56 protein-coding genes (2 of these 56 cut by a window edge) are annotated in these 57,379 nt (G+C 55.0%); 33 read left to right on the top strand and 23 right to left on the bottom strand.

What is annotated here, in order from left to right; translation table 11 throughout:
* From cheZ to flhA, 3 genes are all read left to right on the top strand, one after another.
* A protein-coding gene (cheZ, locus tag J2125_RS01385) for a protein phosphatase CheZ (protein ID WP_017802914.1) crosses the window boundary here: on the top strand, positions 1-275 show its 3' end. 370 nt of this gene lie to the left of the window's left edge; 275 of the gene's 645 nt are visible here — the last part of the coding sequence; its start codon lies off the left edge, out of view; the stop codon is at positions 273-275.
* Between the two features lie 184 nt (positions 276-459).
* Positions 460-1,611 carry a flagellar biosynthesis protein FlhB gene (flhB, locus tag J2125_RS01380; protein ID WP_017802913.1) on the top strand — a complete coding sequence of 384 codons (1,152 nt, stop codon included), beginning with the start codon at positions 460-462 and terminating at the stop codon, positions 1,609-1,611.
* Positions 1,604-3,691 carry a flagellar biosynthesis protein FlhA gene (flhA, locus tag J2125_RS01375; protein WP_017802912.1) on the top strand — a complete coding sequence of 696 codons (2,088 nt, stop codon included), beginning with the start codon at positions 1,604-1,606 and terminating at the stop codon, positions 3,689-3,691. Before flhB ends, flhA begins: the two co-directional genes overlap by 8 nt.
* Before the next feature lie 121 nt (positions 3,692-3,812).
* Here flhA and argS read toward each other — a convergent pair whose 3' ends face one another.
* Positions 3,813-5,543, bottom strand: a complete 1,731-nt coding sequence (gene argS, locus J2125_RS01370) for an arginine--tRNA ligase (RefSeq protein ID WP_017802911.1) — start codon at positions 5,541-5,543, stop codon at positions 3,813-3,815.
* Between the two features lie 208 nt (positions 5,544-5,751).
* Entirely contained in the window at positions 5,752-5,874 is a 123-nt protein-coding gene (locus tag J2125_RS25110; RefSeq protein WP_017802910.1) for a hypothetical protein, read from the bottom strand.
* Positions 5,875-6,184: 310 nt separating this feature from the next.
* On the opposite strand from J2125_RS25110, the gene J2125_RS01365 reads away from it, so the two are divergent.
* A complete protein-coding gene (locus J2125_RS01365; RefSeq protein ID WP_017802909.1) occupies positions 6,185-6,751 on the top strand; it encodes a VOC family protein in 567 nt (188 codons plus the stop codon).
* Here the strand turns inward: J2125_RS01365 and J2125_RS01360 are convergent.
* Positions 6,748-7,890: a MalY/PatB family protein gene (locus J2125_RS01360; RefSeq protein ID WP_017802908.1), complete on the bottom strand. Its 1,143-nt coding sequence runs from the start codon at positions 7,888-7,890 to the stop codon at positions 6,748-6,750. The genes J2125_RS01365 and J2125_RS01360 overlap by 4 nt on opposite strands.
* An 87-nt stretch (positions 7,891-7,977) precedes the next feature.
* On the opposite strand from J2125_RS01360, the gene cutC reads away from it, so the two are divergent.
* On the top strand, positions 7,978-8,730 hold the full coding sequence (cutC, locus tag J2125_RS01355; RefSeq protein WP_017802907.1) for a copper homeostasis protein CutC: 753 nt from the start codon (positions 7,978-7,980) through the stop codon (positions 8,728-8,730).
* Between the two features lie 147 nt (positions 8,731-8,877).
* On the opposite strand, the gene J2125_RS01350 is transcribed toward cutC, so the two are convergent.
* Together J2125_RS01350 and J2125_RS01345 are read right to left on the bottom strand one after the other, a co-directional pair.
* Positions 8,878-9,663 carry an SDR family oxidoreductase gene (locus J2125_RS01350; protein ID WP_017802906.1) on the bottom strand — a complete coding sequence of 262 codons (786 nt, stop codon included), beginning with the start codon at positions 9,661-9,663 and terminating at the stop codon, positions 8,878-8,880.
* A 51-nt stretch (positions 9,664-9,714) separates the two neighbouring features.
* Positions 9,715-10,611: a GntR family transcriptional regulator gene (locus tag J2125_RS01345; protein ID WP_017802905.1), complete on the bottom strand. Its 897-nt coding sequence runs from the start codon at positions 10,609-10,611 to the stop codon at positions 9,715-9,717.
* A gap of 190 nt (positions 10,612-10,801) precedes the next feature.
* On the opposite strand from J2125_RS01345, the gene J2125_RS01340 reads away from it, so the two are divergent.
* From J2125_RS01340 to J2125_RS01310, 7 genes are read left to right on the top strand one after another with little or no spacing between them, the layout of a single operon-like run.
* The gene (locus J2125_RS01340) at positions 10,802-11,611 is read left to right on the top strand and encodes an ABC transporter substrate-binding protein (RefSeq protein WP_017802904.1); all 810 of its coding nucleotides are present in this window, start codon (positions 10,802-10,804) and stop codon (positions 11,609-11,611) included.
* 29 nt (positions 11,612-11,640) lie between these two features.
* Complete coding sequence (locus tag J2125_RS01335; protein ID WP_017802903.1) at positions 11,641-12,366, top strand: amino acid ABC transporter permease; 726 nt, start codon at positions 11,641-11,643, stop codon at positions 12,364-12,366.
* Entirely contained in the window at positions 12,363-13,109 is a 747-nt protein-coding gene (locus tag J2125_RS01330; RefSeq protein ID WP_017802902.1) for an amino acid ABC transporter ATP-binding protein, read from the top strand. The genes J2125_RS01335 and J2125_RS01330 overlap by 4 nt, the downstream gene beginning before the upstream one ends.
* 13 nt (positions 13,110-13,122) lie before the next feature.
* Entirely contained in the window at positions 13,123-14,295 is a 1,173-nt protein-coding gene (locus J2125_RS01325; RefSeq protein WP_017802901.1) for a M20 family metallopeptidase, read from the top strand.
* Positions 14,292-15,395, top strand: a complete 1,104-nt coding sequence (locus J2125_RS01320; protein ID WP_017802900.1) for a mandelate racemase/muconate lactonizing enzyme family protein — start codon at positions 14,292-14,294, stop codon at positions 15,393-15,395. The genes J2125_RS01325 and J2125_RS01320 overlap by 4 nt, the downstream gene beginning before the upstream one ends.
* Positions 15,379-16,548 carry a M24 family metallopeptidase gene (locus J2125_RS01315; protein ID WP_017802899.1) on the top strand — a complete coding sequence of 390 codons (1,170 nt, stop codon included), beginning with the start codon at positions 15,379-15,381 and terminating at the stop codon, positions 16,546-16,548. The genes J2125_RS01320 and J2125_RS01315 overlap by 17 nt, the downstream gene beginning before the upstream one ends.
* Before the next feature lie 9 nt (positions 16,549-16,557).
* Positions 16,558-17,481: a dihydrodipicolinate synthase family protein gene (locus J2125_RS01310; RefSeq protein WP_017802898.1), complete on the top strand. Its 924-nt coding sequence runs from the start codon at positions 16,558-16,560 to the stop codon at positions 17,479-17,481.
* On the opposite strand, the gene J2125_RS01305 is transcribed toward J2125_RS01310, so the two are convergent.
* A complete protein-coding gene (locus J2125_RS01305) occupies positions 17,465-18,541 on the bottom strand; it encodes a glutamine amidotransferase-related protein (RefSeq protein ID WP_017802897.1) in 1,077 nt (358 codons plus the stop codon). The genes J2125_RS01310 and J2125_RS01305 overlap by 17 nt on opposite strands.
* 68 nt (positions 18,542-18,609) lie before the next feature.
* Here J2125_RS01305 and J2125_RS01300 point away from each other — a divergent pair, with 68 nt between their 5' ends.
* From J2125_RS01300 to J2125_RS01290, 3 genes are all read left to right on the top strand, one after another.
* Positions 18,610-19,818, top strand: coding sequence for a pyridoxal phosphate-dependent aminotransferase (locus J2125_RS01300; protein ID WP_026111951.1), 1,209 nt, complete (start codon positions 18,610-18,612; stop codon positions 19,816-19,818).
* Positions 19,819-20,032: 214 nt separating this feature from the next.
* On the top strand, positions 20,033-20,881 hold the full coding sequence (locus tag J2125_RS01295; protein WP_017802895.1) for a hypothetical protein: 849 nt from the start codon (positions 20,033-20,035) through the stop codon (positions 20,879-20,881).
* Positions 20,882-20,926: 45 nt separating this feature from the next.
* Positions 20,927-21,550, top strand: coding sequence for a LysE family translocator (locus J2125_RS01290; RefSeq protein WP_017802894.1), 624 nt, complete (start codon positions 20,927-20,929; stop codon positions 21,548-21,550).
* A gap of 92 nt (positions 21,551-21,642) precedes the next feature.
* Here J2125_RS01290 and cmoB read toward each other — a convergent pair whose 3' ends face one another.
* The 5 genes from cmoB to J2125_RS01265 form a co-directional block, all read right to left on the bottom strand.
* A complete protein-coding gene (gene cmoB / locus J2125_RS01285) occupies positions 21,643-22,611 on the bottom strand; it encodes a tRNA 5-methoxyuridine(34)/uridine 5-oxyacetic acid(34) synthase CmoB (protein WP_017802893.1) in 969 nt (322 codons plus the stop codon).
* A complete protein-coding gene (gene cmoA, locus J2125_RS01280) occupies positions 22,608-23,348 on the bottom strand; it encodes a carboxy-S-adenosyl-L-methionine synthase CmoA (RefSeq protein WP_083865661.1) in 741 nt (246 codons plus the stop codon). The genes cmoB and cmoA overlap by 4 nt, the downstream gene beginning before the upstream one ends.
* Positions 23,349-23,432: 84 nt before the next feature.
* The gene (locus J2125_RS01275; protein WP_017802891.1) at positions 23,433-23,828 is read right to left on the bottom strand and encodes an MAPEG family protein; all 396 of its coding nucleotides are present in this window, start codon (positions 23,826-23,828) and stop codon (positions 23,433-23,435) included.
* A 107-nt stretch (positions 23,829-23,935) separates the two neighbouring features.
* Positions 23,936-24,754, bottom strand: a complete 819-nt coding sequence (locus J2125_RS01270) for a DUF72 domain-containing protein (protein ID WP_017802890.1) — start codon at positions 24,752-24,754, stop codon at positions 23,936-23,938.
* A gap of 48 nt (positions 24,755-24,802) precedes the next feature.
* The gene (locus tag J2125_RS01265; protein WP_026111948.1) at positions 24,803-25,369 is read right to left on the bottom strand and encodes a hydrolase; all 567 of its coding nucleotides are present in this window, start codon (positions 25,367-25,369) and stop codon (positions 24,803-24,805) included.
* A gap of 311 nt (positions 25,370-25,680) precedes the next feature.
* Between J2125_RS01265 and aspS the strand changes: the two genes are divergently transcribed.
* From aspS to ruvB, 6 genes are all read left to right on the top strand, one after another.
* The gene (gene aspS / locus J2125_RS01260) at positions 25,681-27,468 is read left to right on the top strand and encodes an aspartate--tRNA ligase (protein WP_017802888.1); all 1,788 of its coding nucleotides are present in this window, start codon (positions 25,681-25,683) and stop codon (positions 27,466-27,468) included.
* A 1-nt stretch (position 27,469) separates the two neighbouring features.
* Entirely contained in the window at positions 27,470-27,904 is a 435-nt protein-coding gene (nudB, locus tag J2125_RS01255; protein ID WP_017802887.1) for a dihydroneopterin triphosphate diphosphatase, read from the top strand.
* Between the two features lie 26 nt (positions 27,905-27,930).
* On the top strand, positions 27,931-28,674 hold the full coding sequence (locus tag J2125_RS01250) for a YebC/PmpR family DNA-binding transcriptional regulator (protein ID WP_017802886.1): 744 nt from the start codon (positions 27,931-27,933) through the stop codon (positions 28,672-28,674).
* A gap of 43 nt (positions 28,675-28,717) precedes the next feature.
* A complete protein-coding gene (gene ruvC / locus J2125_RS01245; RefSeq protein WP_017802885.1) occupies positions 28,718-29,242 on the top strand; it encodes a crossover junction endodeoxyribonuclease RuvC in 525 nt (174 codons plus the stop codon).
* Positions 29,243-29,315: 73 nt separating this feature from the next.
* On the top strand, positions 29,316-29,930 hold the full coding sequence (ruvA, locus tag J2125_RS01240) for a Holliday junction branch migration protein RuvA (RefSeq protein WP_017802884.1): 615 nt from the start codon (positions 29,316-29,318) through the stop codon (positions 29,928-29,930).
* Positions 29,931-29,938: 8 nt separating this feature from the next.
* A complete protein-coding gene (gene ruvB, locus J2125_RS01235; protein ID WP_017802883.1) occupies positions 29,939-30,943 on the top strand; it encodes a Holliday junction branch migration DNA helicase RuvB in 1,005 nt (334 codons plus the stop codon).
* A gap of 36 nt (positions 30,944-30,979) precedes the next feature.
* Here the strand turns inward: ruvB and znuB are convergent, their stop codons facing one another.
* Positions 30,980-31,765, bottom strand: a complete 786-nt coding sequence (znuB, locus tag J2125_RS01230; RefSeq protein WP_017802882.1) for a zinc ABC transporter permease subunit ZnuB — start codon at positions 31,763-31,765, stop codon at positions 30,980-30,982.
* Complete coding sequence (gene znuC / locus J2125_RS01225) at positions 31,762-32,517, bottom strand: zinc ABC transporter ATP-binding protein ZnuC (protein ID WP_026111947.1); 756 nt, start codon at positions 32,515-32,517, stop codon at positions 31,762-31,764. Before znuC ends, znuB begins: the two co-directional genes overlap by 4 nt.
* 78 nt (positions 32,518-32,595) lie before the next feature.
* On the opposite strand from znuC, the gene znuA reads away from it, so the two are divergent.
* From znuA to lpxM (J2125_RS01205), 4 genes are all read left to right on the top strand, one after another.
* Positions 32,596-33,543, top strand: a complete 948-nt coding sequence (gene znuA / locus J2125_RS01220) for a zinc ABC transporter substrate-binding protein ZnuA (RefSeq protein ID WP_017802880.1) — start codon at positions 32,596-32,598, stop codon at positions 33,541-33,543.
* A 14-nt stretch (positions 33,544-33,557) separates the two neighbouring features.
* Positions 33,558-34,886, top strand: coding sequence for a murein DD-endopeptidase MepM (mepM, locus tag J2125_RS01215; RefSeq protein ID WP_026111946.1), 1,329 nt, complete (start codon positions 33,558-33,560; stop codon positions 34,884-34,886).
* Positions 34,887-35,025: 139 nt separating this feature from the next.
* Positions 35,026-35,997, top strand: a complete 972-nt coding sequence (lpxM, locus tag J2125_RS01210; protein ID WP_017802878.1) for a lauroyl-Kdo(2)-lipid IV(A) myristoyltransferase — start codon at positions 35,026-35,028, stop codon at positions 35,995-35,997.
* Positions 35,998-36,137: 140 nt separating this feature from the next.
* Complete coding sequence (gene lpxM / locus J2125_RS01205; RefSeq protein WP_017802877.1) at positions 36,138-37,112, top strand: lauroyl-Kdo(2)-lipid IV(A) myristoyltransferase; 975 nt, start codon at positions 36,138-36,140, stop codon at positions 37,110-37,112.
* A gap of 100 nt (positions 37,113-37,212) precedes the next feature.
* On the opposite strand, the gene J2125_RS01200 is transcribed toward lpxM (J2125_RS01205), so the two are convergent.
* From J2125_RS01200 to J2125_RS01175, 6 genes are all read right to left on the bottom strand, one after another.
* Entirely contained in the window at positions 37,213-38,454 is a 1,242-nt protein-coding gene (locus tag J2125_RS01200; RefSeq protein WP_017802876.1) for an MFS transporter, read from the bottom strand.
* Positions 38,455-38,540: 86 nt separating this feature from the next.
* Complete coding sequence (locus J2125_RS01195; protein ID WP_017802875.1) at positions 38,541-40,916, bottom strand: GNAT family N-acetyltransferase; 2,376 nt, start codon at positions 40,914-40,916, stop codon at positions 38,541-38,543.
* A complete protein-coding gene (locus J2125_RS01190) occupies positions 40,906-42,210 on the bottom strand; it encodes a lysine N(6)-hydroxylase/L-ornithine N(5)-oxygenase family protein (RefSeq protein ID WP_017802874.1) in 1,305 nt (434 codons plus the stop codon). Before J2125_RS01190 ends, J2125_RS01195 begins: the two co-directional genes overlap by 11 nt.
* 10 nt (positions 42,211-42,220) lie before the next feature.
* Positions 42,221-43,774 (bottom strand): pyridoxal phosphate-dependent decarboxylase family protein, encoded by a 1,554-nt coding sequence (locus tag J2125_RS01185; RefSeq protein WP_017802873.1) that lies wholly within the window; start codon positions 43,772-43,774, stop codon positions 42,221-42,223.
* A 452-nt stretch (positions 43,775-44,226) separates the two neighbouring features.
* A complete protein-coding gene (pyk, locus tag J2125_RS01180) occupies positions 44,227-45,669 on the bottom strand; it encodes a pyruvate kinase (RefSeq protein WP_026111945.1) in 1,443 nt (480 codons plus the stop codon).
* A gap of 200 nt (positions 45,670-45,869) precedes the next feature.
* Complete coding sequence (locus J2125_RS01175; protein ID WP_026111944.1) at positions 45,870-46,739, bottom strand: MurR/RpiR family transcriptional regulator; 870 nt, start codon at positions 46,737-46,739, stop codon at positions 45,870-45,872.
* Between the two features lie 387 nt (positions 46,740-47,126).
* Here J2125_RS01175 and zwf point away from each other — a divergent pair, with 387 nt between their 5' ends.
* Both zwf and J2125_RS01165 read left to right on the top strand, forming a co-directional pair.
* Positions 47,127-48,602: a glucose-6-phosphate dehydrogenase gene (zwf, locus tag J2125_RS01170; protein ID WP_017802869.1), complete on the top strand. Its 1,476-nt coding sequence runs from the start codon at positions 47,127-47,129 to the stop codon at positions 48,600-48,602.
* A gap of 224 nt (positions 48,603-48,826) precedes the next feature.
* Positions 48,827-49,465, top strand: coding sequence for a bifunctional 4-hydroxy-2-oxoglutarate aldolase/2-dehydro-3-deoxy-phosphogluconate aldolase (locus J2125_RS01165; protein WP_026111943.1), 639 nt, complete (start codon positions 48,827-48,829; stop codon positions 49,463-49,465).
* Positions 49,466-49,515: 50 nt separating this feature from the next.
* Here the strand turns inward: J2125_RS01165 and purT are convergent, their stop codons facing one another.
* Entirely contained in the window at positions 49,516-50,694 is a 1,179-nt protein-coding gene (gene purT / locus J2125_RS01160) for a formate-dependent phosphoribosylglycinamide formyltransferase (RefSeq protein ID WP_017802867.1), read from the bottom strand.
* Between the two features lie 138 nt (positions 50,695-50,832).
* Here purT and J2125_RS01155 point away from each other — a divergent pair, with 138 nt between their 5' ends.
* The 3 genes from J2125_RS01155 to J2125_RS01145 all read left to right on the top strand — a co-directional run bounded on the left by J2125_RS01155 (position 50,833) and on the right by J2125_RS01145 (position 54,136).
* Complete coding sequence (locus tag J2125_RS01155; RefSeq protein WP_017802866.1) at positions 50,833-51,180, top strand: YebG family protein; 348 nt, start codon at positions 50,833-50,835, stop codon at positions 51,178-51,180.
* Positions 51,181-51,286: 106 nt separating this feature from the next.
* Positions 51,287-51,946, top strand: coding sequence for a tellurite resistance TerB family protein (locus J2125_RS01150; RefSeq protein ID WP_017802865.1), 660 nt, complete (start codon positions 51,287-51,289; stop codon positions 51,944-51,946).
* Between the two features lie 126 nt (positions 51,947-52,072).
* On the top strand, positions 52,073-54,136 hold the full coding sequence (locus tag J2125_RS01145; protein ID WP_209499432.1) for a prolyl oligopeptidase family serine peptidase: 2,064 nt from the start codon (positions 52,073-52,075) through the stop codon (positions 54,134-54,136).
* Here J2125_RS01145 and exoX read toward each other — a convergent pair whose 3' ends face one another.
* The 3 genes from exoX to J2125_RS01130 form a co-directional block, all read right to left on the bottom strand.
* Positions 54,137-54,796: an exodeoxyribonuclease X gene (gene exoX / locus J2125_RS01140; protein WP_017802863.1), complete on the bottom strand. Its 660-nt coding sequence runs from the start codon at positions 54,794-54,796 to the stop codon at positions 54,137-54,139.
* Between the two features lie 27 nt (positions 54,797-54,823).
* Positions 54,824-55,567, bottom strand: coding sequence for a carbon-nitrogen hydrolase family protein (locus J2125_RS01135; protein WP_017802862.1), 744 nt, complete (start codon positions 55,565-55,567; stop codon positions 54,824-54,826).
* A gap of 73 nt (positions 55,568-55,640) precedes the next feature.
* Positions 55,641-55,871, bottom strand: coding sequence for a DNA polymerase III subunit theta (locus J2125_RS01130; protein WP_017802861.1), 231 nt, complete (start codon positions 55,869-55,871; stop codon positions 55,641-55,643).
* A 163-nt stretch (positions 55,872-56,034) separates the two neighbouring features.
* Between J2125_RS01130 and yobA the strand changes: the two genes are divergently transcribed.
* The 3 genes in view from yobA to J2125_RS01115 are tightly spaced (at most 51 nt apart) and all read left to right on the top strand, a layout consistent with a single transcriptional unit that may run on beyond the window.
* A complete protein-coding gene (yobA, locus tag J2125_RS01125) occupies positions 56,035-56,412 on the top strand; it encodes a CopC domain-containing protein YobA (protein WP_017802860.1) in 378 nt (125 codons plus the stop codon).
* A gap of 3 nt (positions 56,413-56,415) precedes the next feature.
* The gene (copD, locus tag J2125_RS01120; protein WP_017802859.1) at positions 56,416-57,294 is read left to right on the top strand and encodes a copper homeostasis membrane protein CopD; all 879 of its coding nucleotides are present in this window, start codon (positions 56,416-56,418) and stop codon (positions 57,292-57,294) included.
* A 51-nt stretch (positions 57,295-57,345) separates the two neighbouring features.
* Positions 57,346-57,379, top strand: the beginning of a protein-coding gene (locus tag J2125_RS01115) for a YebY family protein (RefSeq protein ID WP_017802858.1). It continues 308 nt past the right edge of the window; only the first 34 of its 342 coding nucleotides appear in the window; its start codon is at positions 57,346-57,348; the stop codon falls past the right edge of the window.

The raw sequence follows: 57,379 nt of genomic DNA, 5'->3' as shown, positions 1-57,379 counted from the left end.
ATACTGCGTTTACCAATGCCCAGCTGATGGAAATCATGATGGCGCAGGATTTCCAGGACCTTACCGGTCAGGTAATCAAACGTATGATGGATGTGGTGCAGGAGATTGAACGCCAGCTGCTGATGGTGCTGATCGACAATATGCCGGAAGGCAGTCAGCGTCCGAAGAAAGATAACAGCAGCCTGTTAAATGGTCCGCAGATCCATTCGGATGCACCCGGTGTGGTCGCTAACCAGGATCAGGTTGACGATCTGCTGGACAGCCTCGGGTTTTAATCCGCTCCGTCGTTACGCATTGCCCTTTATCCTGCCCTCCGCCCGCCTGGGGGGAGGGGCCGGATAAGGGGATTTTCACCCTATCCGCAAAATAGCCGCTATTTTCCCGCTTTACTCCCGCCATCAGACCGGCGCGGTTTTGGCATGCTGATGCCTGAAATTCCGTGTATCAAGGTTGGCTGCCGTGTCCCAAGACAGCGATGAGGAAAAAACAGAATCCCCCACCGCCCACCGGCTTGAAAAAGCGCGAGAGGAGGGGCAGATTCCGCGTTCGCGCGAACTCACCTCCGTATTAATGGTGCTGATTGGCCTGATGATCCTCTGGCTGGGCGGTGAGAATATGGCGCGGCAGTTATCAACTATGGTCTCTGCCGGTCTGCATTTCGACCACGGCATTATCAGCGATGATAAACAGATTGTTCGTCATATCAGCGCGCTGATCAGTCAGGCCATCTGGGCGCTGCTGCCAGTGCTGGCCGGGCTGGTGGTGGTGGCGATTGCCGCGCCGATGCTGCTGGGCGGGCTGGTGATCAGCGGCAAAGCGATAAAATTTGATTTCGGCAAAATGAACCCGATCAAAGGGCTCGGCCGGATGGTCAGCGCGCAGGCGTGGAGCGAACTGCTAAAAGGGATTCTGAAGGCGATTCTGGTCGGTTGCGTTACCGGCTGGTACCTGCACAGTCACTGGTCAGATATGCTGCATCTGCTGACGGAATCGCCATTCGATGCGCTGCACCATGCGCTGAATATGATCGCCATCTGTGGACTGCTGATTCTGCTCGGGCTGATCCCGATGGTGGCCTACGATGTGGTGTGGCAGCTCTACAGCTACTACAAAAACTTGCGGATGACCCGTCAGGATATTCGTGACGAGTATAAGCAGCAAGAGGGCGACCCGCATGTTAAGGGGCGCATTCGCCAGCAAATGCGTGCCGCCGCACAGCGCCGCATGATGGCCGATATCCCGAAAGCCGATGTGATTGTCACTAACCCGACCCACTACTCGGTCGCATTACAGTATGACGAAAAGAAAATGAGTGCGCCGAAAGTGGTGGCGAAAGGGGCGGGAGATATTGCGCTACGTATTCGTGAGATTGGTAAGGAGCACCGGATACCGGTGCTGGAAGCGCCGCCACTGGCGCGTGCGCTTTATCGTCACAGTGAAATTGGTCAACATATTCCTGGCGCCCTGTATGGTGCGGTTGCGGAAGTGCTGGCATGGGTCTGGCAGCTACGCCGCTGGAAAATCGAAGGCGGCCTGATGCCGAAGAAACCTGAACGTCTGCCGGTGCCGGAAGCACTGGACTTTGCTGGAGAGAAGAAAACTGATGTCTAATCTGGCCACTTTATTGCGGTTACCAGGCAACTTTAAAGATACGCAGTGGCAGGTGCTGGCGGGTCCGGTACTGATCCTGATGATTCTGTCGATGATGGTGCTGCCATTACCGGCGTTCGTTCTCGATCTGCTGTTTACCTTTAACATCGCTCTGTCGATTATGGTGCTGCTGGTGGCGATGTTCACCCAGCGCACGCTGGATTTTGCCGCTTTCCCGACCATTCTGCTGTTCTCTACGTTACTGCGTCTGGCGCTGAACGTCGCGTCTACCCGTATCATTCTGATGGATGGTCATACCGGCGCTGGCGCAGCAGGTCAGGTGGTTGAAGCCTTTGGTCACTTCCTCGTTGGCGGTAACTTTGCTATCGGTATTGTGGTGTTTATCATCCTGGTACTGATCAACTTTATGGTTATCACCAAAGGCGCCGGACGTATCGCTGAAGTGGGCGCGCGTTTTGTCCTTGACGGAATGCCCGGCAAACAGATGGCCATCGACGCCGACTTAAACGCCGGTCTGATTGGCGAAGATGAAGCCAAAAAGCGCCGTTCTGACGTCACCCAGGAAGCCGATTTTTACGGTTCCATGGATGGCGCCAGTAAGTTTGTGCGCGGTGATGCGATCGCCGGCATTATGATCATGGTGATCAACGTCATCGGTGGACTGATTGTCGGTGTGGTGCAGCACAGTATGCCGCTGGGTCACGCCGCTGAAACTTACACCCTGTTAACCATCGGTGACGGTCTGGTCGCCCAGATCCCGGCGCTGGTGATCTCCACCGCCGCCGGTGTGATTGTGACCCGCGTCAGTACCGATCAGGACGTCGGTGAGCAGATGGTCACCCAGCTGTTCGCTAATCCACGGGTGATGATGTTAAGCGCCGGGGTGCTGGGTCTGCTGGGCCTGGTGCCGGGCATGCCAAACTTTGTCTTCCTGCTGTTTACCGGCGCGCTGTTAGGGCTGGCCTGGTATATGCGTGGCAAAGAAATGAAGCCAAAACCAGCCGCCGCGCCGTCGCTGACTAAATCGCAGGACGCCTCGCCCGCGCTGGAAGCCTCCTGGACCGATGTGCAGATGGAAGATTCGCTGGGCATGGAAGTCGGCTACCGTCTGATCCCGATGGTCGACTCACAGCAGGATGGCGAGCTGCTGGGGCGTATCCGCAGTATCCGTAAGAAGTTTGCTCAGGAGATCGGCTTTTTACCGCCGGTGGTGCATATTCGTGACAATATGGAACTGCCGCCTGCGCGCTACCGTATTCTGATGAAAGGCGTAGAGATTGGCAGCGGTGACGCCTATCCGGGCCGCTGGATGGCGATTAACCCGGGCACCGCCGCAGGCAGTTTGCCAGGTGAGGCGACGGTTGATCCGGCCTTTGGTCTGGCGGCGGTATGGATTGAAAGCGCGCTGAAAGAGCAGGCGCAGATTCAGGGCTTTACCGTGGTGGAAGCCAGTACCGTAGTGGCGACGCATCTTAACCATCTGCTTGGCCAGTACTCCAGCGAGCTGTTTGGCCGCCAGGAAGCGCAACAGTTGCTGGATCGCGTTACCCAGGAGATGCCGAAGCTGACCGAAGATCTGGTGCCGGGTGTGGTGACGCTGACCACTCTGCATAAAGTACTGCAGAACCTGTTAACCGAGCGGGTGTCGATTCGCGATATGCGCACCATTATTGAAACGCTGGCGGAGCATGCGCCAGTACAGCCGGATCCGAATGAGCTGACCTCGGTGGTGCGTGTGGCGCTGGGCCGTGCGATTACCCAGCAGTGGTTCCCGGGTAACGATGAAGTGCAGGTGATTGGTCTGGATACCACGCTGGAACGTCTGCTGTTGCAGGCCCTGCAGGGCGGTGGTGGTCTGGAGCCAGGACTGGCGGATCGTCTGCTGGCGCAGGCGCAGCAGGCGCTGCAACGACAGGAGTCGCTGGGCGCGCCGCCGGTGTTGCTGGTTAATCATCCGTTACGTGCGTTACTGGCGCGCTTCCTGCGCCGTAATCTGCCGCAGCTGATGGTGTTGTCCAACCTGGAGCTGACCGATAACCGTCAGATCCGCATGACCGCCACCATTGGTGGTCAGCAGTAATCATTAAAAAGGGCGGCGAAAACGCCGTCATCAGGATCGTGACAAATTATCAATACGGGCGGCGAGAACGCCGCCCCTACATTAATCTGGTGTAGGGGCGGCGTTTTCGCCGCACTTGTTGTTACATCCGCTCGACGGTTTCAATACCCAACGTATCCAGTCCCTGTTTCAGCGTCTTCGCGGTTAACAGCGCCAGTTGCAGGCGGCTCTGACGGGTAGTTTCATCTTCCGCGCTCAGAATCGGGCAGTGTTCGTAGAAGCCTGAGAACAGTCCGGCCAGATCGTAGAGATAGCTACACATCACATGCGGCATACCGTCGCGTGCGACCTGAGTAATGGTCTCTTCAAACTGCAGCAGACGGGTAGCCAGCGCCGCTTCACGATCTTCGCTGATATTGACCTTACCGCTAACGCCAGACAGCTCGATGCCCGCTTTACGGAATACCGACAGCACACGGGTGTAGGCATATTGCATATAGGGCGCGGTGTTACCCTCAAACGCCAGCATATTGTCCCAGTCGAAGATGTAATCGGTGGTGCGACTTTTCGACAGGTCGGCGTACTTAACCGCGCCGATACCGACACTGTTCGCCAGCGCTTTCAGTTCGTCGGCAGGCATATCCGGGTTTTTCTCCGCAACCAGCCTGGTTGCGCGATCAACCGCTTCGTCCAGCAGGTCGGAAAGTTTGATGGTGCCACCGGCGCGGGTTTTAAATGGACGGCCATCTTTACCCAGCATCATGCCAAACATATGGTGCTCAAGCGGTACCGTATCCGGCACGTAACCCGCTTTACGCACAATGGTCCATGCCTGCATCAGGTGCTGGTGCTGACGTGAATCGATAAAGTACAGCACGCGGTCAGCATGCAGGGTTTCATAGCGGTATTTCGCACAGGCGATATCGGTGGTGGTATAGAGATAGCCACCATCCTTTTTCTGGATGATCACGCCCATCGGTTCGCCTTCCTTGTTTTTAAACTCATCAAGGAATACCACCGTAGCGCCTTCACTCTCTACCGCCAGCCCTTTGGCTTTCAGATCGGCAACGATGCCTGGCAGCATATCGTTATACAGGCTTTCACCCATCACATCTTTGCGCGTCAGCGTCACGTTCAGACGATCGTAAATCAGCTGGTTTTGCGTCATGGTGATATCGACCAGCTTCTTCCACATGGTGCGACAATACTCATCGCCACCCTGCAGTTTGACCACGTAGCTACGCGCCCGCAGGGCAAACTCTTCGTCTTCATCGTAGGTCTTTTTCGCTTCGCGATAGAACCCTTCCAGATCGGCGAGGGCGATATCTTCATGATGCTCGTTCTGCTGCTTTTCGAGGAAAGCAATCAGCATGCCGAACTGGGTGCCCCAGTCACCGACATGGTTAGCGCGGATCACGTTATGGCCAAGGAACTCCAGCGTACGTGCCGCGGCGTCACCAATAATAGTGGAACGCACATGGCCGACGTGCATCTCTTTCGCCACATTTGGCGCTGAGTAGTCAATCACCACGGTCTGTGGTTCTACCGTCGCCACACCCAGACGCGGGGCAACCAGCGCGGCATCAACCTGCTGTGACAGCCACTGATGATCGAGGAAAATATTGATAAAGCCCGGACCGGCGATTTCGACTTTGCTGGCAATTCCGTTCAGATCAAGATGCTGTAACACCTGTTCTGCCAGTTGTCGCGGTTGCTGGCCCAGTTTTTTCGCCACCGACATAATGCCGTTGGCCTGATAATCACCAAACTGAGATTTCACTGACTGACGAACCTGAGGTTCACAATCGGCGGCTGCGCCTGCGGCGATCATCGCCTGACTGACTTTTTCTGAAAGAAGAGCCTGAATATTCACCGAATTACCTTAATAAGCTGAAAAGGCCCATCTGCAGGCAGATCGAGCCGTCGTCATCGCGTCGCCTGACAGCAGATCGTGATGCTGTACAATGGCGGCGCGGAAAAGTGAGAGCAAAAGTATACTGTATTTGTTAAATGGCGTCAGTAGCCGGAGGGGCAGGGTGGAAACATTGCTGCAGATGTTTCCCCCGAAAAAAGCGGAATGTTTAACGTCGGCGGAGGTGACGATAGGGATTGCTCACCGTTTTATCACTGCGCACCTTCCAGTGGCGAGTAATAGCAAAACCCATCAGCGCGACCAGGACTGCGACTACGATTAACATAAGCATAAAGCTGTTCCTTGTGTGATGGTGAGACAAATCTATAAGAAACACTGCCAGGCTGCAATTGCGCGCCCTGCAATTAAGAATATTCGTATTGAGTAAATAAATTTAAAGTAAAACATAAGGTTAAGTTTGGCTTTATAAAATTTTTTCTAGACCTGTACCGCCGTAAACTGGACGGTAATCCAGCAAATTAACCAGTTTACTAAAGAAAATTTACAGGAAAGTCATATTTTAAAGTGTCAACTGGCCCCCGTCCGGCATCGTCACTGGGCGGTAACGATTAATAAAACTGTTTAAATACGAGGTAAATTTAGTGACGACATGGAAATGTGTAGAAGAATTAAATGATCTTGCTAGCGATTTACCGCGCTTCGAGCAGGCGTTAAGCAGCCTGGCACAGACGCTGGGGTTATCTTTAACCGATCTGGTCGCCGATCATATTGCCGTACGTTGTCATCAGAACACTACCGCAGAGCGTTGGAAGCAGGGTTTGTCACAAGTTGGCGAACTTTTTTCGCAAAATATGATTAATGGTCGGCCAATCTGTCTGTTTGCGCTGGCGCAGCCGTTACAGGTTGGCCCATGGCAGATAAGTGTGGTTGAACTGCCGTGGCCTGGTCAGACGCTGTACCGCCATGAAGGCTGGGAACATGTGGAAATTGTGTTGCGCGGTGAGGTGGAGACGCTGGGCGCGCGGGCGCTGGCGTTATTCTCGGATGAGGGGCTGGCGCGGCGCGAGATTTCGATCAAAACCAGTTCGCCTAAAGGTGAGCACGAACGCCTGCCGAATCCGACACTGGCGGTGACCGATGGCAACATCACCATCAAATTCCATCCATGGAGTTTGCAGGAGATTGTTGCCAGCGAACAGGGCGCTTAAAGGGTGCTGACTGCCCGCTCCATACGGCTGATGGCTTCCTTCAGCGTGGCGCGGGTACAGCCAAAGTTAAAACGCACAAACGCATCATCGCCAAAGTCGCGGCCAGGCGAAAAGCCAAGGCCGTGCTTTTCAAACCAGATCGCCGGGCTGGCGACCGCCAGCTTATGGGCGTCTATCCAGCCCAGATAGCTGCCTTCCGGCGGCACCATCGATAAGCCATCAATGCCATTAACGTGCTCTGCCAGCAGATCGCGGTTTTCACGCAGATAGTCCAGCTGGGCATCCAGCCATGGCTGACCGTCGCGCCACGCCGCAGTGGCGGCAACCAGCGCCAGAATATCGACATCCGGCACAATGCCTTTGCGTACCTGTTTAAAGCGTTCGCGCAGCGCGTTATTGGGAATAATCGCCAGTGAAGCGCCGAGTCCGGCAATATTAAAGGTTTTTGACGGCGACATCAGGGTGATGGATCGCTGGGCGGCATCTTCACTCAGACTGGCAAAGGGAATGTGCTGTACGCCGGGTTCCAGCAGCAGGTCACAGTGGATCTCATCGGAACAGACAATCAGATCGTGACGGCGGGCAAACGCCAGCTGCGCTTCCAGCTCGGCGCGGCGATAGACGGTGCCACCCGGATTTTGCGGATTACACAGCATCAGCAGTTTTTCGCTGCCATCCAGTTGCGGCGCCGCGGCCTCCAGATCCATTAACCAGCGGCCCTGTTCCAGACGCATCTGCAGGTTCAGCTGGCGGCGGTCAGCCAGTTTCGCCGCATGGCGAAAAGGCGGGTAGATCGGCGTCGGGGCGATGGTGCTTTCACCCACGCCGGTAAAGGCGCGCACGCTGAGGTTTAACCCACTGACGACGCCGGGCAGAAACACCAGCCACTCCGCTTCCACCTGCCAGTCATAACGTTCAGCCATGCGCTTAATCACAATATTAATCAGCTCATGCGGTGTGTCGCCATACCCAAATACGCCGTGTTCAACGCGTTGCTGTAACGCAGAAATAATACAATCAGGCGAACGAAAATCGCTGTCAGCCACCCATAAAGGCAGCACATCACGATCGCCATATTTGTGCCACTTAACACTATCGCTGTGACGTCGGTCTATCCATTGATCAAAATTGAATGCCATGATTACTATTCCCGTTAATATAACCCGCTAAACCAGCCTAACTGAGATTCTGATTACCAGCCAGCAGTCATTAAACAGGAGGATGTGATGACTAAATTGGAAGTATGCTGCTACGGAGTGGATTGTGCGATCACTGCAGAACAAGCCGGTGCCGATCGCATTGAACTCTGTGCCGCCCCTAAGGAGGGCGGGCTAACGCCATCATTTGGCAGCCTGAAAATGGCGCGAGAGCTGGTATCAATCCCTGTTCATCCGATTGTGCGTCCACGCGGTGGTGATTTTTGTTACTCCGCCAGCGAGTTTTCCGCGATGAAATCTGATGTGGCGGCAATCCGCGATCTGGGTTTCCCCGGTGTGGTGATTGGTATGCTGGATGAAGATGCCCATATTGATATGGCCAGAATGCGTCAGATTATGGCGTTGTGTGGTGAGATGGCGGTGACTTTTCATCGTGCTTTTGACCTGTGCCATAGTCCGAAACGTTCACTTCAGGAGTTGACCGAACTCGGCGTCGCGCGCATTCTGACTTCAGGGCAGCAACAAAGTGCGGAAAGCGGAATTGCATTACTGAAGGAACTAACTCACAGCAGCGAAGGTCCAATTATTATGGCAGGTGCAGGAGTGCGGTTAAGTAATCTGCAAAAGTTCCTCGACGTTGGCATTGCAGAGCTGCACAGCTCGGCCAGTCGTCTGGTGGCCTCTCCGATGCGTTACCGTAAAGCCGGTGTTTCGATGTGCTCTGATACCGAAACCGATGAATTCAGCCGTTATTGTGTCGATGGCGATGTGGTGGAAGCGATGAAAGGGATCATTAATATGAATTCCGTACGTGTAGCCTGACTATCACAACCGATTTTGCCGCGCAGCACGCCGTTATGATGACGTGATGTTTGCAAGTACCAGGCCCCAACGACTTGTTGGGGCTTTTTTTCTTTCTGTCAGTCAGTTAAAGCATTAAGGGGGCCACAGGGGATCCCTTAATGTAAACTAAATGGCATCTATCATGCCGCCATCCACGCGGATGACCGAGCCGGTAATATAGCTGGCCTGCTGGCTGGCAAGAAAAGCCGCAGTCGCACCGTACTCGTGCGGCTGGCCGTAGCGGCCGACAGGAATACTTTGCCGGCTTTTTTCCGCCACCACTTCTGCGCTGCTGTTTTCGCGTCTGGCTTTAATCGCGTCCAGCTGGCTGACGCGATCGGTGGCAATACGGCCTGGCACCATAATATTGACCGTTACCCCCTCACTGGCGACTTCGCTGGCCAGGGTTTTTGACCAGCCCAGCAGACTCATGCGCAGCGCATTAGAGAGCGCGAGCCCGGCAATCGGGGTAATCACGCCTGAAGAGGTGCTGGTAATCACTCTTCCCCAGCGGCGCTGGCGCATGGCGGGCAGTAGCTTATCAGTAAGCTCGATTAGCGATCCCACCATTAATGTAAACTGCTGCTGCCACAATGCGGCGTCAGTGCCTTGTGCACTGGCTGGCGGTGGGCCACCCGAGTTATTCATCAGAATATCAATATCGCCCCAGTGCTGACGAATAGCATTAAGCACCTGGTCAAACAGTTGTGGTTCAGCCAGATCCAGGCGCCAGGCTTGTGCGGTGCCGCCTTGCTGCTGAATTAATGCGACGGTCTCGGCCAGCTTGTCGGGATTACGGCCGGTAACCGCCACCCTGACACCTTCCTGCGCCAGCGAGAGGGCAATCGCCTGGCCTAAGCCACTGCCCGCGCCACAAACCAGTGCGACCCGTTGTTGTATTTGCAAATCCATATTCACTCCTGATTGTATTATCAGGATCTGAATGTGCAAAAATAGTGCCGGTTATGCACCGGGCTGTTTAATTTGTACCAGGTCACAGGCCACTTGCAGATGCTTTCTCATTAATTCGGCGGCCAGCTGATGTTTGTTATCACGTAACGCATCCAGGATCGCGACATGCTCCTCGCACCACTCTTTCACGCGGCGTTTATTGTGATAGCTGCCAAATTCCATCAGGCGGCGCAGCCGGTTCTGCTGCTGAATCGCCTGGATAACAAACAGATTGCCACTGGCTTCCGCCAGCGACTCATGGAAAGAGGCATCGGTTTCAAAGATATCTTTAGCCGGAACCTGGGTAATATCCGCATGGGTAATCAGCCGTAAATGCTGGGCGCGCAGGCGTTTCAGCAACTGCCGGTCCATCCTGAGTTGTGGCGTCAGAAGCGCGGCGGGTTCAATCATCAGGCGGAAACCATAACTGTTTCGCAACGCCACTTCTGAATTTAGCGTCTGCTGAAAACGCCAGCCATGGCCTGCATTCCGCGCAATCAGGCCATCTTCCGACAGCAAAACCAGCGTACGCGTCAGCACGCCGCGGTCGACATCGTAGCGCTGACTGATTTCAGTCTGGGTAAATGACTCCGGTAGCGTACCGGCAAGGCGATCGCGCACCAGCAGTTCATACAACGTCTGGTCATTGCTTTTAGTCTGTTCAATGGTCAGCTGTTGCAGTTGATCGCCGCTCTTAACCAGATAGAACCCCTGATTAGGACGGGATTCGACCACTCCCAGACGCGTCAGCTCTTTCAGGCCGGCCCGCACCGGCGTACGTGAAACACCCAGCGCATCGGCCAGATGTTGTTCACGTAAATGATGACCTGGATCGAATCTTGCTTCATATATCAGGTCAAGCAGTTGTCGGGCTATCCGGCGACTGCTGGCAGTAGAGTCAGGCTGCATGAGTAACTGTTCCCAGAAGTGCATTATTGTGCTCTGAATATACAATAATATGGGGTAAGGTTTGCAACGTAATTAGGCATTGTATGCACAAATATTGTGCGTGGTGCACTAAAAAGAGACAAGTAGCTGTCGCCATGATTGTATTTATTGATTCATAAAAACCAATTTAATCGCTCACCAGGAGACAAAGATGAACCGCATAAATGTAAAGTTCCGCCTCAGCGGAGTAGTGCTGGCCGTTGCGTTGTCGCCATTATTCAGCCAGGCGGCGACGCAAAGTGTCAGTCCAGGCAAGCTGACTTATGGCACCGCGGCCACGTTTATGCCGTTTGAGTATGTGAAAGACGGCAAGCTCAGCGGATTTGATATCGATCTGATTAGCGCCTTGTCGGCACGGATCAACCTGACGCCTGCGCCAATGCCGATGGAGTTTAAAGGGTTAATCCCGGCACTGCAGAGCAAGCGGCTCGACATTATCAACTCCGCGATGTACGTCAACCCGACGCGTGCGGCGCAGGTGGATTTTGTGCCTTACCTGAAAATCGGCAGCCGCGTAGTGGTGCGCAAAGGCAACCCGGAGGGCATTACCGGTCGTGACCTGTCGCTGTGCGGCAAAAATATTGCGGTCACTCTGGGGGGCATCGAAGAGAGTCAGGCGCGAGTGGATAACAGCCACTGCCTTGAAGCGAAAAAGCCGGCGATTAATGTTATGACCTTTCCGGCCGCTACCGACTCCGCCGTCGCTGTGGCGCAGGGTCGCGCCGATGCTGAGTTCCTTTCTACGCCCGGTTCAGTGGCGTTGCTGAGCGAGAAGCCGGGGATGTTCGAAGCCGTCGGTCCTGAGTTTGAAGCAGATACCCATATCGCTTTCGCCATCCGTAAAGGGGATAGCGCAACCCGCGCGCAACTGGAGAAGGGGCTGGCAAGTCTGGTAAAGGATGGCACTTATCGGCAGCTGATTGAAAAGTGGAACTTCCCGGACTCCGTTGCCATTTTCTAATTCGCTTCAGCCGTTAACCGGAGAATGCTATGTCGATTGATTTAATGTGGCAGTACTTCCTGTCGCCCGAGTTCCTTCGGGGCGCCTGGATGACACTGTTAATTACCTTGTGCTCGTTGTTGTGTGGCGTGGTGCTTGGACTGGTGCTGGCCTTGCTGCAGGAGGCGCCGTTCCGTGCCGCAAAAGGGCTGGCGTTTTTCTACCTGTGGCTGTTTCGCGGCACGCCGGTGCTGTTTCAAATCATTTTTGTTTACAACGTGCTGCCTGGCTTCGGCTTAAGTTTTTCCGCGTTTACCTGTGCGGTTCTGGCGCTTTCTCTTAATGAAGGCGCCTATATGGCAGAGATTCTGCGTTCAGGTTTGCAGGCAGTCAAAAGTGGTCAGCGCACCGCCGGGCAGGCATTAGGGATGACCAATGCGCAGATTATGCGCAAGATCGTACTGCCGCAGGCGGCGCGAATTGTGTTACCGCCGATGGGTAACCAGATGATCAGCATGCTGAAGTCGAGCGCGCTGGTCTCCGTTATCGCGGTACAGGAACTGCTGCTGGTGGCGAACCAGACGGCCAGCGCCAGTTTTCGCTACTTTGAAGCGTTGTGCGCCGCAGGCATCTATTACCTGCTGCTGACCACGCTGTTTATGATCTTCCAGTCCTGGCTTGAACGCGTGCTTGATCCCAGACAGCGGCGGATTAAAAGCCAGAAAGCATTGTCCCGCCTGATGAAACTGCCTGAATCCGTGCGGGAGGCGCCATGAGTGATGCACAAAAACCGTTGCTGGAGATGATCGGCATCGACAAAACATTTGGCCGCCAGATGGTGCTGAAAAGCTGTTCGCTCAGCGTCAACAAGGGTGAAACCGTGGTGCTGATCGGGCCTTCCGGTTCAGGGAAATCCACGCTGCTGCGTTGTGTAAATCTGTTATCACCGGCCGACAGCGGCGATGTGTTTTTCGGCCACCAGAACGTCAGCCGTGGAGAGGTGCCGCCCCATCAGTTACGGCAGCGCATCGGCATGGTGTTCCAGAACTATGAACTGTTCTCACACCTCACCGCCGCCGAGAACATCATGCTGGCGCCGATGACGGTATCAGGAATCAACCGTATTGAGGCACGCAAACTGGCGGAAAATCTGCTGGCAAAAGTGCGCATTAATGAACGCGCCGATCACTTTCCCGATGAGCTATCCGGTGGACAACAGCAGCGCGTGGCGATCGCCCGTGCGCTGGCCATGAAGCCGGAGCTGATGCTGTATGACGAACCTACTTCGGCGCTGGATCCTGAAATGATCCGCGAGGTGCTGGATGTGATGGCCGAACTCAGCGCCGAAGGCATGACCAGTATGGTGGTGACCCATGAAATGGGGTTTGCCCGTCGTGCCGCCAACCAAATCCTGTTTATGGAAGAGGGAGAAATTATCGAGCGGGCCAATACCCACGACTTTTTTACCGGCCAGGTCAGCGAGCGCGCGCAGCGTTTTCTCGACCAGATTTTACATTGATAGTGGAGTGGTTATGACGACTTACCAGGTTGACAGCGTACGGATGAAAAAAGATTTAGCCACGCTGGTTGCCATTAATACCGAGAATCCGCCGGGTCAGGAGCGCGAGGCTGCCGAATGTGTGGCGGGCTGGCTGCGCGCGGCCGGTTTTGATCTCTCTTTTAGTGAGTATGCGGCAGGCCGGACCAATGTGATTGCGGTGCTGAAGAATGGACCAGGTCCGTGTTTTGCCTTTAATACTCATCTTGATACCGTGCCTGCCGGGCAGGGCTGGAGCAGCGATCCCTTTACCTTAACGGAGCGTGAGGGGCGTTTATACGGGCGCGGCGCCTGTGACGCGAAAGGCCCGCTGGTGGCGATGGTTGAGGCGCTGCGTCTGCTGGCCTCGCGGCGTGAAAACTGGTCTGGCACCTTAATGGCGGTGTTTACCGCCGATGAAGAGGTGGCCAGTGAGGGCGCGAAGTTTTACGTCAAAGATGCGCCGCCCGCTATTGATTACGCGGTGATCGGTGAGCCAACTTCAAACGCCACCTTTTCCGCGCATAAAGGCAGCCTGCGACCGCGCGTGCGGGTGAAAGGCGTCACCGCGCACTCCGGTACACCGGAGCTGGGTATTAACGCCATTTACCAGGCCGGGCGGCTGCTGGGGTTAATTGAAGATGCACATCATCAGCAGGTGCGCTGCCGCTGCCATGCGCTGGTAGGTAACGCCAGTCTGACCGTCACCCGCATTCAGGGCGGCCATGCTGACAATGTGGTGCCGGACAGTTGTGAACTGCTGCTTGATCGCCGCATGGTGCCCGGCGAAGACGAAGCCGCAGTGAAAGCCGAATTGCAGCAGCTGTTGAACAATGCCTGTCAACAGAGCGGTGTAGAGGCGGAAATCGTTGCCTGGCAGCCAACCACCGGCGGCGCAACGGAAACCGACGCTAGCGAAGCGATCGTACAGCACAGCCTGAACGCCTGTCGCCGCCATGGTCAGCCAGAAGCGGGTCCGTTCGGTTTTCAGGGGGGCTGCGATCTGGTGCATTTTCGCGCTCTGGGGGCAAAAGGCGTGGTCATCGGCCCTGGCTCGCTGGCCATGGCGCATAAACCGGATGAGTTTGTGCCGGTTGAGGAGTTTATTGCCGCGGCGTCTGTTTATCTGGATATCGCCATTGCCATGCTGCAGGAGCCGCAATCGTGAAAGCGCGGTTATGGCGTGGTGATCTGCATTATGCCGGTGTGACCTTGCATACCGCGGCGTCCGGAGCGGTCAATGCGCTGGATACCCTGTGGCTGACGCTGGAAGATCACGGCGTTGAAGGGCTTGGCGAGGTGCGTCTCAATATTCAGTATCTGCATGGTTACAGCGCGCAAAGCGTGCTGAGCAATGTCAGGCAGGCATTAACGCAATGGGACTGGCGCTGCGACGCCATCACGCTGTTGCAGCAGGTCCATGCTGCGGAAAGCGGCTTGCTGGCGCCGACGCGTATGCTGCTGGATATGGCGCTGCACGATTTACTGGCGCGCCGCGAGCAGCAAAGCCTCGCCGCCTGGCTTGGCGCACCGCTGGCTGACGCGCACTACGGCACCAACCAGACACTGTTCTGGGGCAGCGAAACGCAGCTGCTGACGCAGGCGCATCAATATGTTGCCCGCGGATTCACCCAGTTGAAATTGCGTACCGGCGTCGGGGATTTCGCCACTGATATGGCGCGGCTACAGCGGCTGCGGCAGGTGTTTGGCGACCGCATCTCACTGGCCATCGACGTTAATGGTCAGTGGTCGCTGGCGGATGCGCATTATGCCATCACGCAGTTAAAGACGCTGCAGCTGAGCTATATCGAGCAACCTCTTGCCCCGGCAGACGACCAGCAGCTTGCTGAGCTGACGCGCTACGGCATCCCGATCATGCTGGATGAAAGTCTTAACAGCGATGCCGCAATCGCATGGCTTGCCGCGCAGAACGGTGCGATCTGGGGCCATCTGAAACTGGTGAAACTGGGCGGTATTGCCCCCACGCTGGCCGCCGCACGACGTCTGCAGATGGCCAGCGTGCCTTTTATGATCGGTCAGATGAATGAAGGCCATGCGGCGACAGCTGCGGCGCTGCAATTGTGTCGCGTCGTGCAGCCCGCCTTTGCCGAACTGTATGGCGCAGACGGCTTAACCAATGATCCGGTCAGCGGACTGACCTATCGCCACGGGCATATCGCCGTGGCTGACTCTCCCGGCCTGGGCGTGCATTTCGATGCCGCACACGCCATTTTCCTTCAGGAGTTTAGTGATGCAACAACACAATAATGTGATTCAGGGTAGTGAATCTGCTTTTAGCGCCGGGGAGTATAGCCAGCGCATACAGCGTGCCCGCGAGCGCTTAAACGCCGCAGGTGTCGAGGTGATGATCGTTACCGGGCCGGAAAATATCTTCTGGCTGACCGGGCAGCAAACCCCTGGTTATTACACCTTTCAGGCACTGCTGTTGCCGGTGGAAGGCGAGCCGGTGTTTGTTATCCGCCAGCTGGAGTATTTCAACTTTATCGCCAACACCTTTATCTCTGATGCCGCGATTTATCAGGACGGGGATAACCCGGTGGAGTTTCTGGTCGGCAAACTACAGCAGCAGGGCTGGCTGAACAAACGCATTGGTCTGGATAAGCGTGGCTGGTTTTTGCCGGTGGCGGTGTATGAAGCGCTGCAAAGTAAGCTGGGGAATATTGCTGATACCGCAGGGGTGATTGAGCCGCTGCGCGCGGTGAAATCGGCAGCGGAAGTGGAAAAAATTGCCAGCGCGGCGCGTTATGTCGATGCCGGGATGCGTGCCGGTATGGCGGCTATTCGCAGCGGCGCCGATGAAAACGCGCTGGTGTCGGCAATGATGGGTGCGGCGATCGCGGCCGGTTCTGAATATGTCGGCATGGAACCTCTGGTCTCCAGCGGCCCGCGCAGCGGCGTTCCTCATGGCACCTGGCGTCGGCGCGTGATGCAGGATAACGATCCGGTATTTCTGGAAATGGCCGCCGCACACGATCGCTATCATGCAGCACTGATGCGCTCGGCCTGGCTGGGACGTCCACCGGCTGTCGCCATTGAGATGGAAAAAGTGTGTCAGGAAGCGTTGCAGGCCGCGCTGGACGCTATTCGTCCGGGGGCGACCTGTGAAGCGCCGCATCTTGCCTGTCAGCAGGTAATTGATCGCGCCGGATTTACCGACAACTTCAAAAAGCGCACGGGTTACTCGATTGGCGTCTCGTTTGCGCCGGACTGGGGCGAGGGCGGTATTCTCAGCCTGTATAGCGGCGTCACCACCGAACTGCAACCCGGTATGACTTTCCATATTCCCCCGGCCCTGCGCATTTACGGCGAGTTTACCGTAGGCGTCAGTGAAACCGTGGTGGTGACTGAAACGGGCTATCGCCAGCTCGGTAGTCTGGCCCGTCCATTAACTCTGCTGTAAGGAATTGACATGAAAGACATTATTGAATGCCGTGAACGTCTGCGTGGCATTTTTAATATCACCGTGACCCCATTTGATGCTCAGGGCGCCATCGATTATCCCGCGCTGTGTGAAAATATCGAGCGGGTGATTGGACTGGGATATGACGGTATTTTGATTGGCGGCACGTATGGTGAGTTTCCGGTGATGTCGCTGGCTGAACGCCGCGAGCTGTTTATCAAAGTGATGGATGTGGTGCAGGATCGCATCGCGGTGATGCTGTGCAGCGCCAGTTCCGATCCGCGTGACGCGCGGGAACTGACGATGCTGGCCGGGGAGCTGGGCGGCCTGCCAATGGTTACCGCGCCTTTCGTCAGCGAAATCACCGAAAGCCAAATCCTCGACTATTTCAAAGAGATGGCGCCGTTATCGCGCACCGGGATTCTGGTTTATAACGCGCCGGGTATTGGCATTACTCTGTCTCCTGCGCTGCTGGAACAGCTGGCTGATGTGCAGGGTGTGGTTGGCATCAAGCAGGGCGATTTAAACCCGACCGCTATCGATCAGATCGCCAGTCGCTTGCGTGGCCGCCTGCGTCTGTTCTGCGCTTCTGACCTCGCGTTCCTGGGGCCGATGATGGCGGGTTTTGATGGCATCAGCACCACCAATAGCGGCGCGTTACCGGAGTTAATCCTTGGCACTTACCGCGCACTGGAGCGGGGCGATGCGATCACGGCGCGCGATCTGCACCAGCTCTGGTATGACTATCGCGCGCTGGCGCGTCAGCACGGTCAGCCGCAGTTAGTGAAAGCCGCCATGGCGCTACGCGGTTTTAACGGCGGCACAGTACGCGCACCGCTTAAACCGATATCCGGCGAAGCACTGGCCGCGCTGACCAGTGTTATGCAGCAGCTGGCCAGCGATCCCCGTAGCGGCATTAAGCTGACTGGCTGATTGCCGCCTGTAAAAACGCCGTGAACAGCGGGTGAGGGGCATCCGGGCGTGACAGTAATTCCGGATGTCCCTGAACCCCATGCCAGAACGGTAAATCCGGCTGAGAAATCGCCTCAACGATGCCAGCCGTTTCCGCACTGATCTGCACACCGCTGGCGGCCAGCTGGGGTAACAGCGCCGGGTTAAAGTGGTAACGATGGTTGTAGTGCATCCGGCTGAGGTAAGCAGGCAGCAGCGTGGAAGCGAAGGGCAGTACGCCGCAGCGATGGCGGCCATCACTGAAACGAATAAAGCTGTGCAGTGGCGCGCTGGGATCCACTTCAGCCAGCATGGCCTGCTGATAGCCTTCTGACAGATGCACGGCTGCGGTCGCCATGCTTTGCATGCCAAGGCATAAACCGAGGGTGGGCAACCCGCTCTTCAGCGTTGCTGCCGCCAGCTTAATCTGACCGCCGACGGCCGCCATCGACGCGCCGCCCGGTAGCACCACGCCAGCCAGACCCGCCAGCTGATGCAGATCGGCGGGCAGGGTAGCGGCATCGAGAAAGCGTATTTCAATACCGAGGTCCAGGGCGATGGCGGCATGATCCAGAGCGGCTAAGGTCGCGGGACAGGCCTGACGATGATCGGCTTCGCGACCCACCACGCCAAGGGGCAGCGCGCGGTTTTGCCGCGGAGCGGTCGGTTGCAGGGCGTATTCCAGTAACAGCTGCTGCTGATCATGCAACGACAACTTCTCAGCGCTGAACTGACTGTAAAGCCGTGGTCCGGGTAGCGCGGCAATACGCGCTTTTTGCGCGAGCGACACGACTATCACCGCATCCTGTCGCGGAAGCTCCGCAGGATGGGTGACTTCCTGTTGCAGGGTATCACTCTGATACAGACCACTGGTGACACAGTAGCCAGCGGCAATCACATGTTGATAGCTGTCAGGGAAATCGCCGGTAAAGTCCGGGCGCAGGCTCCACAGCGGGAGGTTAAGCTGGTTGGCCCATAAGCTGGCGGTTAAACCAAAGCAAGCCGGAACGGGTGAGTCATCTAGAATGAAAATCGGTAACACGGCATATGTCCTGCTGATGATGGGTGGTTAATTGTATTAATTGAATCATGATATACAAAAGAGGATTTATGAATAATAGTCAAACAGCCCGACGTATGCAGCGAGTCCGCCCTTCACCAACGGCGGCGATTTCAGACCAGGTAAGGGCGCTGGAAGCCGCTGGCAAGGCGGTCATCAATTTAGGCGAAGGGGAGCTGGATTTCGCCACCCCGTCAACCATCAGTTACGCCGGTATTGCCGCGATCGTACAGCAGCAGACCAAATACACGGCGGTTGCCGGTACGGCGGCGCTGAAGTCGGCCATCGCCGCCAAGTTTATCCGCGATAACCATCTGCAATTTCAGCCGGAGCAGATTATCGCCGGCAGCGGTGCCAAACAGCTGATTTTTAATGCACTGCTGGCGACGGTGGATGCCGGACAGCAGGTGATTATTCCGGCACCCTACTGGGTTTCTTATCCGGATATGGTGACGCTGGCGGAAGGTGAACCGGTAATTATCCCCTGTGACGAACAGCATGGCTGGAAACTGCAACCCCGGCAGCTGGCGGCAGCCTTAACCCCGCAGACGCGCTGGCTGATCCTTAACTCACCCGGCAACCCAACCGGGGCGATTTACAGCGCACAGGAACTGCGCGCGCTGGCGGAGGTGTTAGCCGATCATCCGCAGGTATTAATTATGGCGGATGATATTTATGAGCCGCTGCGCTATGACCAGACGCCATTCGCCACTTTTGCTGAGGTTGCGCCGCATCTGGCGCATCGCACCTTAACGGTCAATGGCGTGTCGAAAAGCCACGCCATGACCGGCTGGCGACTTGGCTATGCTGCCGGACCTGGCTGGCTGATTGAAGCCATGCAGATTTTGCAGTCACAAAGTACCTCCAATCCCAGCAGTATTTCTCAGGCGGCGGCAGTTGCCGCACTGAATCAGCCCGCTGATTTTTTAACCGGGTGGATTGAAACGCTGGACCGGCGTCGCCGCACGGTGCTGGCAATGGTTAATGAGGTCGACGGGTTAAGCGCCAGCGCGCCTCAGGGGGCATTTTATCTGTTTGCCAATTGCCAGCAGCTTTTGGGCCAGCGCACGCCACAGGGTGAAAAATTAGTCGACGATAAAGCACTGGCGGCATGGTTGCTGAATAATGCACATGTCGCTGTGTTACAGGGTTCGGCCTTTGGTATGCCCGGCTTTCTGCGTATCGCTTATGCCATTGACGATGCCTTATTGGATTTAGCCTGCAGTCAGTTAAAGGCGGCATTTGCCAGACTTAAGTAGTCATTGCGGAGAGTGGCAAAACGCGATGAAAAATGGCGCGCAAGAGGTCATGATGGCCTGATGGTCACAATCTTGTGAAAGGCCCACCCCGGTGAGCCTTGTTATTTGTGCAGGCTTAAGCATAAAAAATTATTCTCCGCACAGTATGAGCGTGTAACCCATGCCATTTACATTTATCTTAATCATCAGGGATTCAGGTCTTACGGGGAACAGAATGATTAAAACGATTTCTGGCGTGGCGACGGTGCTGATATGTGGCGGCTTACTCAGTTTTACCGCCAGGGCCGCTGAGCAGTGTCCGCTGCACAGTAAAGCAGTTAACGACAGCAACGCGATTATTATGCTGGGCGGCACCGCGAGGGGGCCGCTTAAGCAGGTAGTGGTCGGCGGATTTGGTAAAGATGTCGATCTGCAAAAGCGTCTGCTGGGGCAGTTCGACAATTGTGGCAATCTGCTGATTGCTGACAGCAGTTTCGATAAGAATGAAGGCAATGTGCTGCTGAACATGGAGCAGCATGTGGTGCGCATCCCCGGTGGCTGGCAGGCGGAATATGTGATTTCCGTTAAAGTGAAACAGCAGGAGAAAATGGTGGAGGTCAGTAATAAACAGGGCACCATCAACTACCAGCCGGGCAAAAACGGTAATATCACCAGCTCCACCGATGTGTTTACCCTGATGGGCAAAAAAGGATTTACTGAGACCACCTACAGCCATGACCGGCATTTTCGTTTGCTGAAAAGTGTGGCGCGTAGCTCCGATCATCTGAGCAATGGTGAATATCGCTATCAGTGGAATCGTAAAGGTAATCTGCTTACCACCACCTCGGAGAAGAGCAAAGAGACCTACAGCTACGATAAGCAGGAACGCGAACTGGGACTGCATAGCGTCGCCACCACGGCGGTAAGCACGATTACGACGGTTGATGAGTGTCAGTCCTGGGATGATATCGGCAACTGCACTCTCAGTTATGGTCGTGAAACGGAAGTGTTCGATAACAATACGGTTAAACGTCATATCAGCACCGCCTATCGTTTTGAGTACTGGCCGGCTGCGGCGCAATAGTATGACCAGGTTACTGACTATTTCTGTTATCCGGAGCTGCTGGCTATGACCGCTTCACTGTTATCTTTTTTTATCGCCATTACCATTCTGACCTTAACCCCGGGTTTTGATACCGCGCTGGTGCTGCGTACTTCTGCCGCTAATGGCTGGAAAAAAGCGCTGGTGACTGCGCTGGGCATTAATGCGGGTTGCCTGTTATGGGGCATGGCGGTGGGGTTTGGCCTGGGCGCCCTGTTACTGGCGTCGGAGATGGCTTATAACCTGTTAAAAATATTGGGTGCAGCCTACCTGCTGTGGCTGGGAATCGGTCTGATTTTGCAACCGCGCAATCAATTCTCTGCCGCGGTGGAAACCAGCAGTAAACATCGCGGTTATGGCAGTTTCTTTATTAAAGGTGTGCTGGGTAATCTGCTGAACCCAAAAGTCGGGGTGTTTTACGTCTCGTTTTTGCCGCAGTTTATTCCGGCCGGTGCTTCGGTGCCTTTATGGTGCTGTGGCATGGCGATGGCCCATGTGGTGATTGGCACGCTGTGGAGTTGTGCACTGATTGCCTCAACCCACTATTTTGCCGCCCAGTTACGTAAACCGCTGGTGATGCGTGTGATGGACCGCCTGACTGGTTGTGTATTTATCGGTTTTGCCGCCAGACTGGCGTTATCGAAACGTTAAATTATAAGGGCGGCGAGAACGCCGCCCTTACGGATATATTGATGTAGGGACGGCGTTCTCGCCGCCCGTATCAATGATTTGCAGCGTACGGTTTATGGCTTTCTCGCCACCAGCACTGCACGCAGCGGGGCGGGATAACCTTCCACGGTTTTGCTCGCATCGGCAGGATCGAGGAATTCCGCCAGTGATTCGCTGGTCATCCAGTCGGTGCGACGTTGTTCATCGGTGCTGGTCAGCGAGTAATCGACAATGCGTACATCTTCAAAACCACATTTCTCCAGCCAGTTTTTTAACGCGCCGGTAGAGGGGATAAAGTAAACATTACGCATCTGCGCATAGCGCTCGCCCGGCACCAGCACCGCCTGGTCATCACCCTCGATCACCAGCGTTTCCAGTACTAACTCGCCGCCGCTGACCAGCTGGTTTTTCAGCTGGAACAGATGATCAAGCGGTGAACGGCGGTGATAGAGTACGCCCATCGAAAACACCGTATCAAAGGCTTTTAATTCCGGCAGCTGCTCAATCCCCAGCGGCAGCAGATGCGCGCGCTGATCGTTGCCCAGCAGCTTACGTACCGCTTCAAACTGGCAGAGAAACAGCTGCATCGGATCGATGCCGACTACCAGCTGCGCGCCTGCGCCGAGCATGCGCCACATATGGTAGCCACTGCCACAACCGACATCCAGCACCGTACGACCTGCCAGTGGCGAGATATGCGGCAACACGCGCTGCCATTTCCAGTCGGAGCGCCATTCGGTGTCGATCTCTGTTCCGTAAAGCGAGTAAGGGCCTTTACGCCATGGCATTAAGTTGCGCAGTAAATTATTGATACCGCCGCGCTGGCGCTCACTCAGATTATCGCTGTCAGCGGTGACGCTGTGCAGCAGGTCGAGGCGCTCGGGTTCCAGCAGCGGTAAATACTCCACCGCCCGGTGCCAGTTTTTAAAACTGCCATGCAGATTATCACGCTGCCAGCTGGCAATTTGCGCAGGCAGGGTTTCCAGCCAGGGCGCCAGCGGGCCTTTGGCAATTAACTGATAAAAATTACCAAAGTCGATCATTTATCACTCGCTTTCACAGCAATCAAAGAGCCAAAGTTAAAACACTGGAACCAGAGTTCTGCGTGTTCAAAACCCGCAGTGTGCAGACGCTGCTTATGGGTTTCCACGCTATCAGTAAGCATGACATTTTCCAGCATGCTGCGCTTCTGGCTGATTTCCAGTTCGCTGTAGCCATTAGCGCGTTTAAAGTCGTGATGCATATTAAACAGCAGTTCGCCAACCTGTTGATCGGCAAAGCTGAATTTTTCCGACAGCACCAGTGCGCCGCCCGGCCTCAGCCCCTGATAAATGGTATTCAGCAGCTGCTGGCGCTCTTCCGGCGCCAGAAATTGCAGGGTGAAATTCAGCACCACCATCGAGGCGTTTTCGATATTAATTGTGCGGATATCCGCTTCAATCACCTCTACCGGCGTATCAGCGCGGAAAGCGTCGATATGGCGGCGGCAGCGCTCCACCATTGCCGGTGAATTATCCACGGCAATGATCTGGCAACCAGCGGCCTGAATATTACGGCGCACGGAAAGCGTGGCGGCGCCCAGCGAGCAGCCGAGATCGTAAACCCGGCTGTCGGGTTGCACAAAACGTTCCGCCAGCATGCCTATCATCGAGATGATATTGGAGTAACCTGGCACCGAGCGCTGAATCATATCGGGGAAAACTTCAGCTACGCGCTCATCAAAGGTCCAGTCACCAAGCTTCGAAATTGGCGCGGAGAAAAGCGTATCGCGGTCAGACATAACGGTAAATCCGGTGAATAACGGGAAGGGCACTATTTTGGCAGAAAGCAGCGCAGGCTGCACCTGCTTTGCCAGAATGAGGGGTTAATGCAGCGTCAGGATTAAATCCCAGGGCATAAACAGCAGATTAAAAATCACCATCGCAATCAATGACAGGCCGGTTAACAGCATACCGTTACGTCGCCAGTACATCACGCTGTGGTGCATCCCCCAGAAATGCATGGCGCGGCCAACAAAGAAAAACAGCGCGCTCAGATGCAGCATCCAGATATCGGCGCCATTCATTTCCATCATCACCAGCAGCAACAGGGCCACCGGAATATTTTCCATCGCGTTGCCATGAATCCGCATCGCAATCTGTAATTCGGAGAAACCGCCGTCGCCATGCGCGACGCGATAAGAACGCCGCAGGCGTATCACATCTACTGAAAACTTAATTAAAAACAGTGCCCCAAGCACGACATAAAGCGCGCTGACCATGCTGAACTCCATCGAGGAAAAATTGTTGCTGCGCCTATCATAGCCGGGAAACTGAAGAGTGTCGCCGTTCGGCCACGCAACTGTTTAGTGTTTATTCAGCGCTCCGGTCAGAACAGCTGCGCCTGCTGCGGCCAGTCCGGCGGCGCGCCGATAGCAGGCAACGCCTGTTGCAGATGTGGCCAGAGATACTGGACCAGCGTCAGCACGTCACCGATATCGGGGGTATGGATAAACAGCCACGGCTGGCCCTGCTGCGACCACGCCGGTAGTTTTCGCAGCCAGTCGGCAAAAAACGGCAGGTTGGCCGCCGGATCGTCACCGCCGATAAAACGCACCATCGGATCATTCGCCGTCATCACCGCATGGGCGGGCAGTTTCGGTTTTTTACGTTGCGCTTCAACCAGCGCTGGCGTTCCGGAGGTGGCGGCATGCACCGGGCGGCTGTCCAGCATCACCCGGTTAACGCCACGCTGATGCAGGCCGCGATTCAGCGCCTGCTCGGCTTCACCTTTAGCAAAGAACTGCGGATGGCGCACTTCAACGCCGTACTGAAACGCGCGCGGCAGTTTATCGAGAAACGCCCATAAAACCGGCAGTTCATCAGGGCCAAAAGCGGAGGGCAGCTGCAACCAGTACTGGCCAATCCGTCGCGCCAGCGGATCGAGCGTACGGAAAAATTCTTCTGTCAGATCGTCACAGTGACGCAGAGCGGCTTTGTGGCTGATGGTGGCCGGGAATTTAAAACAGAAACGAAAATGGTCATCGGTCATCGCGTGCCAGCGCTGCACGATTTCCGCTTTTGGCAGGGCGTAGAGGGTGGTATTGCCTTCAACACAGTTAAAATAGCGCGCGTAATCCGCCAGGGTTTCAATTCCCCGCTTTTTCCATTGTGGATGCTGCCATTGTGGTAAGCCGAGCCAAATCATTGTATCCCTCTTCTGTGCATGTGGCGGACATTCCCTGTCCGGCAGCCGCTATAATGCGGCAATAATCTCTGCAGACTGACGAACTTGCGCAATGCGCGGGAAAATCCAGTTCAGGCTACCCTGATGCTGTTCGCTGCTGCCAGCACTGCAGACATCTTCCGCAATCACCAGATTAAAGCCCAGCTCCCAGGCATTACGCGCGGTGGATTCGACGCCAATATTAGTCGAGATACCGGCCAGCACAATGGTATCAATCCCGCGACGGCGTAGCTGCATCTCAAGGTCGGTGCCGTAAAACGCGCCCCACTGGCGTTTCGTCACTTCAATATCACCCGGCTGTACGCCAAGCGCGGCAGGATAAACCCACCAGTTATCTGGCAGCGCTGCACCCGGATTCGCTGCATCCACCGGTTGTTTCGGCGCTTCGGCAAAGTCTTTTGACCAGCCGACGCGCACCAGAATCACCGGGGCATCGACCGCGCGGAACTTCTCCGCCAGCGTGGCGGCACGCGAGACAACCTGATCGGCACTGTGCGGGCCACCGGCAAACGGCAGAATACCTTCCTGTAAATCGATTAATACCAGCGCGGTAGTAGCAGGGTTCAACGTCATTATCGACTCCAAAGTGGCAGGGAAAAGGGAGAGAGTAGCGACAAACTGTTACCAGCGGCGAGGCGAAAGGTGTCGTAACGCAGCGAATTTTGTTACTTTTTGTGATAAACCGGCATCGGGCAGTGACGAATCACGGCAATCTGCTGCGGTTATGCCGCTCAGCACTTATCGCCCTGCCGATTTTACATTATAATGCCTGCCTTTTTCAGGGCAGCGTCTGCTCACTACCTCCGGCGATTGCCCGATGAGGTAATAACAAAAGACGACCTAAAATGCTGCGCGTGCAGCAGCGGTGAAGTTAAAAGGATATCGTTATGCGTACTGAGTATTGCGGACAGATCAATCTGTCTCACGTCGGCCAGCAAGTGACACTGTGTGGTTGGGTCAATCGTCGCCGCGATCTGGGCAGCCTGATCTTTATTGATATGCGCGACCGTGAAGGCATCGTTCAGGTGTTCTTCGATCCAGACCGTCAGGACGCATTTAATCTGGCTTCTGAACTGCGTAACGAATTCTGCATTCAGATTACGGGCACCGTACGTGCGCGTGATGATAAGAACAAAAACAGCGAGATGGCCACCGGTGAAGTGGAGGTTTTTGCCACCGAACTGACCATTATTAACCGCTCTGAGCCACTGCCGCTGGACTCAAATCATGAGAATACCGAAGAAGCGCGTCTGAAATACCGCTATCTGGATCTGCGTCGTCCGGAAATGGCCAGTCGCCTGAAAACGCGCGCCAGAATCTCCAGCTTTGTGCGTCGTTTTATGGATGACAACGGCTTTCTGGATATCGAAACGCCAATGCTGACCAAAGCCACGCCGGAGGGCGCGCGTGACTATCTGGTGCCAAGCCGCGTACATAAAGGCAAGTTTTATGCGCTGCCGCAATCACCACAGCTGTTCAAGCAGCTGCTGATGATGTCCGGCTTCGACCGTTACTATCAGATCGTCAAATGCTTCCGTGATGAAGATCTGCGCGCTGATCGTCAGCCTGAATTTACCCAGATCGATGTTGAAACCTCCTTTATGACCGCGCCTCAGGTGCGTGAAGTGATGGAGCGTCTGGTACGCGAACTGTGGCTGGAAGTGAAAGGTGTTGAGCTGGGCGATTTCCCGACGATGACCTTTGCTGAAGCGATGCGTCGTTACGGCTCGGATAAACCCGATCTGCGTAACCCGATGGAGCTGGTGGATGTCGCCGACCTGCTGAAAAACGTTGAGTTTAAAGTGTTCTCCGGCCCGGCGAATGATGCCAAAGGCCGCGTTGCCGCACTGTGCGTACCGGGCGGCGCTACGCTGAGCCGTAAGCAGATCGATGAGTATGGCAAGTTTATCGAAATTTATGGCGCGAAAGGCCTGGCGTATATCAAGGTCAATGAGCGGGCGAAAGGACTGGAAGGTATTCAGAGCCCGGTAGCAAAATTCCTCGATGCGGATATCGTTGAAGCGATTCTGGCGCGCACTGGCGCGGCTGATGGCGATATGATCTTCTTTGGCGCTGACAGCGGTAAAGTGGTTGCCGATGCGCTGGGCGCACTGCGTCTGAAGCTGGGTCGCGACCTGAATATCACCAGCGATGCCGCATGGGCGCCGTTATGGGTGGTGGACTTCCCGATGTTCGAAGAAGATGGCGAAGGTGGCCTCAGCGCCATGCACCATCCGTTCACCGCACCAAAAGAGATGACGCCGGAACAGCTTAAATCGGTGCCGGAAACCGCGATTGCCAACGCTTACGATATGGTGATCAACGGTTACGAAGTAGGCGGTGGTTCAGTGCGTATCCACCAGGGGCAGATGCAGCAAACCGTATTCAGCATCCTCGGTATTACCGAAGTGGAACAGCGTGAGAAGTTTGGCTTCCTGCTGGATGCGCTGAAATACGGTACGCCGCCACATGCGGGCCTCGCCTTTGGTCTGGATCGACTGGTGATGCTGCTGACCGGCACCGACAATATTCGTGATGTGATTGCCTTCCCGAAAACCACCGCAGCAGCCGATCTGATGACTGATGCACCAAGTTTCGCCAATCCGGCTTCGCTGGGCGAGCTGGCGATTCAGGTGGTGAAGAAGGACAAGCCACAGAGTTTAGAGAACGAATAGTATGGGCTATAAGCGGCCCGTCTCGGTGTTAGTGGTGATCTTCGCCCGTGACACCCGGCGGGTGCTGATGCTGCAGCGTCGCGACGACCCTGAGTTCTGGCAGTCGGTCACCGGCAGTGTGGAAGCCGGAGAAACGCCGCCGGAAACTGCCCGGCGTGAAGTGCAGGAAGAGGTCGCAATTGATATCAACGCTGAGCAGCTCACAGTTGTCGACTGCCAGCGTCAGATAGAATTTGAAATCTTCAGTCACTTTCGTCATCGCTATGCGCCAGGTGTGACGCATAATCAGGAACACTGGTTTACCCTGGCCTTGCCGACGGAACGCGCCGTGGCGATTAGCGAGCATCTGGCGTATCAATGGCTTGATGCCGCCGCCGCCGCGCAGCTGACTAAGTCCTGGAGTAATCGCCAGGCGATAGAAGAATTTGTAATGTAAGTTTTGTTTCGAGGAGACATGCAATAATGGCAGGCCATAGTAAATGGGCTAATACCAAACATCGCAAAGCGGCACAGGATGCCAAACGCGGTAAAATCTTCACCAAAATCATTCGTGAGCTGGTGACGGCGGCGAAACTGGGCGGTGGCGATGCGGACTCTAACCCGCGTTTGCGTGCGGCAATGGATAAAGCGCTGTCGAACAATATGACGCGTGACACCATGAACCGTGCGATTGCCCGTGGTGTTGGCGGCGAAGACGACAGCAATATGGAAACCATTATCTACGAAGGTTACGGTCCTGGCGGCACTGCCGTGATGATCGAGTGCCTGAGCGATAACCGTAACCGTACTGTGGGTGAAGTGCGTCACGCGTTCACCAAAACCGGTGGCAACCTCGGTACTGATGGTTCCGTGGCCTACCTGTTTACCAAAAAAGGGGTGATCACCTTCGCACCCGGTCTGGATGAAGATACGGTGATGGATGCCGCGCTGGAAGCCGGTGCTGACGATATCGTCACCTATGATGACGGCGCCATCGACGTCTTTACCGCATGGGAATCCCTCGGTGCGGTGAAAGCGGCGCTGGAAGCGGCGGGTCTGACGGCGGATTCTGCGGAAGTGACGATGATCCCATCGACCAAAGCAGATATGGATGAAGAGACTGCGCCAAAACTGCTGCGTCTGATTGATATGCTGGAAGATTGTGACGATGTGCAGGAAGTTTACCATAACGGTGAAATTTCCGATGAGGTGGCGGCTACGCTGTAATGGCGTTACCCTGCAGGCAACAGCACACCACCGGAGACGCGTGATGGCAATTATTTTGGGCATTGACCCTGGCTCACGCGTAACCGGCTACGGTGTGATTCGTCAGGTTGGGCGGCAGCTCACCTACCTCGGCAGCGGCTGTATTCGTACCGGCGTGCCGGATCTACCGACGCGGCTGAAACTGATTTATGCTGGCGTCAGTGAAATCATTACCCAGTTTCAGCCGGAGTTTTTTGCCATCGAACAGGTGTTTATGGCGAAGAACGCCGATTCAGCGCTGAAGCTGGGGCAGGCGCGTGGTGCGGCGATTGTCGCGGCGGTCAATCAGGATTTACCGGTATTTGAGTACGCAGCGCGTCAGGTTAAACAGACGGTGGTGGGTATCGGCAGCGCCGAAAAGAGCCAGGTTCAGCATATGGTGCGAACCCTGCTGAAACTGGCGGCCAATCCCCAGTCGGATGCCGCCGATGCGCTGGCGATAGCGATTACCCATTGCCACGTCAGTCAGAACGCTAACCGGCTCAGCGAAACCCGATTGCAGCTGACGCGCGGGCGTCTGCGTCCTTAACAGGCTGGATATTCATCCAGCCTTTTTTATGTTATAAACAGCACATTCCCTCATTATCCAAAGGAAGCTTAACGTGATAGGTCGTCTGAGAGGCATTATTCTTGAGAAACAGCCACCGCAGGTATTAATTGAAGCCAATGGCGTGGGTTACGAAGTGCATATGCCGATGACCTGTTTTTATGAGCTGCCTGAACTGAATCACGAAGCGATTATCTTCACTCAGTTTGTGGTGCGTGAAGATGCGCAGCTGCTGTTCGGTTTTAACAGCAAGCAGGAGCGCGCGCTGTTTCGCGAACTGATTAAAGTGAACGGCGTCGGACCAAAACTGGCGCTGGCGATCCTCTCCGGCATGTCGGCGCAGCAGTTTGTCACCGCAGTGGAGCGGGAAGAGATCGCCGCACTGGTGAAACTGCCGGGTGTTGGCAAGAAAACCGCTGAGCGTCTGGTGGTGGAGATGAAAGATCGCTTTAAAGGAATGCATGGCGATCTGTTTGCCACCGATTCAACCTTTGCGCTGACCAGTGAAAGTCCGGCACCAGCCGCCAATGATGCTGAAGGTGAGGCCGTTTCCGCGCTGGTGGCGCTGGGTTATAAACCGCAGGAAGCCAGCCGGATGATCAGCAAAGTGGGTCGTGCCGGTGCGGATTGCGAAACCCTGATCCGTGAAGCCCTGCGCGCAGCTATTTGAGGTAATGCATGATTGAAGCCGATCGCCTTATATCGCCGGGTATTATCTCTGAAGACGAGGTAATTGACCGTGCGATACGTCCTAAGCTGCTGGCGGAATATGTCGGTCAGCAGCCGGTGCGTGAGCAGATGGAAATCTTTATCGAAGCGGCGAAAATGCGCGGTGAAGCACTCGATCATCTGCTGATTTTTGGCCCGCCGGGGTTAGGTAAAACCACGCTGGCCAATATTGTCGCTAACGAGATGGGCGTCAATCTGCGTACCACGTCCGGTCCGGTGCTGGAGAAAGCCGGGGATCTGGCGGCAATGCTGACCAACCTCGAACCGCATGACGTGCTGTTTATCGATGAGATTCACCGTCTGTCACCGGTGGTCGAGGAAGTGCTCTATCCGGCGATGGAAGATTATCAGCTGGATATTATGATTGGCGAAGGTCCGGCCGCGCGTTCGATTAAACTCGACTTGCCGCCGTTTACCCTGATCGGCGCTACTACCCGTGCAGGCTCGTTAACCTCACCGCTGCGGGATCGCTTTGGTATCGTGCAGCGCCTGGAGTTCTATCGCGTTGAAGATCTACAGTATATCGTTGGCCGCAGCGCCGCGGTGCTGGGACTGGAACTGAGCGAAGAGGGCGCGCTGGAAATTGCGCGTCGCGCCCGTGGCACGCCGCGTATCGCTAACCGCCTGCTACGCCGGGTGCGTGACTTCTCAGAAGTGCGCGCCAACGGCGAGCTGAGTGGCAATGTAGCGTCGAAAGCGCTGGATATGCTGAATGTCGATACCCAGGGCTTTGACTATATGGACCGCAAACTGCTGCTGGCGATTATTGATAAGTTTACCGGTGGCCCGGTGGGGCTGGATAACCTGGCGGCGGCGATTGGTGAAGAGCGCGAAACCATAGAAGATGTGCTGGAGCCGTATCTGATCCAGCAGGGCTTTATTCAGCGTACTCCGCGTGGACGTATCGCCACTCAGCACGCCTATAAACACTTCGGCATTACCCGCGAATTCTGATATTTCCTTCCCCCACCATGTGGGGGAAGGCGATATTTAAACCGCGGGCTTTTTCACCATACTGATCACAAACATCAGTGCAGCGCTCAGCACCACTGATGGTCCCGCAGGCGTATCGTAAAACGCCGAGAAGGTCAGCCCGCCGGTTACCGCCAGCACGCCAATCGCTACCGCCACTGCCGCCATCTGTTCCGGTGAACGGGCAAAGCGCCGCGCGGTGGCCGCCGGAATAATCAGCAGTGAGGTAATAATCAGCGCACCGACAAACTTCATCGATACGCCAATCGTCAGGGCGGTTACCAGCATCAGCAGCAGTTTGGTGCGCTGAATATTGACGCCATCCACCTGCGCCATCTCCGGGCTGATAGTAATCGACAGCAGCGCCCGCCACTGCCAGCCAAGAATCGCCAGCACCAGCGTGACGCCGAGCGCAATGGCGATTAGATCAACCGGCGTTACCGACAGTAGATCGCCAAACAGATAGGCCATTAAGTCGACGCGCACGTTCGACATCAGACTGACCACCACCAGACCGAGCGACAGGGCGCTGTGCGCCATAATCCCCAGCAGGGTGTCGATCGCCAGATGCGGACGACGCTCCAGCCATACCAGACCAAATGACAGCAGCAGCGTGACCGCAATCACCGCGTAAAACGGGTTGATATTAAGCAGCAGGCCAAAGGCGACGCCAAGCAACGAAGCATGCGCCAGCGTATCGCCAAAATAGGACATACGACGCCAGACTACAAACGAGCCAAGCGGACCGGCGGCAAGGGCCAGCATCACGCCGCCCAGCCAGCCAGGCAGTAACAATTCAATCATGACGGACCCTGTCCCCGGCGCAAAATAATACGTCCCTGCAAATCGTGACGATGATTATGATGATGGCGATAAATCGCCAGTTGCTCGGCACCACGCGGGCCAAACATCGAAATAAACTCCGGATGGGTAGATACCACTTCCGGGGTGCCGGAGCAGCAGATATGCTGGTTAAGACACAGCACTTCATCGGTTTTCGCCATCACCAGATGCAGGTCATGGGAAACCATCAGCACACCGCAGTTCAGCTCACGACGCAGCTGATCGATCAAATCATACAGCGCGACCTGGCCATTGACGTCGACACCCTGCGTCGGTTCATCCAGCACCAGCAGCTGCGGATTATTCAGCAGCGCACGCGCCAGCAGCACCCGTTGCGTTTCACCGCCAGAGAGTTTTTGCAGCGGATATTCCAGCAGATGCCCGGCCTGCACGCGTTTCAGCGCAGGCAGAATATCGGCGCGCTTCACGCCGGGACGCAGGCGCATAAAGCGATCGACCGTCAGCGGCAGGGTGGAGTCGAGATGCAGTTTTTGCGGCACATAGCCAATACGCAAACCGGCAGGGCGATCGAGTTTACCGGCGCTGGGGGCAATTAAGCCGAGCACCACGCGCACCAGCGTCGATTTTCCGGCGCCATTGGGGCCAAGCAGCGTAAGAATGCGTCCGGGTTCCAGTTTTAATGAAACATCAGACAGCACGCGGCGTTGACCAAAGGACACCGAGATGTTTTCCAGAGTGATAAGTGAGGGCATCATCAATTACAGGTTGCAGAAGATATCGAATGTTATAATATCACACTCCATCAGCTAATCACGATGGATTGACGCATTATGTTACATAATAAAAAACGTTTATTTTCAGCCCTTGCGGCGCTGGGATTCACCGCTTCGCTTGCTGCGCCTGCCTCGGCGGCGGTGGTGGCCTCAATTAAACCCCTCGGTTTTATCGCCGCAGCGATTGCCGACGGTGTCACCCCGGTTGAGGTTATGCTTCCTGATGGTGCGTCAGAGCATGACTACGCCTTGCGCCCATCTGACGTTAAACGCTTGCAGAGCGCGGATCTGGTGGTGTGGATTGGCCCTGAAATGGAAGCTTTTTTAACCAAGCCAGCGGCCGGATTAGCGCCGCAGAAAAACCTCGAACTGGCTGAATTACCGCGAGTAAAACCCCTGCTGATTCGCGGTGGCGAAGAGGATGAGCACCATGATGAGGGTCATTCTGAGCCTGGAGAAGAGGGGCATGACCACCACCACCACGGTGAGTACAATATGCACTTATGGTTATCCCCAGAGATAGCAAGGCAATCGGCGGTTGCAATCCATGAAAAATTATTGGAACTTATGCCGCAAAGCAAAGACAAACTAGACGCTAACCTCCAGCAATTCGAAGTTAGCCTGGCGAAGTCTGACCAGCAGATTAGTGCCGAGCTTGCGCCGGTAAAAGGGAAGGGATATTTCGTTTTTCATGATGCTTACACATACTTTGAAAAACACTACGGGTTGTCGCCTGCCGGGCATTTTACCGTAAATCCTGAGATCCAACCGGGCGCCCAGCGCTTACATCAAATTCGAACACAGTTGGTTGAGCAGAAAGCCGTATGCGTTTTCGCTGAACCACAATTCAGGCCGGCCGTCATCGATGCCGTTGCCCGCGGAACCTCTGTGCGAAAAGGCACCTTAGATCCGCTGGGAATGGGTATCAGCTTAACAAAAGACAGCTATGTGAAATTCCTCTCACAGTTGTCGAGCCAGTATGTGAGCTGCCTGAAAGGAGCATAGAGGAATAGTAAAAAGTGCAGCAGATAGCCCGCTCTGTCGCCATGGCGTTCAACAACTTACCGCGTCCCCATCGAGTTATGCTGGGGTCGCTGACTGTCGTAACCCTGGCCGTCGCTGTATGGCGGCCATACGTTTATCACCCTGTTGATAGCGAAAACCCGATCGTTAAACATATCGAGCTGGATAAAAACGAGCTGCGTACCTTGCTGCCGGAAGCCAGTGAACCTATCGATCAGCCAACCCCTGCACCGGAAGAAGATATCCCGAAAGATGAAATCGATGAGGATGTGCCAAATGAAGCCGGCACTCACGATTACACGGTATCGACCGGTGACACCTTAAGCAGCATCCTTAATCAGTACGGCATTGAGATGGCTGATATCAATCAGCTGGCGAAAGCCGATAAGGATCTGACTAATCTGAAAATCGGTCAGCAAATTTCCTGGACTTTAACCGATGACGGCCAGTTACAGCGTCTGACCTGGGAAATGTCGCGCCGTGAAACCCGCACCTACGATCGCTCCGGCAACGGTTTTAAAGCTTCCAGCGAAATGCAGAAGGGTGAATGGCAGAACAACGTATTGCGCGGTGAGCTGAGTGGCAGCTTTGCCGCCAGCGCGCAGCGCGCCGGACTGACCAGCGGTGAAACCAGCGCGGTGATTAAAGCGCTGCAATGGCAGATGGACTTCCGCAAACTGCGTAAAGGCGATCAGTTCTCGGTACTGATGTCACGCGAAATGATGGATGGCAAAAGTGAGCAGAGCCAGCTGTTAGGCGTCCGTCTGCGCACCGGCGGCAAAGATTACTATGCGATTCGCGCCGAAGACGGCAAGTTTTACGATCGCAGCGGTTCCGGTCTGGCGCGCGGTTTTATGCGTTTCCCGACGGTGAAACAGTATCGTGTATCCTCCAACTTTAATCCGCGCCGCCTGAATCCGGTTACCGGACGTATTGCGCCGCATAAAGGCGTCGACTTCGCCATTCCGGTCGGTACGCCAGTGCTGGCCGTGGGTGACGGTGAAGTGGTGGTCGCCAAACGCAGCGGCGGCGCGGGTAACTATGTGGCGATTCGTCATGGTCGTCAGTATATGACCCGCTATATGCACCTGAAAAAACTGCTGGTCAAACCTGGCGAGAAGGTGAAGCGTGGCGATCGTATCGCGTTGTCCGGCAATACCGGCCGCTCAACCGGTCCGCATCTGCATTATGAAATCTGGATTAACAATCAGGCAGTGAATCCGTTAAACGCCAAACTGCCGCGTTCTGAAGGGCTGACAGGTAGCGATCGCAAAGATTATCTGGCGCAGGTCAGAGAGGTTACTCCGCAGCTCAGCTTCAACTGATATTCGCGTGATTACCAATAAAAACCGGCCTGTTACAGGGGCGGTTTTTTCGTCTTAACTGAGATAAAATAAGTGGTGGAGTCATTGTCAGCGCTTCAGTCAAAGGAAGGTTGACCGAACACTGTAGGGTAAGGTGCTAATGGAAAATAGCATGCATAAGAAAATGGAATTCAGACCTGTATTTCAATACCGCTTTCTGCAGCCGAAATACTGGGGAACATGGTTAGCGCTGGGCGCCTGTTGCGGTATCGCACTGATGCCTGTCACGCTTCGTGACCCATTACTCGGTGCACTGGGCCGCACCGTCGGTAAATTTGCCCGTCGGGCGCGGCGGCGCGCGCGCATCAACCTCTATTACTGTATGCCAGAGCTAACAGAAACGCAGCGTGAAGACATTATCGACCAGATGTTTGCCGTTGCGCCGCAGTCAATGGCGGTCGTGGCCGAGCTGGCGCTACGTCAGCCGGAAAAATTGCGTAAGCGTGTGGTCTGGCATGGCCGCGAAATTATCGATGAGTTGCGCGCCAGCAAGCAGAACGTGATTTTTCTGGTGCCTCACGGCTGGGCAATTGATATCGCGGCTATGCTGATAACCGCTGAAGGAGTGCAAGGCGTCGGTCTGATCCAGCATCAGCGTAATCAGCTGGTGGATTATATCTGGAACAAAGTGCGTTGCTGCTATGGCGCCCGCGTGTTTTCGCGTAATAACGGGATTAAGCCGTTTATCGATTCCGTTCGTAACGGCAGCTGGGGCTACTATCTGCCTGATGAAGATCACGGGGCTGAGCAGAGTGAGTTTGTCGGGTTTTTTGGCACTTATAAAGCGACGTTACCGGCAGCTGCCCGTCTGATGAAAGTGTGTCGCGCCAGAGTCGTGCCGCTGTTTCCGACCTATGACAGTAAGCGTCATCAGGTGCATATGCATATTCGTCCACCGATGGACGATCTGCAGAACGCTGATGCTGTTACCCAGGCACGCCGGATGAATGAGGAGATTGAGAACCTTGTCAGGCCGCACCCTGAACAATATACCTGGATTCTGAAAGTGTTAAAAACGCGTAAGCCGGGGGAGGCAGAGCCTTACCTGCGCGAGGATTTGTATCCTGAGTAGCGGCTATTTCGCTGACCACAAGCCTCTGTTGTTGCCCGGAAAACCGACGAAAAGCCCGTCGGTTTTTTAACAGCCTTGCTTAATGATTGAAAATTAATTAATTAGCACTATCATTACCCCGTTATGGTTGAGGGTAGTGCATGGAAAACAGTAAAAAAAGTAATAGTGAATTTATTCCCGTCTTTCAAAAGGCTTTCCTTAAACCGAAATTCTGGGGCGCCTGGCTGGCAATTGGCGCCTGTGCAGGTATCGCGCTGCTACCGGCGAGCGTGCGAGATCCCATGCTGGGCGCACTTGGGCGCACTGCCGGTAAGTTTGCCCGTAGCGCGCGGCGCAGGGCGCAGATCAATCTCTTCTACTGTATGCCTGAGCTGTCTGAAGCACAGCGTGAAGCAATTATCGATGAGATGTTTGCTGTCGCGCCGCAGTCAATGGCGATGGTGGCTGAGCTGGCGTTACGTAAGCCGGAAAAGATGCGTGATCGCATTGTCTGGCACGGCCGCGAAATTATGGATGAGCTGCGCGACACTGAGCAGAATGTGATTTTCCTCGTGCCGCACGGCTGGGCTATTGATATTCCGGCGATGCTGATGGCGTCTGAAGGGCTGAAAATTGCCGGTATGTTCCATCATCAGCGTAATGAGCTGGTGGATTATGTGTGGAACGCAGTGCGCCGTCGCTACGGTGGTCGCCTGCATGCGCGTGATGACGGGATTAAACCGTTTATCAGTTCGGTGCGGCAGGGTTACTGGGGCTACTATCTGCCTGATGAAGATCACGGTCCTGAGCAGAGCGAATTTGTCGATTTCTTTGGCACCTATAAAGCCACCTTACCGGCAATTGGTCGTCTGATGAAGGTATGTCGCGCCAAAGTGGTGCCGCTGTTCCCGACTTATGACAATAAGACCCATCAGCTGCATATGCATATTCGTCCGCCGATGGACGATCTGCTCGATGCTGATGATGTCACGCTGGCGCGGCGGATGAACGAAGAGGTGGAAATTTTTGTGCGGCCTAATCCGGAGCAATACGCCTGGATTCTGAAGCTGCTGAAAACGCGCAAAGAGGGAGAGCCAGAACCTTATCAGCGCGACGAGCTGTATCCGAAGAAATAATATGAACTGGCAGCGACAACGCCATTTGAACGGGAGCCGATAACGGCTCCCGTACGGCGTTCCTGATACTCTGTAGTAGGGACGGCGTTATCGCCGCCCGCTATGGTTGAATCGCTTTAATCGCCGTACGACGTTTCCGCTCGCGCAAAAAGCCCCGCACCAGCACCAGCCAGAGAATGCCACAAACCGTATTGACCAGGCTAAACAGCAGATTGCCGCCCGCAAAATACGCATATTTGGCCGCCTCAATGCCAACCGCAAATACCGCAATACTGAACATCCCGACCATTGCCGCCACGCTGCCTTTGCCTGCCTCGCTGGCGAACATCGTCAGACGGTACAGTCCGGCATTGACCAGCCCGGCGCCAAAGGCGTAGAAGCTCAGTCCGGCAATCAGCCACCAGTAGTTATGGTTATCCACCAGCGTACTGATCAGCGCCACCAGCAGACCGAGCATAATTGGCCAGGCGCCGAGACGCAGTGGCTGTTCAATCGGCAGACGTCCCGCCAGTTTACCGAGTGTCAGATTGCCGACCACCATCGCGAGGAAAATCGGCAGCTGCAACAGGGCATAGGTCATCCGCGTTAAACCGGCGTCATGGATCAGTATCACCGGCGACAACGCAACCCACGCCAGCATCGGGGTGATCACCAGACCAATCGCCAGTGAACCGCTCATCACCTGACGATCTTTTACCAGCGCCAGATAGCCACTGCCCATTGATTTAAGCGAGATGGAATGGTTTCGATCACCCGCGGTTTCCGGCATGGTGCGCCACAGGCCAATAAAGGCGAGGGCGCTGACCACGGCAAACAGATAGAACATATTGCGCCAGCCGCTAAAGCCAAGGAAGGCGGCGCCCGCCACCGGACCGAGGATCGGCGCCAGCAACGCAACGTTGGCCATCAGGGCAGCAATGCGTACGCTCAGTGTCTCATCAAAGGCCTCCTGCACTGCAGCATAGCCAACGGCGCCGATAAAGCAGAGGCTGATGCCCTGCAAAAAGCGCAGCGCGATAAACTGCTCAATACTGCTCACCCAGTGCATCACCACGCAACAGAGGGCAAAGAAGGCGACGCCGACCAGCATCACCGGGCGGCGGCCATATTTATCCGACAGCGGTCCCAGCAGCCACTGCAATACAATGCCGCCGATCAGATAGCCGGTCAGCGAAGCAGACACCCACTCCGGTCCGACGCGAAATTCTTCGGTAACCAGCAACATACCCGGCTGGATCATATCGTGGGCGATATAGGTCGCGAACTCGAACAGCACCAGTGAGAGGGGAAAAATCAGGTGACGTAAAGTAAGATTCGACACCGGGGTATACGACGACGCCATCCAGGCTCCTTGTTTCCAGTAACGTAAAACGCGATCGCCAGTGCGATCGCGTTCAGAGTAAAACAGAATAACGACGGTTTGATGAACTATCGTCTGTCAGCAAATGCCGCAATAGGGTTAATTAAGGTACCGGCAAACTTCAGGTTCTCCGCCGGATCCGACAGGTTAATCATCTGCTGGTTATTGGCCAGTTGCAGACGATTGAGACATGAACGCTGGAATTCCGGCATAAACAGGTCATAACGGGCAAACTTGCTGTTCAGCTGCGGATGCGCCTGCTGATACTCCTTAACGCAATCCGCCACGCAGCGCCAGAACACCTCTTGCGGCAGGGTATTATCCTGGGCCAGAATAGCGCTGATAAAGCGGAAAATACAGTCGAACACATCGGTGAACACCGAGAGTAGTTTCAGGTGTTCCGGCACATCTACCGCCAGGCGCTGTGCTTTCTCTGGCAGTACCGCATCCGGGTTCAGCACCGCGATCTCCTCACCAATATCTTTCATATAGGCGCTGACCGGCAGGTTATTCTCCAGCAGTAAAATCAGGTTCTCACCGTGCGGCATAAACACCAGATCGTGCTGATAGAAGCAGTGTAGCAGCGGACTTAAATAGCAGCGCAGATAAGCGGTTACCCAACTTTCGGCACTGACACCGGAATCGGCAATCAGCGCAGGCAGCAGCGGCTGGTGCTGATGATCGACATGCAGTAGTGACGCCATGGTCATCAGGCGCTGATTCGGTTGCAGACTGACGACCGGGTTATCACGCCATAACGCCGCAAACATCTTCTTATAGGCGGAGTCTCCGCTGATCGCCTGCTCATAATAGCGGTTGTGATAGCCGATAGCCGCCACTTCGCGCAGGATGCGGAAATCACACTTCTGCAGCCAGCTGTCATTCTTCACCAGACCTTCCAGCCACTGATTTACTGCTGGTGTGGTGGCCATATAGTAAGGCGACAGGCCGCGCATAAAGCCCATATTCAGTACCGACAAGGCGGTTTTGACATAGCGCTTATCTGGCTGGCTGCGGTTAAAGAAGGTACGGATGGACTGCTGCGCCTGATACTGGTCGTCGCCGGTGCCAAGATAAACAATATCGCGTGCGGCAATATCCGGCGCAAATACCGTTAACAGCTTATTCTGCCACTGCCATGGATGCACCGGCATAAACAGATAGTCAGCGCGCGCCACCCCCAGCTTATCCAGATGCGCATTAAATTCAGCCACTGTCGCGTCACCCAGTTCGTCACGCATCACCTGCTCATAACTCAGCTGATCAATACTGGAGAAGTGCGCGTTGCGCTGATGCACCGCCACCCACACCAGATTGATTGGTGTCGCGGCTTCCGGCGCATAAGCCAGATAATCGCGCGCATCAAAACCGATACGACCATTGTTGGCGACAAAGCAGGGATGGCCTTCCGTCATCGCCGCTTCCACCGTCTGGAAATCGGCGCGGGTCAGCGCGGCGCTGTCCGGCACATTGTTCTGCAGTTTAAATACGCTGCTGCACAGGGTGCTGGTGATCTCTTCCATATAGGTCGCCAGCATAGTGGCCGGAATACCGATCTGCTGGTTAAACTCGACGATAAAGCTTAGCGCATCCAGCTTTTGCGGTTCGCCATTCTGATGCTTACGCAGCGACTCAGCATCGACCGCCCAGTGATCCAGCGCCAGACGCACGGCGCTGAAGCGGTATTCCGCTTCACTGCCGGGCACCGCCAGGCTGTAACTGTCCCATTTATCACCGGTGGCCAGTTTTTTTGGTTCAATCAGCATTTCATGAGCGAATTCAGAAATCGCTTTACGGATCAGCATGCGGTTGGCCTGTGCCCAGTGGTCGCTGGCAAGATGGCTACCGTTCAGAAGCGTTGAGGTATTGGTCATATTCAGGGTTTCCTGCAATAAAGCTTTTTGATAATCGTCTCGCTGGCAGAAAGCCAGCCAGGCGGTCTTGTGTCCCATATCGATAGTGCGCTGATAACGAAAGCCTGCGCGCTTATTCAGCGGATGAATCTTGTGATTGCGCACGTCCGGCTCCACCACCACCCGCGCCACCTGCGGCAGGCTGAACATGTAATCCATTACCGTACTGAACACCTGCCAGCTAAACTGGCGAATCGGTTTTTCCGCCGGGGCGATCAGGATATGCATACCGTAATCGTCGTCGCGAGCCGGATAGAATTCGCCTATCTGATCCTGCTGCGCCTGATAGAACTCCATCAGGAATACCGGCTGCTGGTTGCAACAACCGATAAGCGCCGCATTAGGGTTATCACGCGTCAGATTGCGGTAGAAACTGGCGACCGTATCGAACGAATCGTCCTGCATGCCCCAGAAGCGGGCATAATCCTGGGTCACCCAGCGATAAACCAGCCCGGCATCCTCGGGCTGCATCGGGCGCAAGGTGAACTCACCGGCGCTGCGCGCGCAGCTGTAGAGGGCATCAGCGCTCATTTTTCACCTCCGACTGCGCCGGGAAGGTCTGGAAAGCAATCTGTCGTTCCACCGGATAGACTTCGCGCCCGACCAGCTCGCGGATCAGCACTGAGTTGCGATAACAGGCCATCCCCAGGTCCGGGGTGACAAAGCCATGGGTATGCAGCTCCGCGTTCTGCACAAAGATCTGGTTATGCTGATCGATGCTGTAGTTGCGCTGTACGTCATATCGGCCTTTATCATCCCAGCGCAGGCGGTCAGCAATGCCTTCGACAAACATCGGTGGCTGATACTGATAACCGGTCGCCATAACCACTCCTTCACTGCGGCGGGTATAGTGCTGGCCCTGCTCCTGCTGATGCAGCGACAGTTCAAATTCACCCTCTGGCAGCCAGCGCATATCGGTCAGTTCGGAATGGGTAAACAGATTAACGTTCAGATCGCCATCCAGCTGTTTAACATACAGCAGGTCGTAGATGTCATTTATCAGACTGCCGTTAATCCCTTTATACAGATTCTTATGTCTGGTATTCAGCTCATCACGCTTGCTGGCGGGCAGCGCGTGAAAGTAGTCAATCCACTCCGGCGAGGTCATCTCCAGCGTCAGCTTGGTGTACTCCAGCGGATAGAAGCGTGGGGCGCGCGTCACCCAGTTAAGCTGATAGTTATGATGGTCAATATCGCCCAGCAGATCGTAGAAAATCTCGGCCGCACTCTGGCCGCTGCCGAGTACGGTAATCGAGTTTTTCTGCTGCAATGCCGGCTTATCCGCCAGATAGTGGCTGGAGTGGGTCAGGCGCTGACGATGCTGACGGCTGCACGGCGGCATCCACGCGGATGGCCCGGTGCCAAGCACCAGTTTGCGCGCCAGCCAGCTCTGCGTCTCACCGGTCACCGTGGAACTGCTGCGTACCCGGTAGCACTGCAGGGCGTCGTCATAGCTGACATACTCCACGCGGGTATTCCAGTGCAGATTACTCAGCTGCGCACTGGCCCACTGGCAATACTGGTTGTACTCCTTGCGCATCAGAAAGAAGTCTTCGCGGATATAAAAACGATACAGTTTGCCGGTCTGCTTCATATAATTGAGCAGACTGAAGCGGCTGGTGGGATCGGCAAGCGTCACCAGATCAGCCATAAACGGCGTTTGCAGATGGGCGCTCTCCAGCATCATGCCGGTATGCCAGTCAAAGCCTGGATTCTGGTCGAGAAAGACGCCGTTAAGCTCGTCAATCGGATCGGTCAGACAAGCCAGACTAAGGTTAAACGGGCCGACGCCGATGGCGATAAAATCATAAACAGGACTATTCATCGTTATGCTCTCACTGGTTAGCGGCGTTGACATTCTGACTTCGCGCCAGTTCACGGCCGTAATGGACGATCAGGGCGATAATGTCTTCCAGATCGGCGCTGGTCGCCGCCGGGTTTAGCAGGGTGAATTTCAGATACTGACGGCCATCCACTTTGGTGCCGGCAATCACCGCATTGCCTGAGCGGAACAGCGATTTGCGGATCTGCGCATTGACTTCATCGACAGCAGCGTCACTCATGCCGGGGCGCGGGATATAGCGGAAAATCTGGGTGGTCAGTTCTGGCTGATGCAATACTTCAATCGCCGGATGGGCCGCCAGCAGCTGATGAGCGTGTCGCGTCAGCGCCAGCAGGCTGTCAAAGGCATTGCCCAGCGCTTCCGGACCCATAATGCGCAGCGTCATCCACATCTTCAGCGCGTCAAAACGGCGGGTGGTCTGAATACTTTTGCTCACCAGATTTGGCGTGCCTTCCTGCTGCGCGCTCAGCGGATTAAGGTAATCCGCATGCACCGTGACATGGCTGAGATGCTGGCGGTCACGCACAAAGAACGCGCCGCAACTGACGGTCTGGAAGAATGATTTGTGATAGTCGACGGTAACGGAATCCGCCTGTTCAATGCCTTGCAGGCGCTGACGATGCTGCGGCGAAACCAGCAGGCCGCAACCATAGGCGGCATCGACATGCATCCACAGCCCATAGTGCTGGCAAATGGCGGCCACTGAGGCCAGCGGATCAATACTGCCAAAGTCGGTGGTGCCGCTGGTGGCGACCACCGCAATCGGAATCAACCCCTCCTGCTGACAGCGCTGGATCTCCTGCTCCAGCTGCGCAGCATCCATACGGTAATGCTCATCGTGATCGATAGCGATCACCGCGTCATACCCGAGTCCAAGGATCGCTGTCGATTTCTGAATACTGAAGTGGCTGAGTTTCGAGGTGAAAATACGCCATTTACTGGCTTCCGGCGGCAATCCTTTCTGCTTAATCAGGTGACCCGGACGATGGCTGGCGCACCAGCTGTCACGCGCCAGCAACATCGCCATCAGATTGGACTGGGTGCCGCCGCTGGTAAAAATGCCGTCGGCGCTGACGGGCAGGCCGATACGGCTCAGCGTCCAGTCAATCACCTTCTGCTCAATCAGGGTGCCGCCGGCGCTCTGATCCCAGGTATCGACCGAACTGTTAACCGCGCTCATAATCTGCTCGGCGAGCAGAGATGGCAGCACCACCGGACAGTTAAGATGGGCGATATATTTCGGGTGGTGGAAGTAAACCGCATCACGCAAATAGAGCTGTGACAGTTCATCCAGCGCCGCCTGATTATCCAGCAGCGGCACGTTAAGATCGACGGCATTAAAGGCCGGAGCCAGTTCATGCGGGAGAATACCGCTAAAAGGTTTTTCGACCTGCTGGATGGTGTTGCTGATTAACTCCAGCGCCGTCAGTGTTTGTTGTGAATAAGCGTCGAGCTGGGCAGCGTTAAACAGCAATTCAGCTGCTGCTTCCCCGGGCTGTGGTTGAATCTGTGTGGCAGCGCGTGCCGTTTGCGAACCAAAGACCATACTCTGTACCTTTTTTTGGACGTAAGAAACCCCGCCGCCATAAGCAAATGACAGCCGTGACCCTGCAAAATATGTGGAGATATGTTAAGCGTGGTTAACGTTTATCTGTCGATGCCTGTCATTCAGTAAATATCGTGATAACTGAGATAGTTAGCTGAAACAGGCAATAAACCCTCATTTAATGGTGTTAAATCACAACTTGTAACATGCATGTTGCGATTATTGATGTTAATGAGATTATAAATAGTAATCATTAGCATTCAATAAGTTTATTCTTACAGGATAAATATAAGTATAATTGATGTTAGAAGTGTGATCTGGATCACATTAAGTCGCAGGGATAGGCAGAGTGATTATCTGGTTAATCAGGTTTTTTGTCAGGCAGCGGGGAAGGGCAGACGAAATTCCTGGCCACGCCGTCAGGCGCAGCCCGGAATTGAAACAGACGGGAATTATTCGACGCGCAGTACGCGACTGGTATTGGTGGTGCCGACGGTGCTCATCACATCGCCCTGGGTAACGATAACCAAATCACCTGACACCAGGAAGCCTTTGTCGCGCAACAGATTAATTGCATCGTTAGCGGCGACAACCCCTTCGTTGTTGCTGTCGAAGTAAACCGGGGTAACGCCACGATAGAGCGCGGTCAGATTCAGCGTACGCTGATGACGCGACATGGCGAAAATCGGCAGGCCGGAAGTGATACGTGAAGTCATCAGCGCGGTACGACCGGATTCGGTCATGGTGATAATTGCGCTAACGCCCTGCAGATGGTTGGCGGCATACATCGCCGACATGGCAATCGCTTCTTCGATATTGTCGAACTGCACCTCAAGACGGTGTTTGGAAACGTTGATGCTGGGGATCTTTTCTGCGCCCAGACACACTTTCGCCATCGCTGACACAGTTTCCGCCGGATACTGACCGGCTGCAGTTTCTGCCGACAGCATTACCGCATCGGTGCCGTCGAGCACCGCGTTCGCCACGTCCATCACTTCCGCACGCGTTGGCATCGGATTCGTGATCATCGATTCCATCATCTGAGTCGCGGTGATCACCGAGCGGTTTAGCTGGCGCGCGCGACGAATCAGGGCTTTCTGGATACCGACCAGTTCCGGATCGCCGATTTCGACACCGAGGTCACCACGTGCCACCATCACCACATCGGAGGCGAGGATAATATCATCCATCGCTTCCTGCGAGGCAACCGCTTCCGCACGCTCCACTTTGGAGACAATCATCGCATCGCAACCGGCTTCACGCGCCAGGCGACGGGCATAATGCAGATCTTCACCACAACGTGGGAAAGAGACCGCCAGATAATCAACGCCGATTTTCGCCGCGGTCAGGATATCGGCTTTATCTTTTTCGGTAAGCGCTTCAGCGGAAAGACCGCCGCCGAGCTTGTTAATACCTTTATTATTGGAAAGCGGTCCGCCAACAGTGACTTCGGTAAACACTTTCATGCCCTGGACTTCCAGCACTTTCAGCTGAACACGGCCATCATCCAGCAACAGTACGTCGCCCGGCACCACGTCTTCCGGCAGACCTTTATAGTCGATGCCGACTTTCTCTTTATCGCCTTCACCTTTACTCAGATTGGCATCAAGCAGAAAGCGATCGCCCTGGTTGAGGAACACTTTGCCCTCTTTAAAGGTCGATACACGGATTTTTGGACCCTGCAGATCGCCAAGGATCGCCACATGACGACCCAGTTTAGCGGCAATATCACGAACTTTATCGGCGCGCAGCTGATGATCTTCCGGCGTACCGTGTGAGAAGTTAAGACGAACAACGTTAGCGCCAGCAGCGATGATTTTTTCAAGGTTATTATCGCGATCGGTTGCCGGACCCAAAGTAGTTACAATCTTGGTTCTTCTGAGACGTCTTGACATGTAGGACTCCGTTGACTTTAACGTGGTGTTGCCATTGCAATCACAGTGAATTCTTTATGCCCCTGGGAGCACTGGCTACAGCGGTTTCTGCCCTGATGCTGCTGTGCTGCATGCCTGACTGCAATAGCTATATTTTATATAACATTTATATAACAAATCGCCGTTGCATGCGATCTAATTACATGGCGAGTAACCGCAGGCTATCGCGGAAAGAGAGTTATCGTCGCGTCCTTATCTAAACGCGATTCTTTCAAACCTTCTTTGACGCGCTTCAGGTTATCTCTGAATTTTGGCCCGCGGCGTAAGGTAAAACCGGTGGCCAGCACATCAATCAGCGCCAACTGCGCCAGACGCGACACCATTGGCATATAAATATCGGTATCTTCCGGAACATCCAGCGTCAGCGCCAGCGTGGCTTCCAGCGCCAGCGGCGAGTGCGGCGAGGTAATCGCCAGCACCGTGGCATCATTTTCCCGTGCAAGCTGCGCCAGTTCGACTAAATTTTTGGTGCGGCCGGTGTGAGAAATCAGCACCATTACGTCACCTTCTGCGCTGTTCATGCAGCTCATGCGCTGCATCACAATATCATCGGAATAGATGACGGGAACATTGAAGCGGAAAAATTTATTCATCGCATCGTGTGCCACCGCAGCCGAGGCGCCTAAACCGAAAAAGGCGATCTTTTTCGCCTGGGTCAGCATATCGACAGCGCGGTTAATGGCGCTGATATCCAGATGCTGGCGCACCTGATCGAGACCGGCCATCGCCGATTCGAAAATCTTTGCCGTATAGGCTTCGGCGCTGTCATCTTCGGCGACATGACGACTGACATACGGAGTGCCGGTGGCCAGACTTTGCGCCAGTTGTAGTTTAAAATCAGGAAAGCCTTTGGTTTCCATGCGATGGCAGAAACGATTAACCGTGGGTTCGCTTACCTCTGCGGCGCGTGCCAGCAGGGCAATGCTGGAGTGAATCGCGGTTTGTGGCGCAGCAAGGATCACATCGGCGACTTTGCGCTCAGATTTGCTAAGTTGTTCGAGGAAAGTGTGAATTTTTTCCAGCATATTCATAGGCTGATGACCACTCATCAATTCTGACGATTTCATTCAAAGGAGAAATCGATGTCGATTTGTAGAGAATATACAATGCCGTAGCAGACGGCGGGCAGAGCCATCGCGGGCGAAACAGACATTTTTTGCCAGAGTTTGAGCTGGGTCTGATTTTCATTACTGTAAAACAGTAACAAAAAAGTCGAAAAATTACGCACAAACTGACGTACTTGTTGATTATAACAGCCGTTAAATTGAATAGCGGTAAATACATTGCCCTGGCGGACACTGCGCCGGTTTACGCGCAATAGCCAAAAGAAGTACATTGTATTGAAAGAAAATTACAATAAGAATCTGACTGATTACGGAACCCGCAGGTCAGATTCATCCTGCAACGAGGAGATTAAAATGGCGGTAACACAAACAGCCCAGGCGTGCGATCTGGTTATTTTCGGTGCCAAAGGCGATCTTGCACGCCGGAAACTGTTGCCTTCCCTGTACCAGCTGGAAAAAGCCGGACAGATTCATGAAGACTCGCGCATTATCGGGGTCGGACGCGCTGACTGGGATAAAGCTGCCTACACCAAGGTGATTCGTGAAGCGCTGGAAACCTTCATGAAAGAGAAAATCGACGAAGCGCTTTGGGACAAACTGAGCAGCCGCCTCGATTTCTGTAACCTTGATGTCAATGATTCCTCCCACTTCCCGAAACTGGGCAAGATGCTGGATCAGAAAAATCGCGTTACCATCAACTACTTCGCTATGCCGCCAAGCACCTTCGGCGCGATCTGCAAAGGTCTTGGTCAGGCTAAACTGAACGCCATGCCGGCGCGCGTGGTGATGGAAAAACCGCTGGGCACCTCACTTGCCACCTCACGTGAAATCAATGATCAGGTGGGCGAGTACTTCGAAGAGTGCCAGGTGTTCCGTATTGACCACTACCTGGGTAAAGAGACGGTGCTGAACCTGCTGGCGCTGCGTTTCGCCAACTCACTGTTCGCCTCTAACTGGGACAACCGCACCATCGACCACGTGCAGATCACCGTGGCGGAAGAGGTGGGTATCGAAGGCCGTTGGGGTTACTTCGATCAGGCCGGTCAGATGCGCGATATGATTCAGAACCATCTGTTGCAGATTCTGACTATGATTGCCATGTCGCCACCGGCCGATCTCTCAGCCGACCGCATTCGTGATGAAAAAGTCAAAGTGCTGCGTTCGCTGCGCCGTATCGATCACAGCAATGTGCGCGATAAAACCGTACGTGGTCAGTACACCGCCGGTTTTGTGCAGGGTAAAAAAGTGCCGGGCTATCTGGAAGAAGAGGGCGCCAACAAATCCAGTAATACCGAATCCTTTGTCTCAATCCGTGTGGATATCGATGACTGGCGTTGGGCTGGTGTGCCGTTCTACCTGCGTACCGGTAAACGTCTGCCAACCAAATGTTCGGAAGTGGTGGTGTACTTTAAGAACCCGGCGCTGAACCTGTTTAAAGAGTCCTGGCAGGAGCTGCCACAGAACAAACTGACCATCCGCCTGCAGCCAGACGAAGGTGTGGATATTCAGATTCTGAATAAAGTGCCAGGCCTTGATCATAAACACAATCTGCAGACGACCAAGCTGGATCTGAGCTACTCCGAAACCTTTAACCAGTCGCACCTGGCCGATGCTTACGAGCGTCTGTTGCTGGAAACCATGCGCGGCATTCAGGCGCTGTTTGTGCGCCGTGATGAAGTTGAAGAGGCATGGAAATGGGTCGACTCGATTATGGATGCCTGGGCTGCGGATAACGAAGCGCCGAAGCCTTATCAGGCTGGCACCTGGGGCCCGGTGGCTTCCGTGGCGATGATTACCCGCGATGGCCGTTCCTGGAACGAGTTCGAGTAATTGATAACCTCAGACTAAACCCGCGTAAGCGGGTTTTTTTATGGCACTCATCGGCCATAGCGTAAAATGAACCGCAGTTTTAAAAATTGCGTTAGCGCATGGACGCTGTGCAGAGAAATCATGTATGGTAGATGCGCGATAACTTTCCTGGCGCCGGATGCGCGTCACTTTTGCCAGCTGCAGCCACCGTAATGCTGAGCGGCCCGATCGGGAGACAGACAGTAATGAAGAACTGGAAAACGAGTGCTGAACAGATTTTGACAACCGGGCCTGTGGTGCCGGTGATTGTGGTCAATAAACTGGAGCATGCGGTTCCGATGGCAAAGGCGCTGGTTGCTGGCGGTGTGCGTGTGCTGGAAGTGACCCTGCGTACACCCGTGGCGATGGATGCACTGCGCGCGATTATCAGGGAAGTGCCGGAAGCAATTGTTGGCGCCGGTACGGTGCTGAATACCCAGCAGCTGGCGGAAGTGACCGAAGCCGGAGCAGAATTTGTCATCAGCCCGGGGCTGACCGAATCGCTGCTGAAGGCGGCGGTTGAAGGGCAGATTCCATTGATTCCGGGGATCAGTACGGTGTCCGAACTGATGCTCGGCATGCAGTACGGTCTGCGTGAATTTAAATTCTTCCCGGCGGAAGCCAACGGCGGCGTAAAAGCCCTGCAGGCGATTGGCGGACCTTTCCCGCAGGTGCGTTTCTGCCCAACCGGCGGCATTTCACTGAGCAATTATCGTGATTATCTGGCGCTGAAAAGCGTGCTGTGCATTGGCGGTTCGTGGCTGGTGCCAGCAGATGCGCTGGAAGCGGGCGATTATGCGCGGATTACCGAACTGGCGCGTGAAGCGGTGGCTGGCGCGCGTTAATCATTAATCTCTGAAATATTGCAGGGGAGCCGTTACCGGCTCCCCTTTTTTTAGCCGCTAACTTTCACGCTGGCAGCACAGGCGACAGCGCGTGCTACGGCGTCATCAATGCTGTCGCCGGTCGCCAGCGCCACACCTAAACGGCGCTGACCACGGATCTCCGGCTTACCGAACAGGCGCAGTTGCAGACCCGCGCCCAGTGCCGCAGGCACACCGCTAAACTGCACGTTATCGCTGTCCAGCTCAGGCAGGATCACCGCCGAAGCCGCCGGACCGTACTGGCGGATGCCACCCACTGGCAGACCGAGGAAGGCGCGCACATGCAGGGCAAACTCAGACAGGTCCTGTGAGATCAGTGTCACCATGCCGGTATCGTGCGGACGAGGTGACACTTCACTGAACACCACCTCATCACCACAGACAAACAGCTCAACGCCGAACAGGCCGTGACCGCCGAGCGCACTCACCACTTTACGCGCGATCTCTTCGGCACGTTGCAGCGCCAGATCGCTCATCTGCTGTGGCTGCCAGGATTCGCGATAGTCGCCATCTTCCTGACGATGGCCAATTGGCGCGCAGAAGTGAATGCCATCTGCGGCGCTGATGGTCAGCAGGGTAATTTCGAAATCAAAGTTAACCACGCCTTCAACAATCACCCGACCCGCACCGGCTCGTCCGCCTTGTTGCGCGTAATCCCAGGCGTGATCCAGCTGTGAGGCTGTGCGAATAAAGCTCTGACCTTTACCGGATGAACTCATCACCGGTTTCACGATGCACGGGAAACCAATCTCCCCGGCGGCTTGCAGAAAAGCCTCTTTACTGTCGGCAAAACGGTAGCTGGAGGTTGGCAGCGCCAGCTCTTCCGCCGCCAGACGACGGATGCCTTCGCGGTTCATGGTCAGACGCGCAGCACGGGCGGTCGGCACCACGCGCTGGCCCTGTTTTTCCAGCTCGATCAGCATATCAGTGGCAATCGCTTCGATTTCCGGCACGATATAGTCAGGACGCTCTTGCGCAACCAGCGCCTTCAGCGCTTCGCCATCCAGCATGTTAATCACATGGCTGCGATGAGCGACGTGCATAGCCGGTGCATCGGCATAGCGATCGACGGCAATCACTTCAACGCCTAAGCGCTGACACTCAATCGCCACTTCTTTACCCAGTTCACCTGAACCTAAAAGCATCACGCGAGTTGCCGCAGGGCGCAGCGCGGTTCCAAGAGTCGACATATTTCCTACCTGATAGAGATGAAAAATTCGCGCGCAGTATAAACGAAAACGATTGCGCAGGCATCTGCTTTGCCCGCTTGCTTACAAAAAAATCGGCTGATATACTGGATATAAACACAGGTAGCTGAGGCAAAAATTATGGCTGTTGAAGTAAAATATGTCGTTGTCAGAAAAGGTGAGGAAAAGATGACGTTTGCCAGCAAAAAAGAAGCGGATGCATATGACAAGATGCTTGATATGGCGGAAGTCTTCTCCGACTGGCTGGTAACCAGTAATACCGGGCTGGAAGAGCATCAGCTCGAAGCGCTGGGCATGTATCTTGCTGAAAACAAGGATGCGGTGCAGCATATCCTGCGCACCAGCAAAATGCCGGAAGTGACTGCTGATAATGCCACGGTTGGCGATGACAGCGCAGTCGCAGATGAAAGCGTTGCCGACAGCGAGCAGGGTAAAAGCAAACCGATGCGCGCGGTAAAAGCGGCCTGATGCTGCCCGATGGGAAGACAATGTTTTCCCGTCTTTTCTTCTCCTTACGCTTCTTGACGCCCGTTCCTCTACTCTGAAACTCATCGCATTTTTTGAAGGAAAAGAGATGAGCAACTGGCTACAGCAAATTCAATCCGTTTTAGGCAATAGTAAAAGCAGCGCAGGCAAGGGAGGGAGCGAAGGCCTGAGCAAGATGCTGGCGCCAGGTGCGCTCGGCGGTCTGGCGGGATTACTGATTGCCAATAAGTCATCGCGCAGTCTGCTGACCAAATTCGGTAAAAATGCCCTGATTATCGGTGGTGGGGCGGTAGCAGGCACCGTGCTGTGGAATAAGTACAAGCAGCGCGTCAGCGAAACACACAGCAATGAGCCGCAGTTCGGCCAGAGTGAAAGCCCGGTGGATGCCCGTGCCGCACGCTTACTGACTGCGCTGGTGTTTGCCGCTAAAAGCGACGGCCATATTGACGGTGAAGAGCGTAAGTCGATTGAACAGAATGTCCACCAGCTCGGTCTTGGCGCGCAGGGTGAAAAGCTGATTCAGCAGGCGATCGATCAGCCGCTGGATCCCCAGCTGCTGGCCCGTGATATTAAAAATGAAGAAGAAGCGCTGGAACTCTACTTCCTGAGCAATGCGGTAATTGATGTCGACCACTTTATGGAGCGCAGCTACTTGCAGGCGCTGGGCGACGCGCTGAAAATCCCCCAGGATGTGCGTGACGGTATTGAAAATGATATTCGTGAAGAGAAAAAAAAGCTCACCGCATAATTAACCGGGCCGGCGCAAGCTGGCCTGGTACGATCCTTCCCACTATTTTCTTGCGGTTTAGCACTTGGCAATCATCGAGTTAGCTGCCACCCTTAAGATAATCTGTCTTAATGGTGTTAACGTTCTATGATTCCGCCAAAAGCTAAAAAAATTCCCCATATCATGACCCTCCACGGTGAAAGCCGTCAGGATGACTACTACTGGTTGCGCGACGATGAGCGCGAAGATCCGGCGGTGCTGGATTATCTGCATGCTGAAAACGACTACGGCAAGCAGGTGATGGCATCACAACAGGCGCTGCAGGAGCGGTTGTTGCAGGAGATGGTGGGACGTATCCCGCAACAGGACCACTCTGTTCCCTATGTGAAGCATGGTTTTCGCTACCAGCGGCGTTATGAAACCGGCAATGAATATCCGATCTACACCCGCCAGCCTGCCGACAGCGACACGCCGGAAGTGTGGGAAACGCTGCTCGATGCCAATCAGCGCGCTTCACACAGTGAGTTCTATACCATGGGGGCACTGGATATCAGTCCGGATAACCAGATTATGGCGCTGGCGGAAGATTTCCTTTCACGTCGGATCTACGGTATTCGTTTTCGCAATCTCAGCAGCGGCAGCTGGTATCCGGAAGTGCTGGAGGATGTCTCATCCAGCTTTGTCTGGGCCAATGATTCACGCACGCTCTACTATGTGCTGAAACATAAAAAGACGCTGCTGCCGTATCAGGTCTGGCGTCACACCATCGGCGAACCGCAGAGCGCCGACCAGCTGGTGTATGAAGAGCTGGACGATACCTTCTATGTCAGTGTGCATAAAACCACCTCTGAGCACTTTATTCTGATTGCGCTCAACAGCAGCACCACCAGTGAAATCCTGCTGCTGGATGGTGAATATGCCGAGGCGGAACCGCAGGTGTTCTGTCCGCGCCGCAAAGACCACGAGTACACCCTCGATCACTACAATCACCACTTTTATGTGCGATCCAATCGTGAAGGCAAAAATTTTGGCCTGTATCGTACCGACTATAAAGATGTCTCGCGCTGGGAGACACTAGTCGAGCCGCGCGATCATATTGTGCTGGAGGACTTCCAGCTGTTTCGTGACTGGCTGGTGCTGGAAGAGCGTCAGCGCGGGCTGACCAGTCTGCGCCAGATCAACTGGCAAAGCGGCGAAACCTTCGGCATCGCGTTTGACGATCCGGCGTATGTCACCTGGCTGGCGTACAATCCGACCCCGGAAACTGGCAAGCTGCGCTATGGTTACTCTTCGATGACCACGCCTGCCACGCTGTTTGAGCTGGATATGGACAGCGGTGAACGGCTGGTGCTGAAGCAGTCGGAAGTGAAGGGCTTCGATGCCAGCAAATATCGCAGCGAACATATGTGGGTGAAAGCGCGCGATGGCGTTGAGGTGCCGGTGTCGCTGGTCTATCACCGCGAACACTATCAGCCGGGGAAAAACCCGCTGCTGGTTTATGGATACGGCTCTTATGGCAGCAGTATGGATGCCGACTTTAGCGGCAGCCGTCTCAGCCTGCTTGACCGCGGCTTTGTCTTTGCCCTCGCGCATATTCGTGGTGGTGGCGAACTGGGTCAGCAGTGGTACGACGATGGCCGCCTGCTAAATAAACTGAACACCTTTAATGACTTCATCGACGTCACCCACGCACTGCTGGCACAAGGGCATGGCGATCCGCAGCGATTATATGCCATGGGCGGCAGTGCGGGCGGACTGTTAATGGGTGCGGTGCTTAACCGGGAGCCACAGCTGTGGCATGGCGTGGTGGCGCAGGTGCCATTTGTCGATGTGGTGACCACCATGCTGGATGAGTCGATCCCGCTGACTACCGGTGAATATGACGAGTGGGGCAATCCAAATGATGAGGCTTATTACCACTATATCAGCCAGTACAGCCCATACGATAATGTGCGCGCGCAGGATTATCCGCATCTGCTGGTGACCACCGGCCTGCATGATTCCCAGGTGCAATACTGGGAACCGGCTAAGTGGGTGGCAAAACTGCGTGAGCTGAAAACTGACGACAACCTGTTACTGTTGTGTACCGATATGGATGCTGGCCACGGTGGTAAATCCGGTCGCTTTAAAGCCTATGAAGGGGTGGCGCTGGAATATGCGTTTCTGATCGGGCTGGCACAGGAGACCTTAACTTCTGGTAGCGCCAGCTAATCAGTCCGCCAGATGGCGCAGCATCGCGCTGCGCAGATCGGCTTTCAGATCCGGGATGTTTTTCAGCATCCACTGCAGATAACCCGGATCGCGTTTCGCCACATCGGCAATTTTCTGTCCACGATATTTGCCAAACGGAAAGCTGTCGCCGCTGCTTTTACGCTGCATGCGTTCGACCATTTGCGCCGCATCCCAGCCGGAAGTCTCCATAATGCGGATTAACAGCGCGGCAGTGACGTAGCAGTCATATAATGCACGGTGCGCATGCAGACCGGCAGGGGGCGTAACATCCAGCTGCAACGTTTCGCGCAGCGCCTGGTTGCCATACTTCAGTCCTGGCCACAGGATACGCGCGAGTGTCATGGTACAGATCCAGTCGCCCTGCATCTCCGGCAGCATACGTCGGTCAAAACTGGCATTATGCGCCACATAGTAGCGGCTGCCCAGATAGCGACCGATTGCCTGCTCAACAGGTGGCTTGCCGCTGACCATCGCTTCAGTAATCCGGTGAATCGCCATCGCCTGACGGCTGATAGGGCGGTCCGGCGCAATCAGATCGCTCATTGGATTAACAATCCGGCCATCAACCACATCCACCGAGGCGACTTCGACAATGCCGCCCTGCAGACCACAGGTTTCGGTATCAATAACGCGTAACATGACTCACCTTGCTGACCAATATTGCCGCTAGCCTAACGGATGGACTTCGGCTTGCCAACCCCCGGCATTGCGCCTGGCTATCATTAACAACTCACCGTCGCCAGCGCGTATCACCTGCTTGCCGTTGGCATCCCAGAATGCGCTGCCGCCATTACACTGGTAGCCACCGCCTGGCGTCGCATGGTTGGCCAGTAACACCGACATGTTGTAAGCCGTGGCCCAGCGGGCAAGAAGCTGGCAGTCGTTGTCATAACTCTGTTCCGAAAGCAGCGCGCCGGCAGCATAGAGGTCAGCGCCGCCCTCGGCAGCTTCGCGGGCGAACTGTTCAACGGCGATATCAGCACAGACCGCCAGCGCCACATTACGCGTCGGCACGCCAAATAACGGGCCGCCGTGGCCCGGCGCAAAAAAGGCCTGTTCACTACCATGTAGCTGACGCTTGGCATAGCTGAGGCGGGTGCCATCCGGCAAAAAACTCATGGCCGCAATATGTTGAGCATGATCCATGCGCAGCGGCAGGCCAACGATCACTGTCATATGATGATTACGTGCCGCGCTGGCCAGCAATTCCAGCCGCGGATCATTGGGAGACATGGCGAGTTCAGGCGCGGCTTCCAGCTCGTAGCCGGTCAGCGACAGCTCGGGAAACAGCAGCAGATCGACACCTTGTGCGGCAGCGTGCTCGATCCAGCGAAGGTGGTGGGAAATATTGGCGTCAATATCGCGGGCGCGGGAAGCATACTGCGCAGCGGCAACACTCCAGAGTGGCATGCTAGCTCCTGAATTCACTTAATAAAGCAGCTATATCAACGCAATTTTGCACTTATCTCAAGATGTTAACGCATTATTTTTGTTTCGGTTCATAAGGCAAGCGCGACAGACTGAGTGAAGCCTGACGATAATGCGTCAGACGCTGACGAAACCACTCGCGCAGGGCTTCTGGCTGTTCACGCTCCATCACTTCGGCGATCACCGGCATATTGTAACGTTCTTTAAACGCTACGCCTGCGGCAGCCAAATCGACATTGATCTTATCTTTTTCTTCTTTCGACAGTATTGCCAGGTTGTGACTCATTTTGTTCTCCTTCCGCTTTGCGGCAAAAAGTAATGCAGACTGGCGCAATTGGCAAGCCCTGAGGCCGTGGGATAGCCGTTATCGCCTCGACAGCCTGGTTGCAGGAGAGTATTCTTCGACTCCATCGGCAGCCGGGGAGGCTGCAACACGGAAGGACAAGACGATGTTTAACTCTGAATTTTCCCCTGTTTATAGCGCGGCTGCGCTGCTGCTGACACTGGCGTTTTCGCCGTCGGCACTGGCGCATGCGCATCTGAAAAATCAGTATCCGGCAGCGAATGCCCATGTTGATGCTTCTCCGCAAGCACTGACGCTCACTTTTTCGGAAGATATTGAACCCGCATTTAGTGGCCTCGAGATTGCCGGTGCTGATAATCAGGCAATGCCGGTAGCGAAAGCACAGCGTAATGGCGCGCAGAAAAACCAGCTGATTGTGCCGCTGGAAAAGCCGCTGCCGGGTGGAAAGTATGAGGTTAAATGGCATGTTCTGTCAGTTGATGGTCATAAAACCACAGGGAACTACCGCTTTAGCGTGAAGTAACCTATGTCTCTCAGCACACTGTTTATTATTTGCCGCTGGCTGCATTTCGCCGCCGTGATGTTGCTGGCGGGCAGCGCCTTTTACAGCGCCGTACTGGCCCCCAAACGCTATAAAGCGCAGCTGGCGCGACGGCTACAGCCGTTATTAGTCACCAGCAGTGTGGTTGCGCTGGCCAGTGCGGTGGCGTTACTTGCCGCGCAGACCGGCCTGATGAGTGGCGACTGGCGCAATATCGCAGATGCTGAAACCTGGCAGGCGGTGCTGGATACCGGATTTGGCCGCGCCTGGCGCTGGCAGCTGGTATTGCCGCTGCTGGCCTGTCTGGCATTTACGCTGCGAGGGCAGCTTTGTCAGCGGCTGTTACTGCTGGCAGGCGTGGCGCAGCTTTGTGGCCTGGCATTTGTCGGCCATGCGGCGATGCTGGATGGCTGGCCCGGCGCTGTGCAGCGCACTAATCACGCTTTGCATCTGATTGCTTCGGCATTCTGGGTAGGGGGTCTGCTGCCATTATTGGTACTGATGGCCGATGCGCGCCATATTGCGTTACGCAGCGACGCCATCCGCGCGATGATGCGTTTTTCACGTTACGGTCATCTGGCGGTTGCACTGGTGATTATCACCGGTATGATCAACTCCCTGATGATACTTGGCTGGCCGCTTTCCAGTTTTGCGTTATACAGCCAGCTGTTGCTGGCAAAAATATTGCTGGTGGGATTGATGGTGCTGGTGGCGCTGATTAATCGTTACTGGCTGGTACCGCGTTTTCGTCGGGCAGGAGAGCAGGCACAGCAGATCTTTATCCGCATGACCCAGCTGGAGTTATTTGTTGGCTGCGTAGTGCTGTTGCTGGTCAGTATTTTCGCTACCCTGGCCCCGGCATAATTTATTTTGCGCCTGACTGTTCGGGCGCGTTCACTGAGCGCAGGAAACTCGATGAAAAAACTGGTCTGTATATTGCTCGCTATGG

This window comes from Winslowiella toletana (assembly GCF_017875465.1).
Lineage (GTDB): Bacteria > Pseudomonadota > Gammaproteobacteria > Enterobacterales > Enterobacteriaceae > Erwinia > Erwinia toletana.
Note: the sequence above shows the minus strand (reverse complement) of the source record. Positions and strands in the feature narration are given on the sequence as shown.

Excerpts from the sequence above, each read along its gene's own strand:
- znuB (WP_017802882.1), bottom strand. The coding sequence starts at position 31,765 with ATGATTGAATTGTTACTGCCTGGCTGGCTGGGCGGCGTGATGCTGGCC.
- J2125_RS01350 (WP_017802906.1), bottom strand. The coding sequence starts at position 9,663 with ATGGATTTGCAAATACAACAACGGGTCGCACTGGTTTGTGGCGCGGGC.
- J2125_RS01200 (WP_017802876.1), bottom strand. The coding sequence starts at position 38,454 with ATGGCGTCGTCGTATACCCCGGTGTCGAATCTTACTTTACGTCACCTG.
- J2125_RS01130 (WP_017802861.1), bottom strand. The coding sequence starts at position 55,871 with ATGAGTCACAACCTGGCAATACTGTCGAAAGAAGAAAAAGATAAGATC.
- J2125_RS01315 (WP_017802899.1), top strand. The coding sequence starts at position 15,379 with ATGCAACAACACAATAATGTGATTCAGGGTAGTGAATCTGCTTTTAGC.
- lpxM (WP_017802877.1), top strand. The coding sequence starts at position 36,138 with ATGGAAAACAGTAAAAAAAGTAATAGTGAATTTATTCCCGTCTTTCAA.
- J2125_RS01135 (WP_017802862.1), bottom strand. The coding sequence starts at position 55,567 with ATGCCACTCTGGAGTGTTGCCGCTGCGCAGTATGCTTCCCGCGCCCGC.
- J2125_RS01300 (WP_026111951.1), top strand. The coding sequence starts at position 18,610 with ATGAATAATAGTCAAACAGCCCGACGTATGCAGCGAGTCCGCCCTTCA.
- aspS (WP_017802888.1), top strand. The coding sequence starts at position 25,681 with ATGCGTACTGAGTATTGCGGACAGATCAATCTGTCTCACGTCGGCCAG.
- J2125_RS25110 (WP_017802910.1), bottom strand. The coding sequence starts at position 5,874 with ATGCTTATGTTAATCGTAGTCGCAGTCCTGGTCGCGCTGATGGGTTTT.
- yobA (WP_017802860.1), top strand. The coding sequence starts at position 56,035 with ATGTTTAACTCTGAATTTTCCCCTGTTTATAGCGCGGCTGCGCTGCTG.
- J2125_RS01190 (WP_017802874.1), bottom strand. The coding sequence starts at position 42,210 with ATGAATAGTCCTGTTTATGATTTTATCGCCATCGGCGTCGGCCCGTTT.
- flhA (WP_017802912.1), top strand. The coding sequence starts at position 1,604 with ATGTCTAATCTGGCCACTTTATTGCGGTTACCAGGCAACTTTAAAGAT.
- J2125_RS01335 (WP_017802903.1), top strand. The coding sequence starts at position 11,641 with ATGTCGATTGATTTAATGTGGCAGTACTTCCTGTCGCCCGAGTTCCTT.
- ruvB (WP_017802883.1), top strand. The coding sequence starts at position 29,939 with ATGATTGAAGCCGATCGCCTTATATCGCCGGGTATTATCTCTGAAGAC.
- purT (WP_017802867.1), bottom strand. The coding sequence starts at position 50,694 with ATGTCGACTCTTGGAACCGCGCTGCGCCCTGCGGCAACTCGCGTGATG.
- copD (WP_017802859.1), top strand. The coding sequence starts at position 56,416 with ATGTCTCTCAGCACACTGTTTATTATTTGCCGCTGGCTGCATTTCGCC.
- lpxM (WP_017802878.1), top strand. The coding sequence starts at position 35,026 with ATGGAAAATAGCATGCATAAGAAAATGGAATTCAGACCTGTATTTCAA.
- zwf (WP_017802869.1), top strand. The coding sequence starts at position 47,127 with ATGGCGGTAACACAAACAGCCCAGGCGTGCGATCTGGTTATTTTCGGT.
- pyk (WP_026111945.1), bottom strand. The coding sequence starts at position 45,669 with ATGTCAAGACGTCTCAGAAGAACCAAGATTGTAACTACTTTGGGTCCG.
- cutC (WP_017802907.1), top strand. The coding sequence starts at position 7,978 with ATGACTAAATTGGAAGTATGCTGCTACGGAGTGGATTGTGCGATCACT.
- J2125_RS01150 (WP_017802865.1), top strand. The coding sequence starts at position 51,287 with ATGAGCAACTGGCTACAGCAAATTCAATCCGTTTTAGGCAATAGTAAA.
- J2125_RS01270 (WP_017802890.1), bottom strand. The coding sequence starts at position 24,754 with ATGATTTGGCTCGGCTTACCACAATGGCAGCATCCACAATGGAAAAAG.
- cmoA (WP_083865661.1), bottom strand. The coding sequence starts at position 23,348 with ATGTCTGACCGCGATACGCTTTTCTCCGCGCCAATTTCGAAGCTTGGT.
- nudB (WP_017802887.1), top strand. The coding sequence starts at position 27,470 with ATGGGCTATAAGCGGCCCGTCTCGGTGTTAGTGGTGATCTTCGCCCGT.
- J2125_RS01340 (WP_017802904.1), top strand. The coding sequence starts at position 10,802 with ATGAACCGCATAAATGTAAAGTTCCGCCTCAGCGGAGTAGTGCTGGCC.
- J2125_RS01360 (WP_017802908.1), bottom strand. The coding sequence starts at position 7,890 with ATGGCATTCAATTTTGATCAATGGATAGACCGACGTCACAGCGATAGT.
- J2125_RS01290 (WP_017802894.1), top strand. The coding sequence starts at position 20,927 with ATGACCGCTTCACTGTTATCTTTTTTTATCGCCATTACCATTCTGACC.
- J2125_RS01165 (WP_026111943.1), top strand. The coding sequence starts at position 48,827 with ATGAAGAACTGGAAAACGAGTGCTGAACAGATTTTGACAACCGGGCCT.
- J2125_RS01295 (WP_017802895.1), top strand. The coding sequence starts at position 20,033 with ATGATTAAAACGATTTCTGGCGTGGCGACGGTGCTGATATGTGGCGGC.
- J2125_RS01310 (WP_017802898.1), top strand. The coding sequence starts at position 16,558 with ATGAAAGACATTATTGAATGCCGTGAACGTCTGCGTGGCATTTTTAAT.
- ruvC (WP_017802885.1), top strand. The coding sequence starts at position 28,718 with ATGGCAATTATTTTGGGCATTGACCCTGGCTCACGCGTAACCGGCTAC.
- exoX (WP_017802863.1), bottom strand. The coding sequence starts at position 54,796 with ATGTTACGCGTTATTGATACCGAAACCTGTGGTCTGCAGGGCGGCATT.
- J2125_RS01250 (WP_017802886.1), top strand. The coding sequence starts at position 27,931 with ATGGCAGGCCATAGTAAATGGGCTAATACCAAACATCGCAAAGCGGCA.
- cmoB (WP_017802893.1), bottom strand. The coding sequence starts at position 22,611 with ATGATCGACTTTGGTAATTTTTATCAGTTAATTGCCAAAGGCCCGCTG.
- J2125_RS01175 (WP_026111944.1), bottom strand. The coding sequence starts at position 46,739 with ATGAATATGCTGGAAAAAATTCACACTTTCCTCGAACAACTTAGCAAA.
- J2125_RS01325 (WP_017802901.1), top strand. The coding sequence starts at position 13,123 with ATGACGACTTACCAGGTTGACAGCGTACGGATGAAAAAAGATTTAGCC.
- J2125_RS01330 (WP_017802902.1), top strand. The coding sequence starts at position 12,363 with ATGAGTGATGCACAAAAACCGTTGCTGGAGATGATCGGCATCGACAAA.
- J2125_RS01185 (WP_017802873.1), bottom strand. The coding sequence starts at position 43,774 with ATGGTCTTTGGTTCGCAAACGGCACGCGCTGCCACACAGATTCAACCA.
- znuC (WP_026111947.1), bottom strand. The coding sequence starts at position 32,517 with ATGCCCTCACTTATCACTCTGGAAAACATCTCGGTGTCCTTTGGTCAA.
- J2125_RS01155 (WP_017802866.1), top strand. The coding sequence starts at position 50,833 with ATGGCTGTTGAAGTAAAATATGTCGTTGTCAGAAAAGGTGAGGAAAAG.
- znuA (WP_017802880.1), top strand. The coding sequence starts at position 32,596 with ATGTTACATAATAAAAAACGTTTATTTTCAGCCCTTGCGGCGCTGGGA.
- J2125_RS01195 (WP_017802875.1), bottom strand. The coding sequence starts at position 40,916 with ATGAGCGCTGATGCCCTCTACAGCTGCGCGCGCAGCGCCGGTGAGTTC.
- J2125_RS01275 (WP_017802891.1), bottom strand. The coding sequence starts at position 23,828 with ATGGTCAGCGCGCTTTATGTCGTGCTTGGGGCACTGTTTTTAATTAAG.
- J2125_RS01145 (WP_209499432.1), top strand. The coding sequence starts at position 52,073 with ATGATTCCGCCAAAAGCTAAAAAAATTCCCCATATCATGACCCTCCAC.
- J2125_RS01345 (WP_017802905.1), bottom strand. The coding sequence starts at position 10,611 with ATGCAGCCTGACTCTACTGCCAGCAGTCGCCGGATAGCCCGACAACTG.